This window comes from Mycobacterium sp. TKK-01-0059 (genome assembly GCF_000709305.1).
GTDB lineage: Bacteria > Actinomycetota > Actinomycetes > Mycobacteriales > Mycobacteriaceae > Mycobacterium > Mycobacterium intracellulare.
This window is the reverse complement of sequence record NZ_KL446995.1, coordinates 581732-638396: the sequence shown is the minus strand read 5'-3', so window position 1 is coordinate 638396 and position 56665 is coordinate 581732. Positions and strand designations below refer to the sequence as shown.

The following is a 56665-nucleotide window of genomic DNA, read 5'->3' as shown; positions in this document are numbered from 1 at the left end:
CTCGTTGTCCTGGCATCAGATCTCCTGTCGCGCAGCGCCTTGCGGTGAGGCCAGGGCCAACTCGTGGTACCCATGGCGCACCGGGGGCGGGGTGTCGATGAGCCTACCGTCGGCCTTCACCGTTCTTAGGCCTCGAACCCAATTTTTACAAGACATGTTGTGTAAACTGTAGCCCATGACTTACGCGATCGGGAAGCCATGCGTCGATGTGATGGATCGCGCCTGCGTCGACGAGTGTCCCGTGGATTGCATTTACGAGGGCGGCCGCGCGCTCTACATTCATCCAGACGAGTGTGTCGACTGCGGCGCGTGCGAGCCGGTTTGTCCGGTGGAGGCGATTTACTACGAAGATGACCTGCCCGAGGATCTCCAGCCGCACCTGGCCGACAATGCAGCATTCTTCGCCGAGACGCTGCCGGGCCGCGACGAACCCCTGGGGTCCCCGGGCGGGGCGGCCAAGGTCGGCCCGCTCGGCGTCGACACACCGCTGGTGGCGGGTCAGCCCAGTGCCGCCCATTCGGACGGGGCTTGAAGGACGAGCAGCGTGAGGGACCCGGTGAAGACCCAGAGAACCCAGAAGACGCAGAAAGCCCAGAAGGCCCGGCAGTTGGAGAAACTCCCGGAGGTTCAGGGTTCGGTCGCGGGCGAATCGGCCGGTCGGCGCCGCGCGGTGATGCGGTTGCTGCGGGCTTCCCCGGAACCGATGAGCATCGCCGGGATCGCCGACGAGCTGGGCGTCCACCCCAACACCGTCCGCTTCCACCTCGACAGCCTGGTCACCGACGGGCAGGTGGAACACGTCGAGCTGGACCGCAAAGGCCCGGGCCGCCCACCGCTGATGTTCCGGGCGGTCCGGCAGATGGATCGCGGCGGGACGCGGCATTACCGGCTGCTCGCCGAGATCTTGACCATGGCCTTCGCCACCGAGCGCGACCCGGGGCCCAAGGCGCTGGCCGCGGGACGGGCGTGGGGGCGGAAGGTGGACGCCGAGCTGCATCCGCGGCCCGACGCCCCCGCCAACGCCGAGGAGGTCATCGCCCGTTTGATCGAGGTGCTCGACGAACTCGGCTTCGCGCCCGAGCGCCGGGTGGTCGACGGGGAGCAACAAGTCGGACTGCGGCACTGCCCATTCCTGGAGCTGGCCGAAAACCGGTCGAGCGTCGTGTGTCCGGTGCACCTCGGCCTCATGCAGGGAGCGGTGGAAACCTGGGGCGCACCGGTCTCGGTGGACCGGCTCGACTCGTTCGTGGAGCCGGACCTGTGTCTGGCTCACCTGACGCTGCAGGGGGCGGCCAAATGACGACCGGAACCGCGATCGCCGTCGCGCTCACCTTCGTCTGGCTCGGCATGGTGCTGGCCATCTCGTTTTTGGAAGCCCCGCTGAAGTTCCGGGCGCCCAACGTGACGTTGCAGATCGGGCTCGGCATCGGCCGGCTGGTCTTCCGCGCCCTCAACACCGTCGAGGTGGCCTTCGCGCTCGTCATCGGGGCGATCGTGATCGCGGGCCCCACCCCGGCGGGCGTCATCGCGGCGGTCGGCGTCGCCGTCGCCGCGTTGGCCGTGCAGCTGGTCGCCGTGCGGCCCGCGCTGACCCGCCGTACCGACCGGGTGCTGTCCGGATCGGACGGGCCGCGCTCCCGGGCCCACTACGGCTACGTCGCCCTCGAGGCGGTCAAGGTGGCCGGCCTGATCGCGGCGGGGATACTCCTACTGAGCGGTTAACTGCCCACCCTCAAGGCCGTCGGTGAAAGGCCTTGCAACTACGAAGGACTCACAATGGATTCCGTTTCGTTGACCGACCTCGCGTCCGAAAAGCTCGCCGAGGCCAAACAGTCCCACAGCGGACGGGCCGCGCACACGATCCACGGCGGACACAGCCACGAGCTTCGGCAGACCGTGCTGGCCCTGCTGGCCGACCACGACCTCTCCGAACACGACAGCCCCGGCGAGGCCACCCTGCAGGTGCTGCGCGGCCGCGTGCGCCTGACCACCGGCGGCGACGCCTGGGAGGGTAAGGCCGGCGAATACCTTGCGATCCCGCCCGAACGCCATGCCCTGCACGCGATCGAGGATTCGGTGGTCCTGCTGACCGTGCTGAAGACCATCCCCTCGGCGCACTAGCCGCCGATGCTCTCGACGCCCTGGGCAACGAGTTTCGGTCTGCGGGCGCCCATCGTCAACGCTCCGATGGGCGGGGTCGCCGGCGGCCGCCTGGCCGCCGCGGTCACGGCGGCCGGTGGTCTGGGCATGGTCGGCATGGGCAGCGTCGCGACCCGGGAGCTGCTGGCCGAGCAGCTGCGGGGCGTCGACGGCCAGTTCGGCATCGGCCTGGTCGATTGGGTGATGCGCAACGAGGCCGGGCTGCTCGAGGATGCGCTGGCCGCACGGCCCGCCCTGTTGTCGGTCAGCTTCGGAACCGACTGGTCCTGGGTCGCCAAGGCGCATGACGCCGGAATCCCCACCGTCACACAGGTTTACGACAGCGACGGGGCGCGCAGGGCCGTCGACGCCGGCGTCGACATCCTGGTCGCCCGCGGGTCGGAGGGCGGCGGGCACGGCGAGGTCAAGCTGGGGCTGCTGCCGCTGCTGGACGCCGTCCTGGACGCGGTCACGGTGCCGGTGCTGGCCGCGGGCGGTGTCGCCTCGGCGCGCAGCCTGGCCGCCGTGCTGGCCGCCGGCGCCAGCGGCGCGTGGGTGGGGACCCGCCTGTCGGCCTGTCCGGAGGCGCTGACCGGCGACGCCGGCCGCCGGGCCCTGGTGGCCGCCACCGAAACCGACACCGCGGTCACCCGGGTCTTCGACGTCGCCAAGGGGCTGCCCTGGCCGGCGCGATTCCCGTCGCGGGTGCTGGCCAACGAGTTCGTCGAGCACTGGACCGGTCACGAAGAGGCGCTGGACCCGGCCGCCTGCGAGGAGCTGGCCACAGCGATCGCCGCCGGGGACTGCCGGATCGCGCCCGTCGACGCCGGTCAGGGCGTCGGGATGATCCGCGACGACGCGTCGGTGCGCGAGGTCATCGACGAGATGTGCACGGGCGCGGCACGGTTGCTGTCCGGCTGGGGGACATCAGAGCGGGCATAGGGCTCGCTCGCGGCCTACGCGCGGCCGGGCGCCAGCACGACGCAGCACCGGTCGGGCCCCGGGCAGAGCCGGGCGTTCGGGCCGTGTGGCGCCAGCGCATCGGCCACGCCGCTGATCAGCGCGTGGTTCATGGTGCAGGCCAGCTCCGTCTGCTCCTGCGCCAGGGCGTGGAACGGGCAGTTGGCGAGCTCGACCTCGCCGTCGCCGTAGCGGGGCTCGTAGCCGTGCCGGCTCAGCAGCTCCACCGCGCGCCGAAGCGCGCCCGCGGCGTCGGCGGGCGCTCGCGCGCCGGCCCGCGCCCCGATGGCGCGACCGTAGTCGTGGGCCACCCGGTTCAGGACGCTGGTGACCGGTTCGCCGGTGCCCGCCGACCGGGCGATCGCCGTAGCCATCAAGCGGCCCGCCAGCTCGTACTCCCGCTGCGGAAGGCTGACCGCGATGTCGCGGCCCGCCCGGCGATACAGCTTGGCGGTACGCCCGGCGCCGGGGCCCGAGCGCCCGGTCACGCGCGCGAAACCGGTTTCCAGCAGGCCCTCGGCGGTGAGCCGGTCCAGGTGGAACTTGGCCTGGTGGTGGGGGATCCCGACGGCGTCGGCCGCCTGGTCGCGGGTCACGGGCGCGGGCTGGTCGCACACGAACTGATACAGGCGGTGGCGCACCGGATCGGCGAGCGCCCCGATGCCGGCGGCGTCGCGCTGCAGGTGCTTCCGGTCGTCCATTCCCGCGCCATTTCTAACAGACAAAATGCTTGACGCTACAGTCTACACGTTCTACCGTTCGATTTATTATCCGTTAGAAATGGAGGCACCCGATGAGCACCAATCAAGTCAGCGCGACGCCCACCCTCGCCGAGCAGCTACGGGACCCGGCCTATTCGGCCTACCTCGCGCTTCGCACCGTGTTCACGATCGCGCCGATCGTGTTCGGGTTGGACAAGTTCTTCAACCTGCTGACCCACCCGCATCACTGGAGCATGTATCTGGCCGGCTGGATCGACGACCTGGTACCCGGAACGGCCGATCAGTGCATGTATCTCGTCGGGATCATCGAGATCGTGGCCGGGGTGGTGGTGGCGGTGGCCCCACGGCTGGGCGCCTGGGTCGTCGCGGCCTGGCTCGCCGGGATCATCATCGACCTGGTCACCGGGCCCGGGTTCTACGACGTCGCGCTGCGCGACTTCGGGTTGTTCGTGGGCGCCATCGCGCTGGCCCGGCTGGCGCAGGGCGTGCACAGCGGCAGCATCGCGGCCCGGTAGCCGCGGGTCAGACGGCCCTCAGGTAGCGCTTGGCGATGAGCCGCTGCGCTACCCGCACCACCGGGCCGCCGGCCTTGCTCCACCAGGTCGCCGGACGGGAGAACGCCGACACCTCCGCGTGGACCGCGGAGGTGATCGGGTCGTAGCGCACCACGAAACGCTCCTCGCCGGATTCCGGGTGGCCCGGCAGGGTGCCGTAGCCGAAGCCGCGAATGTCGGGTTCGTCGACGACGTACACGACGCGGCAGGGCGCCGGCAGAAAACCCATCCGCACCACCACCACCGCGTCGACGACGGCGATCTCCGAGCTGGCCTGCACGCGCAGCCCCGAGCCGCGCTGCATGCCCCAGCGCAACACGGCGTCGGCGGCCTGCTCGAAACGCTGCCGGCCCGTGCCGATTTGGCGCTCGGCGTGTTGATGGTCGTATCCCGCGGGCAGGTCACCGGCGGCCGTCGCACCCACTTCCCGATAGGTCAGCGGAAGTTCCTCGAGCGCTCGTAGGTCCACGCGTTCAGCTTGCCACGCCACGATGCGCGGCGGTGTTTTGCGAGTACGGTCTGAAGATGTGACCGCACAAAACTCGAAAACCGTTGCCGGGGCGTCGGGAACGTTCACCCTCGGTGGAGATCTGACCATCAACCGACTCGGCTTCGGGGCGATGCGCCTGACCGCGAAGGGCGTGTGGGGCCCACCCGACGACCGCGACGAATGCGTCCGGGTGCTGCGGCGCGCCGTCGAGCTCGGGGTGAACTTCATCGACACCGCCGACTCCTACGGCCCGTACTTCTCCGAGGAGATCATCCACGAGGCGCTGCATCCCTACGACGGCCTGGTGATCGCGACCAAGGCGGGGCTGCTGCGCACCGGCCCGGACATCTGGATCCCGTTGGGCAACCCCAGTTATCTGCGCCAGGAATGCGAGCTGAGCCTGCGCCGGCTGGGCGTGGACACCATCGACCTGTTCCAGCTGCACCGCATCGACAAGAACTTCCCGCTCGAGGACCAGGTCGGCGAGCTGCTGACCCTGAAGAACGAGGGCAAGATCCGCCACATCGGCCTGTCCGAGATCAACGTCGACCAGCTCGGCGCGGCGCAAAAGATCACCGAGATCGTGTCGGTGCAGAACATGTACAACCTGTCGGCCCGTGACGCCGAGCCGCTGCTGGACGCGGTGACCGAACAGGGCATCGGTTTCATCCCCTGGTTCCCGCTGGCCGCCGGACCGCTGGCCGCCCCCGACGGGCCGCTGCAGCGCATCGCCGCCGAGCACGACGCGACGCCGTCACAGCTGGCGCTGGCGTGGTTGCTGAAGCGGTCACCGGTGATGCTGCCGATTCCGGGGACGTCGAAGGTGGCGCACCTGGAGGAGAACGTCGCCGCGGCCGAGATCACGCTGTCGGAGGACGAGTTCGAGACCCTGTCGGCCGCCGGGGCCCAGCAGACCGGGTAGCCACCACGCGAATGCGCGCGCCCGTCGGGCAATACGGTGTGGTGGTGGCCGAACATCAGCGACACCCCGGCGGGGGATTCAACCCGCCCGAACCCACCACCAAGGGCGGGCCCGACTACGGCAGGTTCATCGACGCCGTGCGTGCGTTGCAGGATCACGCGCGCGCCGCCGACGCCCCCGACGAGGTGATCACCGAGGCGGCCGACCTGCTGGAGAAGGTGTCGGCGTTGCTGGCGCCGTACGACGCCGACGAGTGGGCCTCCCCGTCGGGCCGCCGGATGGACCTGCCGATGCGCGGCAACATCCTGACCATCCCGATGGCGGCCCGCAAAGGCACAGACGGCCGCGTCCATGGCGAGGCCCGCTTCGCCCGGTTCCACCTCGGGCGCAACGGCGCCGTGCACGGCGGGTCGCTGGGGATGCTCTTCGACACCGTGCTGGGTCTGACGGCGGTGCTGCTCACCGGCAGCCGCCGCCAGCGCACCGCCTACCTCAAGATCGACTACCGCAACATCGTCCCGATCGACAAGGAACTGCAGTTCGACGCCGGCGTCGACCGGGTGGACGGGCGCAAGATCTTCGTCTCGGGCCGGTTGACCGACGGCGAGCGCCTGCTCACCGAGGCCGACGCGCTGTTCGTGCGGCTCAAATCCGGCCAGCCCTGAGAGTCGTTCGCCCGCAAGGGGTTTCATGAAGCGTCGCCGCAACAGGGAGGGCCGAAACGATGAACAGTGGCTCGGCGGTGCTCGCCGGTCTGGATGACGTCCGCGGCTGGCAGGAGGACCTGTATCGCGACCTGCACCGGCATCCGGAACTGTCGCACCGAGAACACCAGACCGCGGCGGCCGCCGCGCAACGGCTGCGCGAGTTCGGCTACGACGTCCACGAGGGCGTCGGCGGCACCGGCGTCGTCGGGATCCTGCGCAACGGCGACGGTCCCGCCGTGCTGCTGCGCGCCGACATGGACGCGCTGCCGGTGGCCGAAGACACCGGGCTCCCGTACGCCAGCGCCGTGACCGGCGCCGACGCGGCCGGCCACGAACGGCCGGTGATGCACGCCTGCGGGCACGACGTCCATGTGACCTGTCTGCTCGGCGCGGCCGCGCTGCTCGCCGGCGCGCGAGCGCAGTGGCGCGGCACCGTGGTCGCGCTGTTCCAGCCCGCCGAGGAGGTCGGCGACGGCGCGCGGCGCATGGTCGACGACGGGCTGGCGACGTTGGTCGGACGCATTGACGTCGCCCTGGCCCAGCACGTCCTGCCGATCCCGGCGGGCCAGGTGGCGACGCGGTCCGGGCCGGTCCTGACGACCGCCGACAGCATGCGGATCACCGTCTACGGGCGCGGGGGACACGGCTCGATGCCGCAATCGTCCGTCGACCCCGTCGTGCTGGCCGCCATGATCGTGATCCGGTTGCAGACCGTTGTTTCGCGCGAGATCGCACCCGCCGAGGCCGCGGTGTTGACGATCGGCAGGATCGAGGCCGGCACCAAGAGCAATGTGATCGGCGACCGCGCCGTGCTGGAACTGAACCTGCGCACCTACAACGAACCGACCCGCGCCAGAATGCTCGCTGCGATCCGGCGCATCGTCACCGCCGAGTGCCAGGCGTCCGGATCCCCGAAGGAGCCCGAATTCGAACTGGTGGACCATTTTCCGGCCACCGACAACGATCCCACGGTCACCGCGCGGGTGCGTGCCGCGTTCGACGATTTCTTCGGCGACCGGGCCTGCGAGCTCGCGCCGCAGACCGCGAGCGAGGACTTCAGCGACATTCCCCGCGCGCTCGACGCCCCCTACAGCTATTGGGGCATCGGCGGAATCGACCCCGACGCCTATCGCGACGCCGACTCGGCGGGCCGCGTCGCCGAGGACATACCCGTCAACCATTCCCCGCGGTTCGCCCCCGTCATCCAGCCCACGCTCGACACCGGCACCCAGGCGTTGACGGTCGCGGCGCTGGCCTGGCTGGGGCGATCCTAGGCCGCACCAAACAGGTTGAAAATCAAGTTCTTTGGGTGCGCCGGCGCGCTCGGCGCGTGCGCATCGGCAGCGTGCTCTCTTCGTGGTCGAGTTCGCGTTCAATCGCGCGCAGGCTCTGGTCGGGCAGCATGCCCGCGTCCCGCCAGCGCACCAGCTCGTCGCGCTGGGCGTCGATGGCGATGCGGCGGATGGCGACCGCGGCCTCATAGCGGGGAGCGGCGGGCGCCTCGGCGGCGTCCGACAACAGGTCGAGCCGGTGCTGATACCGCTCGAGCCGTGCCGACAACTGTTGGCGCACACCGTCGATCACCCGAGGGTCCACGTCCACGTCGTCCTGTTGGTCCAGCGAGTCGAGCCTGTCCAGCGCGGCCTGCACGGCGGCGGCGCGAGCCCGGTTGCGCAGCCGCAGTTCGTCGGTGGCATCCGCGCGCAGACCCAGCGCCCGCACCAGCGGGCCGAACGTGATGCCCTGTCCGATCAGCGTCACCAGCACGACGACCAGGGTGCAGAACAGCAGCAGGTCGCGGTCGGGAAACGGCGCGCGGCTGTCGGTCACGAACGGCACCGCGAAAATCGCCGCGAGGCTGACCACCCCGCGGGTGCCGGCCCAGCTCAGCACCAAGACTTCACGGCCGCTGAGGCGCTCGGAGGTGCGGTTGGGCCGGCGCCCGGTGTCGGGGTCGCCGCGTCCGCCGGGTTCGTCGGCATCGTTAGCGTCGTCGGCGTCGGCGGAACCCGAGACGTTGCCGAGCCGGGTGCGCAGCGGCCGGGGAAGCGACTGGGTGAGCAGCAACCACAGCGGCCGCACCACGAGAACCACGGCGACGGTGACGGAGACCGCCACGACGATCGTCGACAGGTCGTAGCCGCCCAAGTCGTCGAGGATGGCCGGCAGCTGATGGCCGATCAGCAAGAACACCAGGCCCTCGAGCAGGAAGTTGACCAGCCGCCAGACGGCCCGCGTCTGCAATCGGCTCGCCCCCGACTCGAGCCGGGGCGAGTCGTGGCCGACGATCAACCCGCACACCACGACCGCCAGGACACCGGAGGCGGACAGCTCCTCGGCCACCAGATAGGTCACGAACGGGGTGGCGAGCGAGATCGCGTTGGCCGTCAGCACGTCGTGTCTCCACCGGCGCAGCAGCCGCCGGAAGTACGCGAACACCATTCCCACCGCCAGGCCGCCCAGCGCCGCCAGCGCGAACTCGCGGATCGCCGACGGCACCGAGAACGCGGCGCCGCGCGCCACCGTGACGGCCACCGACAGCGTGGTCAGGGCGGTCGCGTCGTTGAGCAGCCCCTCGCCCTCGATCAGGGTGACGATGTTGAGCGGGAGGCCTTCCTTGCGGGCCACGGCCAGCGCGGCCACCGGGTCGGTCGGCGCGACCGCGGCGCCCAGCACCATGCCCACCGCGAGCGTCGCACCGCTGACGAGCAGCCCGAACGCGATGCCGACCGACGCCGCGGTCAACAGGACGAGGACCACCGAGAGGCTGATGACCGTGCGTAGATTGCGGCGGATGCCGACCAGCGACGACTCCAGCGCCGCGTTGAAGAGCAGCGGCGGCAGGATGCAGGTCATCACGACGTCGGGCTCGAGGCTGATGTTCGGCCCCGGCACCAGCGCATAGCCGATGCCGACGAGAACCAGCAGCGGTGCGCTCGGCAGCCCGGTGCGCTCGCTGATCCAGTTGACCAGCACGATGACCGCGACGGCGCCGAGCAGCAGCGTCAAACCCGTCTGCGCCCCCATCGGGTCCATCTTGCCGGACTTGTGGGCGGCCGCTCGACGGCCCTGCTCGGCGCCGAACCGCCCCGATAGCATGGTCGTCGACCCATCGAGCCTTGGAGACCGCCACAATGACCGTCCCCGCACACGCCGCGTCGGGAGCCGACGGCGGCGACCCGCAAGCCCCGATCCGGGTGCCTGCCGGGACCACCGCGGCCGCCGCGGTGCGGGATGCGGGGCTGCCGGGCCGCGGGGCGCCCGACGCCGTCGTGGTGGTGCGCGACGCGGAGGGGAAGCTGCGCGACCTCAGCTGGGCGCCCACCGCCGACGCCGAGGTGATCCCCGTGGCGGCCAACACCGACGACGGCCGCAGCGTGATCCGGCACTCGGCCGCGCACGTGTTGGCCCAGGCCGTCCAGGAGCTGTTCCCGCAAGCCAAGCTGGGCATCGGCCCGCCGATCGCCGATGGTTTCTACTACGACTTCGACGTACCGGAGCCGTTCACGCCCGAGGATCTGGCGGCGCTGGAAAAGCGGATGCGCCAGATCGTCAAAGAGGGCCAGCTGTTCGAGCGCCGGGTCTACGAGTCCAAGGACCAGGCGCGCGCCGAGCTGGCGGCCGAGCCCTACAAGATCGAACTCGTCGACGACAAGTCCGGTGATCCTTCGGTGATGGAGGTCGGGGGCGACGAGCTCACGGCCTATGACAATCTCAATCCCCGTACGCGCGAACGGGTTTGGGGCGACCTGTGCCGGGGACCGCACATCCCGACCACCAGGCACATCCCCGCGTTCAAGCTGACCCGCAGCTCGGCCGCCTACTGGCGCGGCGACCAGAACAACGCCAGCCTGCAACGGATCTACGGCACGGCCTGGGAGTCGCAGGAAGCCCTGGAGCGCCACCTGACGCTGATCGAGGAGGCCCAGCGCCGCGATCACCGCAAGCTGGGCACCGAGCTCGACCTGTTCAGCTTTCCCGACGAAATCGGTTCCGGCTTGGCCGTTTTCCATCCCAAGGGCGGCATCGTGCGCCGGGAGCTGGAGGAGTACTCGCGGCGCAAGCACATCGCTGCCGGCTACGAGTTCGTCAACACCCCGCACATCACCAAGGCGGACCTGTTCCACACGTCTGGCCACCTGGACTGGTACGCCGAGGGCATGTACCCGCCGATGCATCTCGATGCCGAATACGACGACGACGGGACCGTGCGCAAGCCGGGGCAGGACTATTACCTCAAGCCGATGAACTGCCCGATGCACACGCTGATCTTCCGGTCGCGCGGGCGCTCGTATCGCGAACTTCCGTTGCGGCTTTTCGAATTCGGCACCGTTTACCGCTACGAGAAGTCCGGCGTGGTGCATGGGTTGACCCGGGCGCGCGGTTTCACCATGGACGACGCGCACATCTTCTGCGCCCGCGAGCAGCTGCACGCCGAGCTGGCGTCGCTGCTGCGGTTCATCCTCGAGCTGCTGGGCGACTACGGGCTGGAGGACTTTTATCTGGAGCTGTCCACCAAGGACCCGGAGAAGTTCGTGGGCTCCGATGCCATGTGGGAGGAATCCACCAAAGCCCTGGCCGATGTGGCCGCCGAATCCGGCCTGCAGCTGGTGCCGGATCCGGGCGGCGCGGCGTTCTACGGACCGAAGATCTCCGTGCAGGCCCGCGACGCCCTGGGGCGCAGTTGGCAGATGTCGACCATCCAGGTGGACTTCAACTTCCCGGAGCGGTTCGAGCTCGAATACACCGCCGCCGACGGGAGCCGGCAGCGGCCGGTGATGATCCACCGCGCGCTGTTCGGGTCCATCGAGCGGTTCTTCGGCATCCTCACCGAGCACTACGCCGGCGCCTTCCCGGCGTGGCTGGCGCCGGTGCAGGTGGTCGGCATCCCGGTGGCCGACGACCACGTCGATTATCTGAACGACGTTGCGGCGCAACTGCGTTCGCATGGGGTGCGGGTCGACGTCGACGCCAGCGACGACCGGATGGCCAAGAAGATCGTCAACCACACCAACCAGCGGGTGCCGTTCATGTTGCTCGCCGGCGACCGTGACGTTGCGGCGGGCGCGGTCAGTTTCCGCTTCGGTGACCGCACCCAGATCAACGGCGTGCCCCGCGACGGCGCCGTCGACGCCATCGTGCAGTGGATCGCCGATCGCGAGAATGCCGCTCCCACCGCCGAACTCGTGAAGGTGGCGGCCGGTGAGTGAGCGCGAACGCGCCGAGCCGCGCACCGACGACACCATCCTCGACCGGGGCGTCGGCGAGGAAGATCATCTGCAGCGGTTGTGGACGCCGTACCGGATGACCTACCTGGCCGAGGCGCCGATGAAGCGCGACAACGGCAAAACCGAGCAGCCGTTTACCGACATCCCGCAGCTGACCGACGAAGACGGCCTGGTGGTCGCGCGCGGTGAACTCGTCTACGCCGTGCTCAACCTCTACCCGTACAACCCGGGGCACCTGATGGTGGTGCCCTACCGGCGCGTCTCGGAGCTGGAGGACCTCACCGATCCGGAGAGCGCGGAGCTGATGTCCTTCATCCAGAAGGCGATTCGCGTCATCAAGAACGTGTCGCGCCCGCACGGTTTCAACGTCGGCCTCAACCTGGGGACCTCGGCCGGCGGGTCGCTGGCCGAGCACCTGCACGTGCACGTCGTCCCGCGCTGGGGCGGCGACGCCAACTTCATCACCATCATCGGCGGGTCGAAGGTGATCCCGCAGTTGCTGCGCGAAACCCGCCAGTTGCTGGCGACGGAGTGGACGAAGCAGCGATGAGCGCAACGCGATCATGAGTAAGGTGCCGTTCCTGTCCCGGGCGGCGTTCGCGCGGCTGACCACTCCGACCGCGAAAGCGTGCCTGCGGTTGGGTTTGACTCCCGACGTCGTCACGATCCTGGGCACCGTCGTGGCCGTGGCGGGGGCGCTGATCTTCTTCCCGATGGGCAAGCTGTTCATCGGCACGCTGGTGGTCTGGTTCTTCGTCCTCTTCGACATGCTCGACGGGGCGATGGCGCGGGAACAAGGCGGCGGCACCCGGTTCGGCGCGGTGCTGGACGCCACCTGTGATCGCGTCAGCGACGGTGCGGTGTTCTGCGGGTTGCTGTGGTGGATCGCCTTCGGCCTGCACGACAAGCCGCTGGCGGCGGCCACCTTGATCTGCCTGGTCACCTCGCAGGTGATCTCCTACATCAAGGCCCGGGCCGAGGCGAGCGGTCTGCGCGGCGATGGCGGCATCATCGAGCGGCCCGAGCGGCTGATCATCGTGCTGGTCGGCGCCGGCGTCTCGGACTTTCCGTTCGTCGCGTGGCCGCCCGCGTTGCCGGTGGCGATGTGGCTGTTGGCGGCCGCCAGCGTGGTGACCTGCGCGCAGCGGTTGCATACGGTGCGCACCTCGCCGGGCGCGACCGACCGCGGATCGGTCGGGCCGTGATTCCCACCCCGCCCGGCATGAGCGCGCTCACGGCACCGAGCCGCCTGGCGAGCCGCGTCGCCGGCCGGTTGAGTGGCATCGGGGCCGACTGGGCGTACGCGTCCGGCTGGTTGGCCGTGCGAGCGATGCCGGAGTTCGCCGCGCGCAACGCATTTGGCGCCGCGGCGCGCTACGCGGCCCGCGGTGGCGGCCCAGACCAATTGCGCAAGAACCTCGCCCGCGTTCTGCGCGTGCCGCCCTCGGACGTTCCGGACGAATTGATGCGAGCCTCACTGGCGTCCTACGCCCGCTACTGGCGCGAGGCCTTCCGCCTGCCGAGCATGGACCTGTCCGCGCTCGGTCGCGAACTGCAGAACTCGGCGATCGGGGACGACAATCTGATCGCGGCGCTGGACCAGGGCCGCGGAGCGGTGTGCGCGTTGCCGCACAGTGGCAACTGGGACATCGCCGGGGTGTGGCTGGCCCAATCGCACGGCACCTTCACCACCGTCGCCGAGCGCCTCAAACCCGAGTCGCTGTACCGGCGGTTCATCGCCTACCGCGAACGCCTCGGCTTCGAGGTGCTGCCGCTGTCCGGCGGCGAGCGGCCACCGTTCGACGTGTTGTGCGACCGGCTGCGGGATAACCGGGTGGTGTGCCTGATGGCCGACCGCGACCTGACCCGCACCGGCGTGCAGGTCGACTTCTTCGGCGAGCCCACCCGGATGCCGGCCGGGCCGGCCAAACTCGCGATCGCGACCGGCGCGGCGCTGCTGCCCGTGCACGTCTACTTCGAAGGCGACGGCTGGCGCTTCGACATCGCGCCGCCCCTGGATTGCACCAGCGGCGACGTCGGCGCGATCACCCAGCTGCTGGCCGATCACTTCGAGAAGAACATCGCCGCCCACCCCGAGGATTGGCACATGCTGCAGCCGCAATGGCTGGCCGACCTCCCGGACGCCAAGCAGGCCCGGCTAAGGGACACCTGATGCGCATCGGGATGATCTGTCCCTACTCGTTCGACGTTCCGGGCGGGGTGCAGTCGCACGTCCTGCAGCTGGCCGAGGTGATGCGGGTCCGCGGGCACGACGTCAGCGTGCTCGCACCGGCCTCGCCGCACGCCGTGCTGCCCGACTACGTCGTCTCGGCCGGCAAGGCCGTCCCGATTCCCTACAACGGGTCGGTGGCCCGGCTGCGGTTCGGCCCGGCCACCCACCGCAAGGTGAAAAAGTGGCTCGCCGAAGGCGATTTCGACGTGTTGCACCTGCACGAGCCCAACGCGCCGAGCCTGTCCATGCTGGCGCTCAACATCGCCGAGGGCCCGATCGTGGCGACGTTTCACACGTCGACCACCAAATCGCTGACGCTGACGGTCTTTCAGGGCATCCTGCGCCCGATGCACGAGAAGATCGTCGGCCGGATCGCGGTGTCCGACCTGGCGCGGCGCTGGCAGATGGAGGCGCTGGGCACCGACGCGGTCGAGATCCCCAACGGCGTCGACGTCGGCTCGTTCGCCACCGCGCCGTTGCTGGACGGTTACCCGCGGCCCGGCAAGACGGTGCTGTTCCTCGGGCGCTACGACGAGCCGCGCAAGGGCGTGGGGGTGTTGCTCGACGCGCTGCCGCGGCTGGTCGAGCGGTTCGCCGACGTGCAGCTGCTCATCGTCGGCCGCGGTGACGAAGACGAATTGCGCGCGCAGGCAGGCGAATTCGTGAACAACATTCGCTTCCTCGGCCAGGTCGACGATCCCGGGAAGGCGTCGGCCATGCGCAGCGCCGACGTCTACTGCGCACCCAACCTCGGCGGGGAAAGCTTCGGCATCGTCTTGGTCGAGGCCATGGCGGCCGGGACCCCGGTGGTGGCCAGCGACCTCGACGCCTTCCGGCGCGTGCTGGCCGGCGGGGACGTGGGCCGCCTGGTACCCGTCGGCGACGGCGCCGCGCTCGCCGATGCGCTGATCGAGGTGCTGGAGGATGATGGGCTGGCCGAACGCTATGTGGCGGCCGGTTCGGCCGCCGTCCAGCGCTACGACTGGTCGGTGGTGGCCAGCCAGATCCTGCGGGTGTACGAGACGGTCGCCGCGTCGGGCGCCAAGGTTGAGGTGGCCAGTTGATGACCGGGTTGATCGTCGCCGTCGCGGTGTTGGTCACGGTGCTGGCCGTCTTCGGCGCCTGGGCGTACCGGACGGCCAATCGGCTGGACCGGCTGCACGTCCGCTACGACCTGTCGTGGCAGGCGCTCGACGGCGCGCTGGCGCGCCGCGCGGTGGTGGCGCGCGCCGTGGCCATCGACGCCTACGGCGGCGCGTCCGAGGGCCGGCGGCTGGCGGCGCTGGCCGACGCCGCCGAGGGCGCGCCCCGGCCCGCGCGGGAGACGTGCGAAAACGAGCTGTCGGCCGCGCTGGCCGCCGTCGACCCGGCGTCCCTGCCGGCCGGGCTGATCGCCGAGCTGGCCGACGCCGAGGCCCGGGTGCTGCTGGCCCGCCGCTTCCACAACGACGCGGTGCGCGACACGCTGGCGCTGGCCGAGCGGCCCCTGGTGCGGCTGTTCCACCTGGGCGGGACCGCCGGGCTGCCCAGCTATTTCGAGATCGTCGAGCGGCCGCACGCGTTGGCCCACGGCGATCACGGCGTGCTCAACCACCGCACCTCGGCCCGCGTCGTGCTGCTCGACGAGAGCGGGGCGGTGCTGCTGCTGCGCGGGTCGGATCCGGCGCTGGGCGAGCCCGCCCCGAAGTGGTGGTTCACCGTGGGCGGCGAAGTGCAGCAGGGGGAGCGGCTGGCCGAGGCGGCCGCGCGAGAGCTCGCCGAGGAAACCGGCCTGCGGGTCGCGCCGGCCGACATGGTCGGGCCCGTGTGGCGGCGCGACCAGGTCTTCGAGTTCAACGGCTCGCTGATCGACAGCGAGGAGTTCTACTTCGTCTACCGCACCCGCCGGTTCGAGCCGTCGCGCACGGGCCGCACCGAACTGGAACGCAGCTACATCCACGGCCACCGCTGGTGTGACGCTGCCGACATCGCCCAGCTCGTCGCCGCGGGGGAGACGGTGTACCCCATGCAACTATCCGGACTGCTCACCGACGCGGCCGCGCTCGCCGGCGGCCGCGCCCCCGGCCCGCTGCTGTCGATCCGCTGACTCCGTGGAGTCAACGCGGGCCAAAGCGCCTCATTAGACTGGGTCGACAACGGTTGAAGGAGATCAAGCAGTGACTAGCGCCCACCCACCGGACGGCAACGGGCGAACCGGAACCGCACGCGTCAAGCGCGGCATGGCCGAGATGCTCAAGGGCGGCGTCATCATGGACGTCGTCACCCCCGAGCAGGCCAAGATCGCCGAGGGCGCCGGCGCCGTCGCCGTGATGGCGCTGGAGCGGGTGCCCGCCGACATCCGCGCCCAGGGCGGGGTGTCGCGGATGAGCGACCCGGACATGATCGAGGGCATCATCTCGGCGGTGACCATCCCGGTGATGGCCAAGGCGCGCATCGGGCACTTCGTCGAGGCGCAGATCCTGCAGAGTCTCGGCGTGGATTACGTCGACGAGTCCGAGGTGCTCACCCCCGCCGACTACACCCACCACATCGACAAGTGGAAGTTCACCGTGCCGTTCGTGTGCGGCGCCACCAACCTCGGCGAGGCTTTGCGACGCATCAACGAGGGTGCCGCCATGATCCGCTCCAAGGGCGAAGCAGGCACCGGGGACGTCTCCAACGCGACCACGCACATGCGGACGATCGGCGGCGAGATCCGCCGCCTGACGTCGCTGTCCGAGGACGAACTGTACGTCGCCGCAAAGGAATTGCAGGCGCCCTACGAACTCGTCGTCGAGGTGGCCCGGGCGGGCAAGCTGCCGGTCACCATGTTCACCGCCGGCGGCATCGCCACCCCCGCCGACGCGGCGATGATGATGCAGCTCGGCGCCGAGGGCGTCTTCGTGGGCTCGGGCATCTTCAAGTCCGGCGACCCCGCCCAGCGCGCGGCGGCCATCGTCAAGGCCACCACGTTCTACGACGATCCCGACGTGCTGGCCAAGGTCTCGCGTGGGCTGGGGGAGGCGATGGTCGGCATCAACGTCGAGCAGATCGCGCAGCCCCACCGGCTGGCCGAACGCGGCTGGTAAAAGTAGTCCGTGGCGATCGAAGAGATCCTTGATCTCGAGCAGCTCGAGGTCAACATCTACCGGGGCAGCATCTTCAGCCCGGAATCGGGATTCCTGCAGCGCACGTTCGGCGGACATGTGGCCGGGCAGTCGCTGGTGTCGGCGGTGCGCACCGTCGACCCGCGCTACCAGGTCCACTCGCTGCACGGCTACTTCCTGCGGCCCGGGGACGCCAAGGAGCGCACGGTGTTCATCGTGGAGCGCACCCGCGACGGCGGCTCGTTCGCGACCCGGCGCGTCAACGCCATTCAGCACGGCGAGATCATCTTCAGCATGGGCGCGTCCTTCCAGACCGACCAGGAAGGCATCCACCACCAGGACCCCATGCCGCAAGCGCCGCCGCCAGACGGCCTGCCGGGGCTGGACTCGGTCAAGGTGTTCGACGACGCCGGGTTCAAGCAGTTCGCGGAGTGGGACGTGTGCATCGTGCCGCGCGAGCGCCTGCAGCTCACGCCGGGCAAGGCCGCCCAGCAGCAGGTCTGGTTCCGCCACCGAGACCCGCTGCCCGACGACCCGGTGCTGCACATCTGCGCGCTGGCCTACATGAGCGACCTGACGCTGCTGGGCTCGGCGCAGGTCACCCACCTCGACGTGCGCGAGCACCTGCAGGTGGCGTCGCTGGACCACGCGATGTGGTTCATGCGGGCGTTCCGGGCCGACGAGTGGCTGCTGTATGACCAGTCCTCCCCGTCGGCCAACGGCGGCCGCGCGCTGTGCCAGGGCAAGATCTTCACCCAATCCGGCGAGATGGTCGCGGCGGTCATGCAGGAGGGGCTGACCCGCTTCAAGCGTGGATATCACCAGTGAGCGTCCCCCGGATCGGGGTCCTCGCGCTGCAGGGCGATACCCGCGAGCACCTGGCGGCCCTGCGCGAAGCCGGGGCCGAGTCGATGCCCGTGCGCCGGCGCGGTGAGCTGGAGGCGGTCGACGGGCTGGTCATCCCCGGTGGGGAATCGACGACCATGAGCCACCTGCTGGGAGACCTCGGCCTGCTGGAGCCGTTGCGCGGGCTGCTGGCCGACGGGCTGCCCGCCTACGGCGCGTGCGCCGGGATGATCCTGCTGGCCAGCGAGATCCTCGACGCCGGAGCGGGCGGGAGGGAGGCGCTGCCCCTGCGCGCGATCGATATGACCGTGCGGCGCAACGCCTTTGGACGACAGGTCGACTCGTTCGAAGGGGACATCGACTTCGCGGGCCTCGACGACCCGGTGCGGGCGGTGTTCATCCGCGCGCCGTGGGTCGAGCGCGTCGGTGACGGCGTGGAGGTGCTGGCCAGCGCCGCCGGTCACGTCGTCGCGGTGCGCCAGGGCCGCAAGCTGGCGACGGCGTTTCACCCCGAGGTGACCGGCGACCGGCGCATCCACCACATGTTCGTCGACATGGTGACCGGCTGACGGTCGAGGCCGGCAGGGCGTTCGGTGTGCAGTCCGGGTTTTCAGTGTGCGTCCAGGCGGCGCTCCCCGGGCGGGTCGCCGCCGCCAGCGCACACTCAACGCCGTCACCGCACAGCCAAAGCCCTCAGCGCACACTCTCGCCGGAAGTCGGGACTGCGGGCACCCTGCGACCGGAGTGAAGCGCCCGGTAGTCGGCCGCAGACGTCCACGTAGACTCGACTGGCGAACTTTCCAGACATAGAAGAGGTAAGAGACACCGATGAGCGGCCATTCCAAGTGGGCCACCACCAAGCACCAAAAGGCCGTCAAAGACGCGCGCCGCGGCAAGGAATTCGCCCGGCTGATCAAGAACATCGAGGTCGCCGCCCGCACCGGCGGCGGTGACCCCGCCGGCAACCCGACGCTGTATGACGCCATCCAGAAGGCGAAGAAGACCTCGGTGCCCAACGACAACATCGAGCGGGCCCGCAAGCGCGGCGCGGGCGAGGAAGCCGGTGGCGCCGACTACCAGACGATCATGTACGAGGGCTACGGGCCCAACGGCGTCGCCGTCCTGATCGAATGCCTGACCGACAACCGCAACCGGGCGGCGGGCGAGGTCCGGGTGGCCGTCACCCGCAACGGCGGCAACATGGCCGACCCCGGGTCGGTGTCCTACCTGTTCACCCGCAAGGGCGTCGTCACGCTGGAGAAGAACGGCCTGACCGAGGACGACGTGCTGACGGCGGTGCTCGACGCCGGCGCCGAGGACGTCAACGACCTCGGCGAAAGCTTCGAGATCATCTCCGAGCCGACCGACCTGGTCGCGGTGCGCACCGCGCTGCAGGACGCCGGCATCGACTACGAGTCCGCCGAGGCGAGCTTCCAGCCGTCGGTCAGCGTGCCGGTCGACGTCGAGGGCGCGCGCAAGGTGTTCAAGCTGGTCGACGCGCTGGAGGACAGCGACGACGTGCAGAACGTGTGGACCAACGTGGACCTGTCCGACGAGGTGCTCGCCGCCCTCGACCAGGAGTAATTCGCCTCCTTCGCCTCGCCGAGCGTGCACTCAGGGCGAGATTTCGGCCCGGCCGATTTTTCGCCCTCACTGCACGCTCGGCGCTAGGGATTACGCAGGGGATCTAGTCGTACCCGTGCCGCATGTCCTCGACGATGCGCGGGTTGTCCAGGGTCGACGGCTCCACGGGCCGCGGCGCGACGTCGCCGGAGAACACGCACGCGGCCTGAAGCACCTGCTGGTTGAGGAAACGCAGCGGGGGAGCGTCGGGCGGCACCGTCGGCGTGGGCGCGGTATCGGCGCGCTGCGCCAGGGCGAATCCCCAATCGCCGAACGTCGGCACGTGCACGTGATACGGCGTGACCGCGTAGCCCGCCGCCCGGATCGTCGACACCGTGCGCCAGTAGGCCGTCGGCGTGGAAAAGGGGCTGCCCGCCTGCACCGCCATCAGCCCGCCGGGCGCCAGCGCCCGCGCGGCCAGCGCATAGAACTCGGCCGAATACAGCCGGCCCAGCACGGGTGTGTCGGGATCGGGAAGGTCGACGATGATCGCATCGAACCGGTCGACGTCGGGTCCGCGCAACCAGTTCATCGCGTCCTGCGTCACCACCGCCACCCGCGGGTTGTCCAACGAACCGTCGTTGGCGCCACGCAGCGTGGTGCGCGCGATGTCGATCACCGCGGGGTCGAGCTCGACCTGCACGATCTTGGAAACGCCTGGCTGGCGCAGCAACTCGCGAGCCACCAGGCCGTCGCCCCCGCCGAGCACCAGCACCGAACGCGCGCCTTTCCCGACGGCCGGGTACACCAGGCTTTCGGTGTAGCGGTATTCGTCCCGGGTGGAGAATTGCAGCCCGCCGTCGAGGTACAGGCGGGTGTCGTTGCCGCGCCGGGTCACCACGATCTCCTGGTAGGGCGTGTGCCGGTAGGCGACGATCGGATCGGCGTAAAGCCGTTGCCGGCTTGTGGTTTCGACGTCGGCCGAACGCAGCAGCAGGGTGGCGAGCAGCCCCAGCGCGGCGGCCAGCGCGCACAGCGCCAGCAGCAGCTGGCGCGTCGAAACCACGTGGCGCAGCAGGAAAAGCGCGACGACGGCCGCCGCCGCCAGGTTGATCATGCCGGTGGCCGCCGCGCCGCGGATCATCCCCAGCTGTGGCAGCAGCAGGAACGGCCAGACCAGCCCGCCCAGCAGCGCGCCGAGGTAGTCGGCGGCGTTGAGGTTGGCGAGGGTGCGTCCGGCGTCGGCGGCGCCCGTCACCCGCCCGCTCTGCAGCAGCGTCATCAACAGCGGCACCTCGGCACCGACCAGGCCGCCGATCAGGGCCGTGCTCACGGCCAGCACCCACGTCGACCCGACGGAGCCGTCCAGGAACGCGAACACCATGTACAGCGCCGCCGCGGACAGCCCGCCGATGACGCCGAGGGCCGCCTCCACGGCGATGAAGGTGATCGCCGCGTGCGCCAGCAGGGGCTTGACCAGTAGGGCGCCCACGCCCAGCGCGGCGATGTAGCCCGCGACGATCAGCGAGGTGGCGACGATGCCGCCGCCGTCGAGGCTGGCCGACAGCGTCAGCAGCGCGAGTTCGTAGATGATGCCGCAGGCCGCGCACGCCGCCACGGCGGCCAACAGCAGCGCCCGCCACCGCCCCGATACCGGCGACGGCATGGCCACGTCGACGGAGCTCATGACACCGCCGCGGCGGTCACCCCTCCCACGGCGAGCAGTATCAGCGCCACCGCGAACGAGCCGGGATGCAGCACCTGCTCGTCGATGTGCTCGTGGAAACTCCCCGGGATCAGCAGATGCATTGTCAGCAGCGCTATCCCGAGCAGGATCACCCCCATCAACCCGTACACCGCCACGCCGAGGAGCCCCTGGCCCAGCTGGCTGTAGCTGTTGGCGATCGCGGTGATGATGACGACGGTCAGCGCGATGTACATCGCGCCCGCGACGATCACGGCGTTGGGGCGGCGGTCGATGAACACCAGGTGGCGCAGCTTTCCCGGGGTCAGCACGTCGACCACGTAGAACCCGACGAGCAGGACGGCCATGCCGACGACGAAGTACAGGATCGTCGCGACCGCGCCCTTCAGGACGGGATTGAGGTCGACGGTTCCGATCTCGACGGCGAGGTACATGGTTGTCTCCTTTGCGCTGGTGCCATCACTTGGTTCCGCCCGGGCCGCCGGGGCTGCCTCCGGAACCGCCCGACGGGGAGCCGGGGGTGAATCCGGGACCGAGGAAGATGAACGCGCCGTGGCTGTAGCCGGCGCTCAGCGACTCGACGCGGATGCTGCACGGGTAGGTCCCGTCGGGGCCGACGATCACGATGTTGTTGGCGTAACGCAGGTATTCGGTGTTGCCGTTGTCGGCGCGCGCCTCGGGGTGCGCGTACGCGGCGAGCGTGTCGGCCGCCTGCCGTGGCGACCCGCTGCACTGGTAGCGCCTGCCGTTCACGTCGTGGGCGTACTCGTGATAGTGGCCCGCCACGTACGACGCGATGTTCTTCTGCAGCAGGATGATTCCGGTGACCAGGCACACCAGGGCGCCGGCCGCCAGCAGGCCGGAGATCACGAACAGGCGGGTCCGGCTCACGGTTGCCACCGGCTCGCCGTGTGAACCACGGTCCCGCCGGAGCCGGCGGGACGCCCCGGGTACAGATGCCATGTCCGCCAACGCCATCCGGCGCCGTCGGGCTCGGCGGCCAGCACGGTCAGCGCGGCGTCGTCGCCCGGGAACGTGCCGCCGAGCCACCCCTCCTGGCGGGCGCAGCGGCCGCGCAGGTCGTGGGCGAGGCGGCGGAAGTCCGCCTCGTCGCGGACGCCGGTGCGCGATTGCAGGCGGTAGCCGGGCGCGTCGGTGCGCTCGGGCAGGTCGGCCCCGAGATTGCGTGCCGTGCAAGAGATTTCCTCGGAGAACCGGCCCGCGGCGTGCTCGACCGCGACGACGTGCGACGCGCCGAGCACCCCGAGCAGCAGCGCCCCGGCGCCGCAGGGATGGTCCAGGCGGCAGGTGGCCAGCGGCGCGGGGACCGGCGCGTTGAGCGCGAGTCCCAGCCGCTGCCCGGACACGTCCGCCGGGGTTACGGCGAGCTGATGAAGGGGCACCGGCCTGACCTCGCGCGCGCTAGGCGGGGCTGGGCGGGGGCGCCGCGTACACGGTGAGTTCGCCGGGCGACACGGCCTTGCCCGTCGACACCTCCCAGGGCATGTCCGGGGCCCAGCGCTCGAAGGAGAGCAGGACCGTCTCGTCCTCGTTGGTGCAGTCGACGAATTCCATCTCGCCGCCGGCCGGCAGCCCGGTGGTGCCTTCGGTCGTGTACGAGGCGCGGCCGCGTTCGGTCTCGTGAAACATCGCGCCGTCGACGACGTACGGGTCGCCGGGCCGCAGCGGGACGTCCTTGCGGGTGATCCACATCGCCAGTTCCAGCCGTCCGTCGTCCTCCTCGACGCTGAACCAGATCGGCTGGTCGCCGCCCTCGAGCAGGTGTTCCCACCAGACGAACGGTCCCTCGCGGAAGGTGACCGACCCGCGCACGATGTAGTCGGTGCCGCCGTAGCTGACGATGGCGCCGGGGCCCAGTTGGCGCGGCCCGAACTGCGGCATCGCGTCCGACGCGAGCGGGTCCGGCCGCCCGGCGCGCTCGTCCGGCCGCTTGGGGCGGCGCAAAGCGATGACGAGCACCACGATGGACGCGATGAACAGCACGATGGCGAGCACGACCAGCAGAGATCCCACGCGCACCCTCCGTTGCCACGATGCTTGAGCGAACGTGGGCTAAAGCTAACAGCTTTTTCGCGGCACCGGCGCGGTAACCTCGCGGCCCGGGAATCGGCCCAGAATCGGTGGCGCCGCCGCGTGTCGCAGCCGCGTGCGTCGGTGCCGGCCGCTAGGGTATCGAACAGCTGTTCTACTAGGTGGGAGCGGGTAATGCGGGTGATGGGCGTCGACCCCGGCCTGACCCGGTGCGGGCTGTCGGTCGTCGAGAGCGGGCGCGGGCGCACCGTGGTCGCGCTCGACGTCGACGTGGTGCGCACGCCGTCGGACGCGCCGCTCGCCGAGCGGCTGCTGACGATCAGTGACACCGTCGAGCATTGGCTGGCCACGCATGAGCCCGACGTCGTGGCCGTCGAGCGGGTCTTCTCCCAGCTGAACGTGTCGACGGTGATGGGCACCGCCCAGGCCGGTGGGGTGGTCGCGCTGGCGGCGGCCAGGCGCGGCATCGACGTGCACTTCCACACCCCCAGCGAGGTCAAGGCCGCGGTCACCGGCAACGGCGCGGCCGACAAGGCCCAGGTCACCGCGATGGTCACCAGAATCCTTGCGCTGCAGGCCAAACCGACGCCGGCGGACGCCGCCGACGCCCTCGCGCTGGCGATCTGCCACTGCTGGCGGGCGCCGATGATCGCCCGGATGGCCGCCGCCGAGGCGCTGGCCGCCGAGCAGCGGCAGAAATACAAGGCCAAGCTCAAGGCCGCCCGATGATCGCCGCGGTGCGCGGCGAGGTGCTCGAGGTGGCGCTCGACCATGCGGTGATCGAGGCCGCCGGCGTCGGCTACCGGGTGAACGCGACGCCGTCGACGCTGTCCACGCTGCGCACCGGGACCGAGGCGCGGCTGATCACCGCGATGATCGTCCGCGAGGATTCGATGACGCTGTACGGCTTCACCGACACCGACACCCGCGACCTGTTTTTGACCCTGCTGTCGGTGTCGGGGGTCGGGCCCCGGCTGGCGATGGCGACCCTGGCCGTGCACGACGCCGGCGCGCTGCGCCAGGCGCTGCACGACGGCGACGTCGCCGCGCTGACCCGGGTGCCCGGGATCGGCAAACGCAGCGCCGAACGGATGGTCCTGGAGCTGCGGGACAAGGTGGGCGCCGCCGGCGCGGGCACGGCCCCCGCGGGCGCCGCGCTCAACGGCCACGCGGTCCGCGGGCCGGTGGTGGAGGCCCTGGTGGGCCTCGGGTTCGCCGTCAAGCAGGCCGAGGAAGCCACCGACAAGGTGCTGGCCGCCGAGCAGGACGCGACCACCTCCGGTGCGCTGCGCGCCGCCCTGTCGCTGCTGGGTAAGTCCCGATGACCCCGGACGACCTAGGCGACGACTGGTCGGACCGCGACGTCTCCGGCGCGCTGGCGCCCGGCGAGGGCGACATCGACGTCAGCCTGCGGCCGCGCTCGCTGCGGGAGTTCATCGGCCAGCCGCGGGTGCGCGAACAGCTGCAGCTCGTCATCGAGGGGGCCAAAAACCGCGGTGGCACACCGGATCACATCCTGCTGTCCGGGCCGCCGGGGCTGGGCAAGACGTCGCTGGCCATGATCATCGCGGCCGAGCTCGGCTCCTCGCTGCGGCTGACGTCCGGCCCCGCGCTGGAGCGCGCCGGCGACCTGGCGGCCATGCTGTCCAATCTGGTCGAGCACGACGTGTTGTTCATCGACGAGATCCACCGCATCGCGCGGCCCGCCGAGGAAATGCTCTACCTGGCCATGGAGGACTTCCGGGTCGACGTGGTCGTCGGCAAGGGCCCGGGCGCGACGTCGATCCCGCTGGAGGTGGCGCCGTTCACCCTGGTCGGCGCCACCACCCGGTCCGGCGCGCTGACCGGCCCGCTGCGCGATCGCTTCGGCTTCACCGCCCACATGGACTTCTACGAGCCCGCCGAGCTGGAGCGGGTGCTGGCCCGCTCCGCCGGGATCCTGGGCATCGAACTCGGCGGCGACGCGGCCGAGGAGATTGCCCGCCGCTCGCGGGGCACGCCGCGGATCGCCAACCGGCTGTTGCGCCGGGTGCGGGACTTCGCCGAGGTGCGCGCCGACGGCGTGATCACCCGCGACATCGCCAAGTCCGCGCTGGCGGTCTACGACGTCGACGAACTGGGACTGGACCGGCTGGACCGGGCCGTGCTCTCGGCGCTGACCCGCAGCTTCGGCGGCGGCCCGGTCGGGGTGTCGACGCTGGCGGTGGCGGTCGGCGAGGAGGCGACCACCGTCGAGGAGGTGTGCGAGCCGTTCCTGGTCCGCGCCGGCATGGTCGCCCGGACCCCACGCGGCCGGGTGGCCACCGCCCAGGCGTGGACGCACCTGGGGATGGCGCCGCCGGCCGGGGCGGCCGGTCTCGGGCAGCCCGGCCTGTTCGAGTAGCCAGCAAACGATCGCGCGGGCCCCATCCGGTTACTTCGCGGCGCCGTGGGTAACCAACCTCACAACAATCACGCCTCGTGAAGGAGATTGAAGATGAGGAACAGGCGCCACGACTACGAACGCCCTCGCGCGCTGTACATGCCGCGTACCCGCGGCGCGCTGACCGGGCTACTCCTGATTCTGTTGGGAGCTTGGGGTGCGCTGGTTCCGTTCTTCGGGCCCAACATCGACTGGGCCTACGCCACCGACCCGGCCTGGACCTGGACCGCGGCCAAAGGCTGGCTCGAGGTGCTTCCCGGGGTCGCCGCGGCGGTGGGCGGCCTGCTGGTGCTGCTCTCCGGCAACCGCGCGAACGCCGTGTTCGGCGGCTGGCTGGCGGTGCTGGGCGGTGCCTGGTTCGTCGTCGGCCGCGCGTTCGCCCCGACGCTGGGCATCGGGGACGTCGGCCAACCGGCGGCCGCGGCGGACCTCAAGCGCGCCCTGCTCGAGGTCACCTACTTCACCGGTCTCGGCGCCCTGATCGTGTTCCTGGGTGGGGCGGCCGTGGCGCGTTTGGCCGTTCGGCACGCGCGCGACGTCGTGGTGACCCAACCGGCGCCCGCGGCGGGCGATGCCGCCGTGCCGGCGGCCCAACCGGCCATGTACGACGAGACGGGCGGCATGGCGCCCGCACGGACGGACGCGGTGCCGGCCGACGCGGCGCCCGGCGAGCGCGGCGGGCATGGCCTGTTCCACCGCCGCCCCGGCGGCCTGTTCCACCGCCACCACGCCGGCGTCTAGGACAGTAGCCGGCAACACGAACGGCACCGGCAGCCCTTGGCTGCCGGTGCCGCTTTGCGCGAAGGTAGTGCGAGCGACCGCGAGACGAGGAGGACGCGATGATCACGACCGCGCTGCTGTTCGCCGCGCTGGCGGCGTTACTGCACGTCTACATCTTCGTGATGGAATCGTTGACCTGGACCTCGCCGCGCACCCGCGCCACCTTCGGCACCACCCCCGCGGAAGCCGAAACCACGAAGCTGCTCGCCTTCAACCAAGGCTTCTACAACTTGTTCCTCGCGATCGTCACCGGCATCGGCATCGCCGTAATTGCGTTGGGGCACACCACCGTTGGCGCGGCGCTCGTGTTCGCCGGCATCGGATCGATGGCCGCGGCCGCGGTGGTGCTGCTGGTGTCCGCGCCCGACAAGGCCCGCGCCGCGCTCGCCCAGGGCACCTTTCCGGCGATGGCGATCGTGCTGCTGTTGCTCGGCCTTCAGCAGTAACACCAGTCTCACCAGCCTCAACAACCACGGCGGTCGGTTGGCTTTCGTTTGCCGCGTGGGTTACTAGTGGAAGTCGCCGGGTACCCATCTCGAGCCGGAAACAGGCCCGGTATTCAACGAGGGGATGTCATGAAATACGCAGAAGACGGCCGAACCAGCGCGCTGAGCATGCCGCGCTCGCGAGGCGCGGTCAGCGGATTGCTCCTGGTCATTCTGGGAGCCTGGGGGGCGTTAATACCGTTTGTCGGTCCACACTTCAACTTCGCCTACACGCCGGACCGAAACTGGGCGTGGAGCACGGCCCGGGGCTGGCTGGAAGTCGCGCCGGGCGCGGCCACCGCACTGGGCGGCCTGCTGCTGATCGTTGCCGGCAACCGCGTCGCCGCGATGTTGGGCGGCTGGCTGGCCGTGCTGGCCGGCGCCTGGTTTGTGGTGGGCGGCGACGTCGCCCCGCTGCTGGGCATCGGCTCCGCCGGTGACCCGATCGCCGCGACCGACCGCAAGCGCGCGGTGCTCGAGGTCACCTACTTCTCGGGCCTGGGCGCGCTGATCATCTTCATCGGAGGTGTCGTGTTGGCGCGCACCGCCGTGCGCCTGGCGCGCGACGTGCAGCCGCTGGCGCCGGCCACCACGGGCACACCGGCCGTTGAGCCGTATCGGGACTCGGTTTACGAGCAGCCGGCCGAGGTCTCCTCGGGTGCGCTGACCAAGCCGCGCGCGTCGTCTGACCCCGAACCAAAGCGGGGATGGCGCCGCCACCGCGCGGGCGCGGGATCAGGGGGCAACGCCGCATATCTGCGTTGGCCGCACCCGCAACAGTAGTCGGCACACCAAAACAGGTCGCCCAGCCCCAAAAGGGCTGGGCGACTTGCTGTTTGGCTCACCTCAGAGGAGTCCGAGCAACTCCAGGTCGGTGATGTACTTGACGATCACCGGCGCCGACACATGCGGGATGTCTTTGTCGGGGCCGATTTTCGCTTCCTGCACCGCCGCGCGGAACACGTCGGTGGGCGCCATCGAGCCGTTGATCGGCTTTTCCGGCTTCTGGTAGTTGTGCAGCAGCGGCAGCAGCGAGTACTGACGCTGCCGATCGGGCAGGGCCCGCAGCGAGGTCTCGAACCGCCGCAGCCACTCGGAGTAATCGGCGATCCGCTCGATCGAATACCCGGCCTCGATCAGCCAATCGATGTACTCGTCCAGCCCGATGCCGTCGTCGTAGGGGTTCATCACGTGGTAGGTCTGGAAGCCGGTGTCGCTGTCGGTGATTTGGGTCCCCAGCGTCGAGATCGCCGCGGCGATGAACTCGACCGGCAAACCGTCGTAGTGTGCCCGCTGGCGGTTGCCGTCGGCGTCCAGTTCGTAGAACGACCCGGGCGCGATACCGGTGGCGACCAGGCTCAGCATCAGCCGGGTGAACATGTCGGGCAGGTTGAGCTGCCCGGCATAGGTGGTGTCGGCCAGGATCATGTCGCAGCGGAACACCGTGACGGGCAGGCCGCACAGGTCGTGGGCCTCGCGCAGCAGCACCTCGCCGGCCCACTTGCTGTTGCCGTAGCCGTTGGCGTAGCCGTCGTTGATCTCGCGGGTGGCGCTGATCTGGCGGATGTCGGCGTTCTCGACGAACTCGCCCGGCTTGATCTGATCGCCCACGCCGATCGTCGACACGTAGGTGTACGGCTTTTGCCTGGACGTCAGCGCGATCCGGATCAGCTCCGCGGTGCCCAGGGCGTTGGGGCCGAACAGCTCGCTGTAGGGCAGCACGTGGTTGACCAGCGCGGCAGGGTCGACGATGACGTCGACCTCCTCGGCCAGTCGCTGCCAGGCCTGGGGGTCCAGGCCGAGGTTGGCCTCACCCTTGTCGCCCGCGATGACCTCCAGGTGATCGGCGGCCAGCCGCTGGTAGTGGGCCAACAACTTTGGGTCGCCGCTGTCGAAGGTCTTGTCCAGCCGGGCGCGCGCCTCCTCGTCGGACTTCGCCCGCACCAGGGCGATGACCTTGCCGTCGACCATGTCCATCCGCTCGAGCCAGTCCAGCGCCAGGTAGCGGCCCAGAAAGCCGGTCGCGCCGGTCAACAGCACGGTGCGGACCTCGGTGGCCGGCTTGGGCAGGCTGGGCGCGGCGGCCAGGGTCGCCTCGTCGAGGAACTTGTCCAGCGTGAGGTCACTGGCGTGCACCGTCGTGGCGCCGCGTCCGTGCACGGCGGCGAACGTCGGGCGCTTGGAGCCCTGGCGCTCGGCCTCGATGTAGGCGGCGATGGCCGCCAGGTCGTTGGCCGGGCTGACGATCACGCCCACCGGCACGTCGACGTCGAAGATCTCGCGCAGCAGGTTGCCGAACGTCAACGCGGACAACGAGTCTCCACCCAGATCGGTGAAGTGGGCATCCCCGGACAGATCGCCGGTCGAGGCACCCAGCAGGGCGGCCGCGGCCCGGCTCACGGTCTGCAGCACCGGCCCCTGTGCGCCGCTGCGGCGCAGTTCGGCCAACTCGTTGGCCTGTCCCGCGGCCAGCTCGGCATACATCTGCTCGAGCCGATCCCCGTAGTGTGCCTTGAGCTTCGGCCACGCCAGCTTGCGGATCCCGGTCAGCAGACCGTTTTCCAGGGTGAACGGCGTGGTCTCGATGATGAAGTCGCGCGGCACCTCGTAGGACTGCAGGCCGGTCTCCTTGGCGACCTTCTGCAGCGAGTCGGCGATCTTCGGCTTGAGCGACTCAAGATCGTTGTCCGCCAAGGCCTCCTCGGTCGGCACCACCACGGCCAGCAGGTAGGGCTGGGAGCTGTTGCCGTAGACGTAGATCTGGCGGATCAGCGGGCTGTTGCCGAACGCCGCCTCCAGCTTGGCCAGGGTGACGAACTCGCCCTGGGCAAGCTTGAGCACGTTGTTGCGGCGGTCGACGTACACCAGCCGGTCCGGAGCGATCTCGGCGAACACGTCACCGGTGCGGTAGTAGCCGTCCTCGTCGAACACGTTCGCGGTGGTCTCGGCCCGCTTGTAGTAGCCGGGGAACATGTTCTCGGTCCGCAGCAACAGCTCGCCGCGCGGATGCGGGCGGTCGGTGCTGAAGTAGCCCAGGTCCGGAACGTCGACCAGCTTGTAGTCGATGACCGGCGGACGCTGAATCTCCCCGTCGAACAACACCATTCCGGCCTCGGTGGAGCCGTAGCCGTCCATCAGGTGCATCTGCAGCAGCGACTCGGCCCACGCCTTGAGCTCCGGCGAGGTGGGTGCCGAGCCCGTCATCGCGAAGATGAACCGCCCGCCCAGCAGGTACTGGCGCTGCTCGGCCAGCACCTCGGCCGCCACAGTCTCGCGGGCCTCTGGGCCCGCATCGCCGTCGGCCAGCCGCCGCTCGACCTGGCGCTGGAATTCGCCGTACAGCGTCTCCCAGATGCGGGGGACGAAGTTCATCTCGGTGGGCCGCACCAACTCGAGGTCCTCGAGCAGGGTGGACAGGTCGCTGCGGGCGGCGAAGTACGCGGTGCCGCCGTTGCCCAACGTGCCGTAGAGGATTCCGCGCCCCATGACGTGGCTCATCGGCATGAAGTTGAGGGTGATCGACGCGGCGCTTCCCCCGAACCAGTTCTTGCTGCCGCGCCGCCACATCTTGCCGACGTTGCTCTGCGGGTACATCGCGCCCTTGGGCGCGCCGGTGCTGCCGGAGGTGTAGATCAGCAGGGCCAGCGAGTCCTCGTCGCTCGCCGGCAGCTCGGGGGCCGGCAGGTCCTTGCCGCGCCGCAGCACGTCGGCGAGCGCCTCGACCGCGACGCCGGAGTCGGCCAACCGCGCGGCGGCGGCCTCCACGGCCTCGCGCTGGTCGTCGACCTGGGGCTGGTAGTCGAACACGACGAGCTTGCCGGGCACGTGGTCGCCGGCCAGGATCAGCTCCACCGCGTCGGGCAGCTGGTTGACGCTCGAGGCGATCAGGCTGGGCTCGGTCTCGGCGACGATCGGCTGCAGCGACGAGATCGCCGCGCTGGTCTGCAGCGGCACCGACACGGCCCCGATGGTGCCCAGCGCGATGTCGATGGTGGCGTAGTCAACGCTGTTGAAGCCGAGCACGCAGACGCGGTCGCCGGGGCGCACCGCGTCGCCGGCCCAGGCACGGCCGAGGGCCGAAACCCGTTCGCCGAGTTCGCCATACGTGATGGTCTCGAAACGGGGGAGCAGCTCGGCCGTCGTCCGCCCGGTCTTGGCGTCGGTGACGAACTCCACGACGCGCTGCGCCAGGGCAGGCCGGTCGGCGTAGCCGTCGAGCACGGTCCGGATGATCTGCGGCAGCCGCAGCCCGGGCGCTTCGGTGGCGGCGGTGATCGCCGGGTCCGGTCGGGCGGCGGCGAACTGGGGGTCGTTGGCGATGAGTTCCTCGATGCGACGGTCGAGGTTTCCGTCATGAATGGCAGTCGACATAAACAGATCCCTTGCGAATGAAAAATAGCGAGTCAATAAGCGCGTCGGCGCTGACACATAGAACGTTAGCTAAAGTAACGGTATTCCACCATGATACGGCCTATGGCGTGGTTGTGAGATTGCCCACGGGGGCGGGGCCTTACAGGTCGCGCAACAACCCGCTCAAGATGTCGATTCCCTCGGCCAGCAGCTCGTCGCCGATGGTCAGCGGCGGCAGCAGCCGGATGATGTTGCCGAACATGCCGCAGGTCAGGACGATGACGCCGGCCGCCTGGGCGGCGACGGTCAGCTTCTGGGTCAGCTCCTTGTCGGGCTCGGCGGTCCCCGACTTCACCAACTCGATCGCGATCATCGCGCCGCGGCCGCGGACGTCGCCGATCCGGTCGTCGCCGGCCTGCAGCCGCAGCAGCGGTTCGGTGATCAGCCGCTCCAGCTGCTGGGCCCGCTCGACCAGCCCGTCGCTCTCGATCGTCTCGATCGTGGCCAAGGCCGCCGCGCAGGCCAGGGGGTTGCCTCCGAAGGTGCCCCCGAGGCCGCCGACGTGCGGCGCGTCCATGATGTTGGCCCGGCCGGTGACCGCCGACAGGGGAAGCCCGTCGGCGATCGCCTTGGCGGTGCAGATCAGGTCGGGCTCGATGCCCTCGTGTTCGCAGGCGAACATGGCGCCCGAGCGCGCGAAACCGGTCTGCACCTCGTCGGCGATGAACACCACGTCGTTCCTGCGGCACCACTCCAGCAGGGTGGGCAGGAATCCCTCGGCCGGCACGATGAACCCGCCTTCGCCCTGGATCGGCTCGATCAGGAGGGCGGCCAGGTTGTCGGCGCCGATCTGGCTGTCGATGACCCGGATGGCCCGCGCGGCGGCCTTCTCCCCGTCGGTGGCCAGCTCCTTGTCGATCAGGCCGTCCCGATAGGGGTAGGACAGCGGCGCCCGGTAGACCTCCGGCGCGAACGGGCCGAAGCCGGCCTTGTAGGGCATGGACTTCGCGGTCAGCGCCATCGTCAGGTTGGTCCGGCCGTGGTAGGCGTGGTTGAACGCCACCACCGCGGACTTGCGCGTGTAGGCGCGCGCGACCTTGACGGCGTTCTCGACGGCCTCGGCGCCGGAATTGAACAGCACCGAGCGCTTCTCGCCGGAGCCCGGGGTGATCCGGTTGAGCGTCTCGGCGACAGCGACGTACGACTCGTACGGCGTCACCATGAAGCAGGTGTGGGTGAACTCGGCGACCTGCGCGCGCACGGCGTCGACCACCCGGGGCGCCGAGTTGCCGATGGTCGTCACCGCGATGCCGGAGCCGAGGTCGATGAGCCTGTTGCCGTCGACGTCCTCGATGATGCCGCCGCCGGCGCGCGCCACGAAGACCGGGACGGAGACGTTGACCGCGTGCGACACCGCCGCCGCCCGGCGCTTGCTCAGTTCCAGCGAGAGCGGGCCGGGGATCTCGGTGACCAGTTGGCGAGTCTGCTCGAGGCCGGCCACCACGTACTCCCTCCCGCGGCGCGCGTGTCACGCCACGTTGAAAGCCTATCGAGCTTGCCTCCGGCGGGCATCGGTCGCACCGCGGCGGCCGGTGACGGGCCGCGGCCTGCCAGACTGAACGGGCACACTGGACCGTGATGAGGTGCGCGGCGTCCGCGTCGCACCGGCACCCACCCCCGAAATCCGAAGACAGAAAGACACAGGCGCGCCCATGGAGAGTTTGATCCTGTTCCTGCCGTTCCTGCTCATCATGGGCGGGTTCATGTATTTCGCGTCGCGGCGCCAGAAGCGCGCGATGCAGGCCACCATCGACCTGCACGAGTCGTTGAGCCCGGGCGACCGGGTGCACACCACGTCGGGCCTGCAGGCCACCGTCGTCGCGATCACCGATGACACCGTCGACCTCGAGATCTCCCCCGGCGTGGTGACCACCTGGATGAAGCTGGCGATCCGCGACCGCATCCTGCCCGACGACGACGAGGATCTGGTCGACGGGGACGAGCCCGCCGACGAGGGCTCGGTCGCCAAGGATTCCTGACGCCTAATACTTCGGGGGAGGGCGGCTTGCGCAACGGGCTCCTCGGGGCCACGTAGGCTTTTCTAGGCTCTGTCCGGGGTAAGTAACCGATTCTCGAGGAGATAGAAGGAACGTGGCATCGTCTTCGGCGCCGGTGCACCCTGCCCGCTACCTGTCGGTCTTCTTGGTGTTGCTCATCGGCGTCTACCTGCTGGTGTTCCTCACCGGCGACAAGCGCGCTGCCCCCAAACTCGGGATTGACCTGCAGGGCGGCACCCGCGTCACGCTGACCGCGCGCACCCCGGACGGCTCGCGCCCCAGCCGCGAGGCGCTGGCGCAGGCGCAGCAGATCATCGGCGCCCGCGTCAACGGGCTCGGCGTGTCCGGCTCGGAGGTCGTCGTCGACGGCGACAACCTGATCATCACGGTCCCCGGCAACGACGGCAACGAGGCCCGCAACCTGGGCCAGACGGCCCGGCTGTACATCCGTCCGGTGCTCAACTCGATGCCCGCCCAAAGCGCCGAGCCCAAGCCCCCGGCGCACCAGCCCGCGCCTGGCCAGCCCGCCCCGGGGCAGCCCGCGCCCGCAGAACCCGCGCCCGGCGGCCAACCCGCACCGGGCCAACCGGCCCCGCCCCCGGCCGGACAGCCCGCGCCGGGAGCCAAGCCGGGCGCCCAGCCCCGCCCCTACCCGCAGGACCCGCCGCCGGCGCCCACCCCCGCGCCTCCCGCTCCCGGGGCCCCGGCGCCCGGGCCCGCCCCGGCTGCCCCGGCCCCCGGGGCGCCGCCGGCCGAGCAACCCGCGCCGCCGGATCCACGCAAGGACCTCGCCGAGCGCATCGCCGATGAGAAGAAGTGGCGGCAGAGCACCCGGCAGGGCATCCAGTTCCTGGCCCTGCAGTTCCAGGCGACGCGCTGCGACAAAGAAGACATCCTGGCCGGCAACGACGACCCCACCCAGCCGCTGATCACCTGCTCGACCGACCACAAGGTCGCCTATCTGCTGGGACCGTCGATCATCAGCGGTGACCAGATCCAGGACGCCACCTCCAGCCAGAACCAGCGCGGCATCGGCTACGTCGTCGACCTTCAGTTCAAGTCCGCGGCGGCCAACACCTGGGCGGACTTCACCGCCGCCCACATCGGCACCCAGACCGCGTTCACGCTGGACTCGCAGGTCGTCAGCGCCCCGATGATCCAAGAAGCCATCCCCGGCGGCCGCACCCAGATCAGCGGCGGCGACCCGCCGTTCACCGCGGCGACCGCCAAGCAGCTGGCCAACGTCCTGAAATACGGTTCGCTGCCGCTGTCGTTCGAATCTTCGGAGGCCCAAACCGTCTCGGCGACACTGGGTTTGACGTCGCTGCGCGCGGGGCTGATCGCCGGCGCGATCGGCTTGGTCCTGGTGCTGCTGTATTCGCTGCTCTACTACCGGGTGCTGGGACTGCTCACGGCGCTGTCGCTGGCCGCTTCCGGCGCAATGGTTTTCGCGATCCTGGTGATCCTGGGCCGTCAGATCAACTACACCCTCGACCTGGCGGGCATCGCCGGTCTGATCATCGGTATCGGCACCACGGCCGACTCGTTCGTCGTCTTCTTCGAACGCATCAAAGACGAGATCCGCGAAGGGCGTTCGTTCCGGTCGGCGGTCCCGCGAGGGTGGACGCGGGCGCGCAAGACGATCGTGTCGGGCAACGCGGTCACCTTCCTGGCCGCCGCGGTGCTCTACGCGCTGGCGATCGGCCAGGTGAAGGGCTTCGCATTCACGTTGGGCCTCACCACGATCCTGGACCTGGTGGTGGTGTTCCTGGTGACGTGGCCGCTGGTCTACCTGGCCTCCAAGTCACCGACGTTGGCGAAGCCCGCATACAACGGCCTGGGCGCAATCCAGCAGGTCGCCCGCGAACGCCGGGGTTCGTCGCAGGTCACGACGGGACGGGGATGACGTGATGGCCTCCAATGACGCGACCGAGATCACCGAAACCTCGGCAGGCACAACGGAATTGACCGCCAGCGCCGCCGGCACCGCCGGGGCGCCGCACCACAGCTTCCTCTCGCGCCTCTACACCGGCACCGGCGCGTTCGAGGTGGTCGGGCGGCGGCGGCTGTGGTTCGGCATCAGCGGCGCGATCGTCGCGGTCGCGCTCTTGAGCATCGTGTTGCGGGGCTTCAGCTTCGGCATCGACTTCAACGGCGGTACCACGGTGTCGATGCCCGCCAACGGGACGCACGGCACGGTGCGCACCTCCCAGGTCCAGGACGTGTTCCGCAAGACCCTCGGCAACGATGCGGAATCGGTGGTCGTCGTCGGCAACGGCGCGGCGGCGACCGTGCAGATTCGCTCCGAGACGCTGTCCAATGACCAGACGACCAAGCTGCGCAACGCCTTGTTCGACGCGTTCGGGCCCAAGGGACCCGACGGCAAGCCGAGCAAGCAGGCCATCAGCGACTCGGCGGTCTCCGAGACCTGGGGCGACCAGATCACCATGAAGGCGCTGTTCGCGTTGGTGGTGTTCCTGGCGCTGGTCGGCGTTTACATCACGGTCCGCTACGAGCGGTACATGACGCTGGCCGCGATCGCGGCGATGTTCTTCGACCTGGCCGTGACGGCCGGCGTGTACTCGCTGGTGGGCTTCGAGGTCACCCCGGCCACCGTCATCGGCCTGCTGACGATCCTCGGTTTCTCCCTCTACGACACCGTCATCGTGTTCGACAAGGTCGAGGAGAACACCCACGGCTTCCAGCACAAACCCAAGCGCACGTTCGCCGAAGAGGCCAACCTGGCGATCAACCAGACGTTCATGCGGTCCATCAACACCAGCCTGATCGGCGTGCTGCCGGTGCTGGCGCTGATGGTGGTGGCGGTGTGGCTGCTGGGTGTCGGCACCCTGAAGGACCTGGCGCTGGTGCAGCTGATCGGCATCATCGTCGGCACCTACTCCTCGATCTTCTTCGCCACGCCGCTGCTGGTCAGCATGCGCGAACGCACCGAGTTGGTGCGCACCCACACCCGCCGCGTCCTGCGGCGGCGCGCCGGCGGTGCGCGCGCGGGTGCCGAGAACGCGCCGGACGCCGACGACGAGGCCGCCGGGGACACCAAAGCGGACGCCGGCGAATCGGCGTCGACGGCGTCGGAGCCGTCCAAGCCCGCGCCGAGCAAGCCTGCGCCGGGGGCCCGTCCCGTGCGGCCGACCGGGACCCGTCGTCCCACCGGCAAGCGGAACGTCGGCCGGCGGTAGACGCGATGGCCACCAGGTACCGGGGAACTGGGGCCGATGGCGCGCTAACCGGCCGGCACAACATCGCGCTGTGGATCAGCGCCGGGCTGGCGGTGGCGCTGGTCGCGGGTTTCGTGGTGACCGCGTGCGCCGGTAGCGCCGCCTCCGAGGTGGACTACGTGGTCGACGGCCCGCTGAGCACCTACAACACCAACACCGTCGCCGGCGCCGCCTCGGCCGGCGCGCAGGCCTTCGCCCGCACGCTCACCGGGTTCAGCTACCACGGGCCGGGCGGGCAGATCGTCGCCGACCGCGACTTCGGCACCGTTTCGGTGGTCGGCGGCACGCCGCTGGTGCTGGACTACCAGATCGCCGACAACGCCGTCTACTCCGACGGCAAGCCGTTGACCTGCGACGATATCGTGCTCGCGTGGGCGGCCCAGTCCGGCCGCTTCCCGGAATTCGATGCGGCCACTCAGGGCGGCTATATCGACATCGCCAACGTCGAGTGCATCCCCGGGCAGAAGAAGGCGCGGGTGTCGTTCGTCCCGGACCGCGGCGTCGTCGACTACAACCAGCTGTTCACCGCGACCTCGCTGATGCCGTCGCACGTCATCGCCGACCAGCTCAACGTCGACGTGACCGCCGCGCTGCTCAGCCACAACGCGCCACTGGTGCAGCAGATCGCGAAGCTGTGGAACACCATCTGGGAGCTCAAACCCGGTCTGCAAAAAGACGTGCTCGAAAAGCGTTTCCCGTCGTCGGGGCCCTACAAGATCGGGTCCGTCCTGGAGGGCGGGGCGGTGGTGCTCGTCGCCAACGACCGGTGGTGGGGGCCGCGGGCCATCACCAAGCGCATCACGGTGTGGCCGCAGGGGCCCGACATCCAGGACCGGGTCAACAACCGCACCGTCGACGTGGTCGACGTCGCCGCGGGCTCGTCGGGAACGCTGGCCACGCCCGACAACTACGAGCGCTCGGATGCCCCGTCCGACGGCATCGAGCAGCTGTTCTTCGCCCCGCAGGGGCCGCTTGCGGCACCCAAGGCGCGCCGGGCCGTCGCGCTGTGCACGCCGCGCGACGCGCTGGCCCACGATGCGGGGACGCCGATCGCCAATTCACGCCTCAGCCCGGCCGGCGACGACGCCGTCACCGCGGCCGACGGGGCCGCCGAGGCCGGCCCGTTCGGCAAGGCGGATCCGGTCGCCGCGCGCAACGCGCTCGGCGGTGCGCCGCTGGCGGTGCGGATCGGCTACCAGGGGCCCAACGCGCGGCTCGCGGTCAACGTGGGCGTCATCACCAAATCGTGCGCCGCGGCCGGGATCACGGTCACCGGCGTCACGCTGGACAGCTCGGGGCCGCGGGCGCTGCGGGACGGGAAGATCGACGCGTTGCTGGCCAGCACCGGCGGCGCGACCGGCAGCGGTTCGACGGGGTCCTCGGCGCTGGATGCGTACGCCCTGCACACCGGCAACGGCAACAACCTGTCCGGATACAGCAATCCCCAGGTCGACAGCGCGATCGGGGCGCTGGCGGTGTCCGCCGATGCCGCCGAGCGCGTCAGGCTGCTGGCCGAAACCGCGCCGATACTGTGGGGCGACATGCCCACCCTGCCGCTGTACCGGCAGCAGCGCACGTTGCTGATGTCCAAGAAGATGTACGCGGTGAGCAACAACCCGACCCGGTGGGGCGTGGGCTGGAACATGGACCGATGGGCCCTGGTGCAGTGAGGTTGCCGTGACGAACGTCGGCGGGCGGACGCCCGTGGCGGAGCTCATCGCGTCGCTGACGCGCAAGGTGGCCGACTTCCCCAAGCCCGGGATCCAGTTCAAGGACCTCACCCCGGTGTTCGCCGACGCGACGGCGATGACGGCGATCACCGGAGCGGTCGCCGAGCTCGCGTCCGGCGCCGATCTGGTGGCCGGCATCGAGGCCCGGGGGTTCTTGGTGGCCGCGGCCGTCGCCGACCGGCTGGGCACGGGCGTGTTGGCCATCCGCAAGGCCGGGAAATTGCCGCCGCCGGTGCACGCCGAGCGGTACGACCTGGAATACGGCACCGCCACGCTGGAGATCCCCGGCGAGGGCATCGACCTGCGCGGACGCAACGTCGTGATCGTCGACGACGTGCTGGCCACCGGCGGCACCCTGGCCGCGTCGGCCCGGCTGCTCGAGCGCGCCGGGGCGAACGTGACCGCGGCGGCGGTGCTGTTCGAACTCGGTGGGTTGGGCGGCCGGGACGCGGTCGCGCCGTTGCCGGTGCACAGCCTGATGTGCGAGTAGCCCCCTCACATCGGAGATATCCTCGAATTCGGAGGTGACCACACGTGGCGGATGACAACAGCGCGTCCCAGGCGCTCGACGCGCCCACCAAAGTCACGGAGCCGCCGGCCATCACGCAGCCCATGGAGGCGCCGGAGCCGCCGACCGAGTCCCTGAAGACGTCCAGCAGCGCGTCGCGGCGGGTCCGGGCGCGGCTGGCCCGGCGGATGACCGCGCAGCGCAGCACGCTCAACCCGGTGCTCGAACCGCTGGTGGCGGTGCACCGGGAGATCTACCCGAAGGCGAACGTGTCGATGCTGCAGCGCGCCTTCGAGGTCGCCGACCAGCGCCACGCCACCCAGTTGCGCCACTCGGGCGACCCGTACATCACCCACCCGCTGGCCGTCGCCACCATCCTGGCCGAATTGGGCATGGACACCACGACTTTGGTGGCCGCGCTGCTGCACGACACCGTCGAAGACACCGGCTACACCCTGGACGCCTTGAGCGAAGAATTCGGCGAAGAGGTCGGCCATCTCGTCGACGGTGTGACCAAGCTGGATCGGGTGGTGCTGGGCAGCGCCGCCGAGGGCGAGACGATCCGCAAGATGATCACCGCGATGGCGCGCGATCCCCGCGTGCTGGTGATCAAGGTGGCCGACCGGCTGCACAACATGCGCACCATGCGGTTCCTGCCGCCGGAGAAGCAGGCCCGCAAGGCCCGCGAGACGCTGGAAGTCATTGCGCCCCTTGCGCATCGGCTGGGTATGGCCAGCGTCAAGTGGGAGTTGGAAGACCTGTCGTTCGCGATCCTGCATCCCAAGAAGTACGAGGAGATCGTCCGGCTGGTCGCCGGGCGCGCGCCGTCGCGCGACACCTACCTGGCCAAGGTCCGCGCCGAGATCGTCAGCACGCTGGGCGCCTCGAAGATCAAGGCGACGGTGGAGGGCCGGCCCAAGCACTACTGGTCGATCTACCAGAAGATGATCGTCAAGGGCCGCGACTTCGACGACATCCACGACCTGGTCGGCATCCGCATCCTGTGCGACGAGATCCGGGACTGCTATGCCGCTGTGGGCGTGGTGCATTCGCTGTGGCAGCCGATGGCCGGCCGGTTCAAGGACTACATCGCCCAGCCCCGCTACGGCGTGTACCAGTCACTGCACACCACGGTCGTCGGCCCCGAGGGCAAGCCGCTGGAGGTGCAGATACGGACCCGCGACATGCACCGCACCGCCGAATACGGCATCGCCGCGCACTGGCGCTACAAGGAGGCCAAGGGGCGCAACGGCGTTCCGCATCCGCACGCCGCCGCCGAGATCGACGACATGGCGTGGATGCGCCAGCTGCTCGACTGGCAACGGGAGGCCGCCGACCCCGGCGAATTCCTCGAATCGTTGCGGTATGACCTTGCGGTACAAGAGATCTTCGTCTTCACCCCCAAGGGCGACGTCATCACCCTGCCGACCGGCTCCACGCCGGTGGACTTCGCCTACGCCGTGCACACCGAGGTCGGCCACCGCTGCATCGGCGCCCGGGTCAACGGACGGCTGGTGGCGCTGGAACGCAAGCTGGAAAACGGGGAAGTCGTCGAGGTTTTCACCTCGAAGGCGGCCAACGCCGGGCCGTCGCGGGACTGGCAGCAGTTCGTGGTGTCACCGCGCGCCAAGGCCAAGATCCGGCAGTGGTTCGCCAAGGAGCGCCGCGAGGAGGCACTGGAGGCCGGTAAGGACGCGATGGCACGCGAGGTGCGTCGCGGGGGACTTCCGTTGCAGCGCTTGGTCAATGGCGAGACCCTGTCGGCGGTGGCCCGCGAGCTGCACTACCTCGACGTGTCCGCCCTCTACACGGCGATCGGTGAGGGGCACGTGTCGGCCCGGCACGTCGTGCAGCGGCTGCTGGCCGAACTCGGCGGCATCGACCAGGCCGAAGAAGACCTCGCCGAACGGTCCACCCCGACGACCATGCTGCGGCGCCCGCGCAGCAGCGACGACGTCGGGGTCTCGGTCCCGGGTGCCCCGGGCGTGCTGACCAAGCTGGCGAAGTGCTGCACGCCGGTGCCCGGCGACCAGATCATGGGGTTCGTCACCCGCGGCGGCGGGGTCAGCGTGCACCGCACCGACTGCACCAACGCCGCCTCGCTGCAGCAGCAGTCCGAGCGCATCATCGAGGTGCACTGGGCGCCGTCGCCGTCGTCGGTGTTCCTGGTGGCCATTCAGGTCGAGGCGCTCGACCGGCACCGGCTGCTGTCGGACGTCACGCGCGTGCTGGCCGATGAGAAGGTCAACATCCTGTCCGCGTCTGTGACCACGTCCGGTGATCGAGTTGCCATCAGCCGGTTCACCTTTGAGATGGGTGACCCCAAGCACCTCGGCCACCTGCTGAACGTGGTGCGCAACGTCGAGGGCGTGTACGACGTCTACCGGGTGACGTCGGCGGCCTGAGCCCCGCTCGGACTCAGTCGAGCAGCACCGAGGTGATGGTGACCTCGGTCGCGGGTGCCCCGTCCTCGCCGCCGCCGGCGACGCCGGCCTTGGCGATCTTGTCCAGGGTGGCGAGCCCGTCGGGCTGGATGGTGCCGAACACGGTGTATTGCGGCGGCAGCTGGGAGTCCTTGTAGACCATGAAGAATTGGCTGCCGTTGGTGCCGGGCCCGGCGTTGGCCATGGCCAGGGTGCCGCGCGGGTAGAGGACGGGCTCCTGCGCCTTGGGGTCGTTCGGCGGGTACTGGTCGGTGGGGTATTCGTTGGCGAATTGGTAGCCCGGGCCGCCCGTGCCTTCGCCCTTGGGGTCGCCGCACTGCAAGACGCCCAGCCCCGGTGAGGTGGTCAGCCGGTGGCATTTGGTGTTGTCGAAGTATTTCTGCCCGACCAGGCTCGCGAAACTGTTGACGGTGCAAGGCGATTCGTTGTTGGCCAGCATCAGGCCGATGTGGCCCTGGTTGGTCACCATGCTGACGCTCACCTGCGCCGGATCGGTCGGCACCTTGCCGGTGCGCGGCGGCTTGACCTGCTTGGCCGCGGGCTCCGGCGTTGCCGGGTATTGACAATTGGCGCCGACCTCGGCCGACGGCTTGAACGCCGGCAACGGCGGGGCGGACGGCGCGGGCCCGGCGGGCGTCGTGCTCTCCGGCGAGCTGCTGCTGGTCGTCGTCGCCGCGGTGTTGCTCTTGTGTTCGTGCTTGGTGTTGACGATCGTCAGGACCACCGCCACGACCACGGCCACGGCCACGATCGAGCCGGCCGCGATCAACACGATCCGGCGCGTCTTGGCTTGCTTCGCGCGCCGCTCCAGCTGGCGTTCGAGCTTGCGCTTGGCGTTGGCACGTCGTTGTTCGTTGGTCGGCACGGCCGCTATGCCTCCATGATTGGATCGGAGCCCCATAAACCCGTGAGGTGGCCAGCTCAGGCTAATGTGGGCGCCGCGACTCGTGTCAAGTGGGCCCCATGGGAAAATGGGATCCGTGTTGATCACCGGATTTCCCGCCGGCATGTTGCAGTGCAACTGCTACGTGCTGGCTGAGCGGCCGGGAACGGACGCCGTCATCGTGGATCCGGGTCAGCGGGCGATGGCCCCGCTGCGGCGCATCCTGGACGAGAACCGGCTGACGCCGGCGGCGGTGCTGCTGACCCATGGGCACATCGACCACATGTGGTCGGCGCAGAAGGTTTCCGACACCTACGGGTGCCCGACCTACATCCATCCCGAGGACAGGTTCATGCTCAAAGACCCGATCTACGGCCTGGGCCCACGGCTGGCGCAGCTGGTGGCGGGCGCCTTCTGGCGGGAGCCCAAGCAGGTCGTCGAGCTCGACCGCGACGGCGACAAGCTCGACCTGGGCAGCGTGACGGTCAACGTCGACCACACCCCCGGGCACACGCGCGGATCGGTGGTGTTCCGGGTGACCGGGGACAAGGACTTGGTGTTCACCGGCGACACGCTGTTCGAGCGGTCGGTCGGGCGCACCGATCTGTTCGGCGGCAGCGGGCGCGACCTGCTGACCTCGATCGTCGACAAACTCCTGGTGCTCGACGACGCGACGGTGGTGCTGCCGGGGCACGGCAACGCCACCACCATCGGCGCCGAGCGGCGCCTCAACCCCTTCCTCGAAGGCCTGTAACCGGTGGCGGAATTTTCTGCGCCCAAGGGCGTGCCCGACTACGTCCCGCCGGACTCGGCCCAGTTCGTCGCGGTGCGCGACGGACTGCTCGGGGCCGCCCGCCGCGCCGGTTACGGCGATATCGAGCTGCCCATCTTCGAGGACACCGCGCTGTTCGCGCGCGGCGTGGGCGAGTCCACCGACGTGGTGTCCAAGGAGATGTACACGTTCGCCGACCGCGGCGATCGTTCGGTGACGCTGCGGCCCGAGGGGACCGCCGGCGTGGTCCGCGCCGTCATCGAACACGGATTGGACCGCGGCGCGTTGCCCGTCAAACTTTGTTACGCGGGACCGTTTTTCCGCTACGAACGCCCGCAGGCCGGCCGCTATCGCCAGCTGCAACAGGTCGGCGTGGAGGCGATCGGCGTCGACGACCCGGCCCTGGACGCCGAGGTCATCGCCGTGGCCGACGCGGGTTTTCGCTCCCTGGGGCTCGACGGCTTCCGGCTGGAGATCACCTCGCTCGGCGACGACAGCTGCCGACCGGCGTATCGAGAACTGTTGCAGGAGTTCCTGTTTGGGCTCTCGCTTGACGACGAGACGCGCCGGCGCGCCGAGATCAACCCGCTGCGCGTCCTCGACGACAAGCGACCCGAGGTGCGGGCCATGACGGCCGATGCGCCGGTGCTGCTCGACCACCTGTCCGATGCGGCCAAGCAGCACTTCGACACCGTCCTGGCGCATCTGGACGCGCTCGGGGTGCCCTACGTCATCAACCCGCGCATGGTGCGCGGGCTGGACTACTACACCAAGACCACGTTCGAGTTCGTGCACGACGGGCTGGGCGCGCAGTCGGGCATCGGCGGCGGGGGCCGCTACGACGGCCTGATGCGCGAGCTCGGCGGACAAGACCTGTCCGGCATCGGATTTGGGCTCGGCGTGGACCGCACGCTGCTGGCGCTGCGGGCCGAGGGCAAGAGCGTGGGGACGGCGGCGCGCTGCGAGGTCTTCGGGGTGCCGTTGAGCGAGCAGGCCAAGCTGCGGCTGGCGGTGCTGGCCGGTCAACTGCGGTCCGCCGGGGTGCGCGTCGACCTGGCCTACGGCGACCGCGGGCTCAAGGGCGCGATGCGCGCGGCCGACCGGTCGGGCGCCCGGGTCGCCCTGGTGCTGGGCGACCGCGATATCGAGGCCGGCACGGTCGGGGTGAAGGACCTCGGGACGGGGGAGCAGTCGGCCGTCGCTTCGGAGACCGTTGTCGCCGACGTGCTTGCGCGGCTCGATCGCTAGCCCTCATCGGCCCTGGTAGACGGCTTGTCGGTTGCCTGTGGCATAGTCGAATGTATGTTCGATGAGGTGCGGCGGCGTGCGGTGATCGCGGAGCTTGATGAGCTCGTTGAGCGGTGTCATCCGTCGTCGACGCCGGAGTCGGCGGCCCTGTTGGAACAGATCGGGGTTGTGGCGCGGGTGGAGAATCGGGCGGCGGCGGCGCAGTTGGTGGCGGTCGGGGAGTTGTTTGCCTATCGGCTCTCGCGCTGTGCGGAGAGCGAGGAGTGGGCGGTGGACACCGAGGCGGCGGTGGCCGCGGAGGTGGGCGCGCAGTTGCGGATCGGCCAGGGCCTGGCCGCGAGCCGGGTGCGTTATGCCCGCGCGATGCGCGAACGCCTGCCGAAAGTGGGGGCGGTGTTTGCCGCCGGGGATATCGATTACCGGATGTTTCAGACCATTGTGTTCCGCACGGATCTGATTACCGACCTCGATGTGTTGCGTTCGGTGGACGCGGTGTTGGCGGCCACGGTGGGCCGCTGGCCGTCGTTGAGTCAGGGCCGGTTGGCCGCCCAGGTCGACAAGATCGTGGCCAAGGCGGATGTGGATGCGGTGCGCCGGCGCCAGGAGCGCGTGGCCGGCCGGCAGGTGTGGATGGCCGACATGGGCGATGGGCTGGCGCATCTGGAGGGCACCCTGTACGCCCCGGATGCGCACGCGTTGGATCGGCGCCTGGATGCGTTGGCGGCCACGGTGTGTGCGCATGACCCACGGACTCGGGAGCAGCGCCGCGCTGATGCGTTGGGGGCGTTGGCCGCCGACGCCGACTGGTTGGGGTGTCGTTGCGGCCGCTCGGATTGTGCGGCCGGGGGCCGGGCCGCGGGCCCGGTGGTGATTCATGTGATCGCCCCGCAGACCAGCGCGGGGTGGGCGCCGGGCGTGCAGATCGGTGCCGAGGGATTGATCCCGCCGGAGGTGCTGGCCGAGTTGGCGGCCTCGGCGCGGCTGGTGCCGTTGGCCCATCCCGCCGATGCGCCGCCGGAGGCGGGGTATGTGCCCTCGCGGGCGTTGGCCGATTTCGTGCGGTGTCGGGATCTGACCTGTCGCTGGCCCGGCTGTGATCGCCCGGCCACCGCCTGCGATGTGGACCACACCATCCCGTACGCCGCCGGTGGGCCCACGCATGCCTCGAACCTCAAGGCGCTGTGTCGTACGCATCATTTGGTGAAAACGTTTTGGGGCTGGCGTGACCAACAGCTGCCCGATGGCACGCTGATCTTCACCTCCCCGGCGGGTCAGACTTATGTGACCACCCCGGGTAGTGCGCTGTTGTTTCCCAGCTTGTGCGCGCCCACCGGCGACCTCCCCGCGCCCGCTGCGCCGCGGCCCGAACCCTGCGGCGAGCGCACCGCGATGATGCCCAAACGCCGCCGCACCCGCACCCAAGACCGCGCCGCCCGCATCGCAGGAGAACGCAAACACAACCGAACGGCTCGCCTTGCCGAAAAGCCTTCGTACGCTTGGTATTCCGAATCGACCCACGCCGTGGGGGATGGGGAGCCGCCGCCCTTCTAGCGCGCCGGCGCGGGCCGGCGCGGCCCGGTCATTTCTTGCTGGGAATGACGATCACCACGATCAGGGTGAGGATGGAGAAAAACAGCCCAAGGATTCCCCATCCCAGTGGATTGCGGCCCTTCATCATGGCGATGACGCCGCAGACTATTGCGGCGATGATGCTGCCGATCGCGACGAAAATCCCTTTGATGCCACGCAGAATGAAGCCGGCGGCGACGGGGTCCGAACTCGCCAGAACCATCGAATGCAACATGTCGGTCCCTCCTGCCGCCGGGCTTACAGCACGATTCCCCGCGGATAACCGCGGCGGACGGTGCGGTCGAGAATTCCCAGGGTCGCCCGCAGCGCGCCCTCTGACAGGATCGGGAAAATCCCGGCCTCCCGCCACTTGGGGTCGATGTCCGACCAGTCGTAGAACGAGGTGACCACGGTGGCCGAGGCGTCTTCGGCCGGCGCGAGCGCATAGCCGTACACATGGCCGATCGGTGGCTGGATCTTTCCGAGCACCGTCCACGCGATCAGGCGGTCCTGCTCGAACTGCTTGATCTCGACGGTGACGTCGTACTTGCCCAGTTGGGGAAAGTCGTTCAACGACTCGCGATCCATGTGCACGACGAAGCGGTCACCGACGCCGCGCACCGGATCGCCGTCGGCATCCTGGAGCATCCCGGACGAATCGATCGCCACGTGGCCCTGCGGGTCGCACAGCACGGCGAAGATGTCCGACGCCGGCGCGGCGATGGTGCGGGAAGTCTCGATGCGTTCGGTCATAACTCCTCGCGGCTGACGTGCAGGGCGACGATCCGCAGCTTAGCCCCGCGCGGTAGGCGGTAGAAGCGGGCTAATGCGGTGAGTTGACCAGATAACACTGCACGCGACGAACGGCGTCGTCCCGGTTGACTCCCATATTCACCAGCCTCTCAACCACTTCGGCGGCCGGCACGCCCGAAATGATGTCGTGGTCGATCACATGGACGCTGGGGAACCACACGTCTGCACTCACGCCCGGCGGCGGCGGCTTCGTGTCGCCTCCGACGCATTGGGCATAACCGACGGCGCCGGTTTCCGCGCTGGCCGGCGACGCCCCCATCAGCACAACGACGGGAATGCCAACCGCCGCCGCGACATGGATCAAGCGCATGCGTGCAACACCCCGCCTTCGGTTCGGTCACCCGAAAATAATCTGGTTTGCTACCGCGCACAAGGCCGGGCTTTCGGCGGCGCAGCGGGTCGGATGGGCCACGGCACTTGACTCTATCTCGAACTGATGTTCGAATAGCGGGATGCGGTGGGCAAGCCAGGCCGTCGCGGTCAACGGGAAACCGGTGGAGGACGGGGCGCTGCCGGGGCTGCAACGCATCGGCTTCGTCCGCAGCGTGCGCTCGCCGCAGTTCGAGGGGATCACGTTTCACGAGGTGCTGTGCAAGTCCGCGCTGAACAAGGTGCCCAACGCGTCGGCCCTGCCGTTTCGCTACACGGTCAACGGCTACCGCGGCTGCTCGCACGCCTGCCGGTACTGCTTCGCCCGGCCCACCCACGAATACCTGGAGTTGGACTGCGGCAACGACTTTGACACCCAGGTCGTCGTCAAGACCAACGTGGCCGAGGTGCTGCGTCGCGAGCTGCGCAGGCCGTCGTGGCGGCGCGAGACCGTCGCCCTGGGCACCAACACCGATCCCTACCAGCGGGCCGAGGGGCGCTACGCGTTGATGCCGGGCATCATCGGCGCCCTGGCCGAATCGGGCACCCCGCTCTCGATCCTGACCAAGGGCACCCTGCTGCGCCGCGACCTGCCGCTGATCGCCGACGCCGCGGCGCAGGTCCCGGTGTCGGTCGCGGTGTCGCTGGCGGTCGGGGATGCCGAGCTGCACCGCGACGTCGAGCCCGGCACGCCCACGCCACAGGCGCGGCTCGGCCTGATCGGCGCGATCACCGCCGCCGGGCTGAACTGCCATGTGATGGTCGCGCCGGTACTGCCGTATCTCACCGATTCCGCCGAGCATCTCGACGCGCTGCTCGGCCAGATCGCGGCGGCCGGCGCCGGCAGCGTGACGGTTTTCGGCCTGCACCTGCGCAGCTCGACCCGCGGATGGTTCATGTCGTGGCTGGCGCGCTCGCATCCCGAACTGGTCGGCCGCTATCGCGAGCTGTACCGGCGGGGCGCCTACCTGCCGCAGGGTTATCGCGACATGCTCCGGGAGCGCGCCGCCCCGCTGATCGCCAAGTACCGGCTCGCCGGCGATCATCGCCCGTTCTCCCAAGCGGTTTCGGCCGAAACGCCGCAACCCGTTCAGGAGACGTTGTTTTGAGCTAGCTTTTGTCGCGGCGCGGCTTGGTCAGGGTGAATTCATCGATCACGACCATGTCGCCCAGCGGGCCCCGCAACGCGTAATGCGTCGCCTTGATCGAGGTATTGCCGCCGGGGCGGCCCGGGTCGACGTCGAAAGCCGCGAAGCCGTAAGGGTTGTCGCGGTCGCGGAACGCCGACCACGGCGCGTCCTCGAGGACGTAGATCGGCGCCTTGCGCCGTAGCCCGGGGTCGAACGCCCCCACGCCGGTGACCACCCGGCACCGGGGTTCGGGAAAGAACATTGCGTTGCTCGGCGCCGAGGTGCCGCCGCCGCCGATGACCAGGTGCACCGTGCCCCTGGTGGAGTCGATGAGATCGCTTCGGCTGTCGACGGGGATCGGCGTGCGGGTGTCGGTCCCCAGCGCGCCCCGCACGGGATGCGAGCGTTCGTAGTGGTGCTCGTGGCCGCACAACACCAGGTCCACCTGGTACTGGTCGAACAGCGGCAGCCATTCCTCCCGGATCCCCAGGTCGGCCCCGTTGGTCTTGTCGGCGGTGGAGATCGCCGTCTGGTGCATGCACACGACCACCCAGTCGATATTCGGATCGTTCCGCGACGCGGCGAGTTCGCTTGCCAGCCAGCGCCTTTGCTCTCCGCCGGAGTAGCCGTGCACGTAGGAGTTGCCACCGTCCTGGTAGGCCACGTCGTCGTTGGCCAGGCTGATCACCCGCACCGAACCGGCGGTGAATGAGTACCACAGGCCGCGGGTCTGGGGGCTGGACCCGGAATCGGGCACCGCGAAGTAGGTCTGATAAGCGCCGTAACCGATCGGCCCGTTGCCCAATTCGTTCTCATGGTTGCCGGCCGCCGGCATCCAGGGCCGGTGGCGGGCCGAGCGGGTGTTGTTGTCGAACCAGTTCGACCAGGTCCGGATCCGGTTCTGGGCCAGGTTGGCGTAGCACAGGTCGCCGTTGACCAGGTTGAACAGCGGGCCGAGGCGCTCGATGGCCATGGTGGTGTCGGCGGCCGCCGGCGAGCCGATGTTGTCGGTCGCATAGCGTCCGTCGGGCATCTTGGCCAGAGCCGGCGTGGACTGGTCGCCGAAGCTGGTGAAACGCAAGGGCTTTCGGCCCGATGGCGCCGTTCGTACGGTGCCCTGTTCCGGTTCGGCTCCGTCGTGCACCGCGGCGTACACGTAGTCGGTGTCCGGGGTCAGGTCGGTCAGCCGGGCGTGATTGACGCGAACTTCGGTGCCCGACTTGGCGTCCCGGTAGGTGCGGGTCTCGGCGGCCACGGTGCGGCCGAAGCCGGATGTCGGCGTACCGAGCAGGACACGCGGATTGCGGACGGCGTCGGTGGTGTGCCAGGACACCACCACCTCGGTGGCGGCGTCCCTGCCGAATTGCAGGTGCAGCCCGCCGATCGGTGGCGCGCCGTTGCGGTCGGGCTGCAGCCAGGCCGCGGGCCCGCGGGGGCCGGCGGGCTGCGACCACAGCAGCGCGGCGCCGCCCACCCCGACGCCGCCGAGAACCGCGGAGGCCGCACTCGATGTGAGTAACCGGCGGCGGCTGATGCCGGCATGTTCTGAATCGTCGCTCACTCCTGCTTCATACCGCAGCCGCGCGACCTGAAGGTGAACGCCCCGCGTGGTAGAGGCCGTTTCCCGGATGCGGCGGTAACGGATTCGGTAGCGTTTGAGATATGACGAACGTGCGAATAGCGACCACGAGGATCGCGGCGGCGACGTTTGCCGCGGCCGCTGCGATGATTGCGACGCCCGCCACCTCTCACGCGGATCCCGCCGGCCACCAGGTGACGTACACGATCACCGCCACCGGCAACCTGACCGGCAACGTCAGGTACATGAACAGCGATCCGCCCAGCCAGGCGGCCTTCAACTCGAACTCGTCGCAGTTCCTGAACACCGTGCAGACGGCGTTCACCGCCGGGCAGCCGCTCGTCTACAACGCCACCCTGGCCGACCCCAACCAGTGGGCGTTCGTCAACGCCAGCGGTGGATGCCACTGGCCGGACTGCGACTCGTCGAACACGCCGCAGATTCAGTGCCAGATCGCGGTGGACGGCCAGGTCGTGGTGACCCAGAGCGCCACCACCGGAGTCACCTGCTCGACGCGTCCCTGGTAGCCACGACGACGACCTCGGCGGGTTCGGCGCCGACGGCCCGGACCTGGTGGCCGATCGCGGCGTCGAAATAGGCGCTGTCGCCGGGCCCGAGGCTGAACGTCTGATCCCCGTAGTCGAGCTCGACGGTCCCGGCGTGCACGAACAGGAATTCCTGACCCGTGTGCTCGGGATGCGGGTCGTCGGCCGGCTGCTCGGTCGGGCGAACCACGAACGGCGACATCGACTTTCCCAGCAGCGACGAGGCCAGCACCCGGTAGCGCCCGCCCTGCGCATTGGCGGCCCGTTCGACGGTGATCTTCTCGTGGGCGGCCTCCTCGGAGAACAGCCGCCCGACGTCGACGTCCAGCGCCTTGGCGACCTTGAGGGCGACCGCGATCGACGGCGTGCTGCGCCGGCGCTCGATCTTGGACAGGTAGCTCTTGGTCAGCCCGGTCTGCTGGGCCAGGGCCTCGAGAGTCAGGCCGCGTTGCTTGCGGACCGCGCGCAACAGTGCCGTCACCGGCCGCCCCTCTCATGACACAAGGTTTCCTATAGTGATAATATCGTGTCATATCGCCGAGGGAGCCCGTTATGGCCAGCACGTTCACCGATTCGAAATCCGACTTGATGCGCCGGGCGGCCGAGCAGTTGACGGCCTTTCAATACAAGGACGCCGCCGATGCGCCGCTGACCACGCGCCAGAAGCTCGCCCTGACGTGCCGCGCCCTGTTCGACGCCGGGCACGATTCCGGGTTGGCCGGGCAGATCACCGCCCGCGCCGAGCGGGACGGCACCTACTACACCCAGCGGCTCGGTCTGGGCTTCGACGAGATCACCGACGCCAACCTGCTTTTGGTCGACGAGGACCTCAACGTCCTTGAGGGAGACGGAATCGCCAACCCCGCCAACCGCTTTCACAGCTGGATCTATCGCGCGCGCCCCGATGTGCAATGCATCGTGCACACGCACGCGTTCCACGTGGCGGCGCTGTCGATGCTGGAAGTTCCGCTGATCGTGTCCCACATGGACACCACGCCGCTCTACGGCGACTGCGCGTTCCTGGAGAAATGGCCGGGCGTGCCGGTCGGCAACGAGGAGGGGGAGATCATCTCCGCCGCGCTGGGGGACAAGAAGGCGGTCCTGCTGGCCCACCACGGCCACGTCATCGCCGGCGCCAGCGTCGAGGAGGCGTGCTCGTTGGGCATCCTCATCGAGCGCGCCGCGAAACTGCAGCTGGCCGCGATGGCCGCCGGCACCGTCAAAGAGCTACCCGAGGAGCTGGCCCGCGAGGCCCACGACTGGACGCTGTCGCCGCAGCGCAGCCGCGCCAACTTCGCCTACTACGCCCGCCGGGCCCTGGCCCGGCACCCGGACGCCCTGACCAGCTAAACCGTTATCCGCCAACCGAATCCGAGGAGCCCCCTGTGGCGCAGACGTCCGAGCCCAAGATCCACGGCATCATCGCCTACCCGGTAACGCCGTTCTCTGGGGACGGCATCGACACGAAACGCCTTGCGGCGCTGGTTGACCGGCTGGTGTCCGCCGGCGTTCATGCGATCGCACCGCTGGGCAGCACCGGCGAACTCGCCTATCTCGACGAACCCGAATTCGACACCGTGGTCGACACCACCATCGCCACCGTCGCGGGCCGGGTACCGGTGGTGGTCGGCGTGTCGGATGTGACCACCGCCAAGACCATTCGGCGCGCCACCTACGCGCAGCAGGCCGGGGCCGACGCCGTGATGATCTTGCCGGTGTCCTACTGGAAGCTGACCGAGCGGGAGATCTTCGCGCACTACCGCAGCATCAGCGATGCCATCTCGATCCCGATCATGGCCTACAACAACCCGGCCACCAGCGGCGTCGACATGCCGCCCGAGTTGCTGGTGCGCATGTTCGAATCCATCGACAACGTGACCATGGTCAAGGAGTCCACCGGCGACCTGACCCGCATGCAGCGCATCGCCGAACTGTCCGGCAATCGGCTGCCCTTCTACAACGGCAGCAACCCGCTGGTGCTCGACGCGCTGAAGGCCGGGGCGTCCGGATGGTGCACGGCCGCACCGTGTTTGCGGCCGCAGCCCTGCATCGACCTCTACGAGGCGGTGCGCGCGAACGACCTCGACACGGCGCAGAAGCTCTACGACGACCTCAAGCCGCTGCTCACCTTCATCGTCGCGGGCGGGCTGGCCACCACCGTCAAGGCCGGCCTGGAGCTGCTCGACTTCCCGGTCGGGGATCCGCGCGCGCCGCTGCTGCCGCTCGACGAGGCCGGCCGGGGCGAACTGCGCAAACTACTTGGCGTCTAACCCGATTGCCCTACTCCTCCTCACCCCGCTGCGCGGGCTGCATCGTCGTAGGGCTAACCCAAATCGGGTGCGGAGAAAGTGTCGCACTGCTTCGGGTCACCGGTCTGATAGCCGACGGTGAACCAATGCTGGCGCTGCTCGGCCGAGCCGTGGGTCCAGCTCTCGCGGTTGACCCGCCCGGTCGCCTGTTTCTGGATGCGGTCGTCGCCGACCGAGGCGGCGGCCGATAGCGCGTCGCGAATGTCCTCGTCGGTCAACGGATTCAGGAACGGCGTGCCGTCCTTCTGGTTGACCGTCGCGGCGTAGTGCGCCCAGATGCCGGCGTAGCAGTCGGCCTGCAGCTCGGTGCGCACGCCGTTGCCGCCGGCGCCCTTGGCTCCCTGCTGGGCGCGGCCCAGGTCGCCCTGCAGCTGTTGCACGTGATGACCGTATTCGTGGGCGACGACGTATTCCTGCGCGAAAGCCCCGTTGCTGGAATGCAGCTGCTTGACGAGCACATCCTGAAAGAAGCTGGTGTCGAAGTAGGCCGTCTGGTCGGCCGGGCAGTAGAACGGCCCGACGTCGGTAGTGGCCGGTCCGCAACCGGTGCTCACCTGGTCGCTGAACAGGCGCACATGGGGGCGGGTGTAACCCGGCATCAGCTGATGCCACACCGCGTCCACCGAATTGCCGGTGGCGACCACGCGGCATTGCACGTACTTGTTGGCGTCGGCGCCGGTCTTGCACTGGCTCAGGTCGAAACCGGGCGCGGAATAGCCGCCGGTGTTGGTCTGCGGCTGGTTCATCACGCGACCGGGGTCGACGCCCAAAAACAGCGCCCCGAGCAGAATGATCAGCCCGAGGCCGCCGCCCCCGACGGCCATCCCCATCCCGCCACCGCCGGACGACGATGCTGCGCTGGTGTCGATCTGCATGCCCTCGTTGAAGGTCATGACACGCTCCTAAGGTTTCCGGGTCGCAAGGGAGTCGGTGTAGCTACGCAGGTTGCGCAGGTATCGGCGCAGGGCCAGGTTCAGCAGCGGCCCGACCACGACCATCGCCAGCTTCGCCGGGCCGGCCGGCTTCTGGGCCATGGTCCACGTCAGCCGGCAGCCGCCCGGGATGACCTCGACCCGGTAGTCCTCGGCGAAGGCCGCCACGGACTTGGTCGAGCATTCATTGAAGCGAAAAGCCATGTGCGTGAAGGGTTCCCACGCGAGGAATTCCTCGTTGCCGACGATGCCGCCGCGCATCTCCACGACGCGGGTGGTGCCGACGCCGCGGGGCTCGGGGCTGGTCCAGGTCACCTTCGTGATCACCTTCGCCCAGCGCGGCCAGGATGCCGCGTCGGAGAGCACCTCGAACAGCTGCTCGGGGGTGATGGCCAGGTCGACGCTGTTGCGGAACGCAAATGGCGCCGATTCGATGAAGTTCACGTCGACGCGCTCGCAGGGGAACATGAAATTAATCTAACCGGGCCCGTCGCTCGCCGCGGCCAACAACGGCACCACGACGTCGCTGATCGGTGTGGCCAGGCCATGGGCCCGGGCCTTGCGGATGATCACGCCGTTGCGGACGTCCCATTCCATCGGCCGGTGATTTTCCGCGTCCGTCAGGATCGACGTGCCCATGTCCTCGGGGGCGTTGCGGAACAGGTCGGTCAGCTCGTCGGCGATGCCGTCGGGAAGCCGGGCGCCCTCGGCCCGCGCGACGGCCAGGCATTCGGCGAGGTAGCGGCGCGACAGCGCGGCCACGTCGTCGCGGCGAAACATCCCCGACCGCCGGCGCGACAGCGCCATGAACCCGGCCAGCGCGTTGGTGAGTAGCTTGCGCCAGCCCGCGGTGATGATGTCGGGGTCGCAGTCCACCCGGCAGCCGGCGCCGCGCAGCAGTTCGGCGACCGTCTCCGCCGAGGGCCCGCTGGGCAGCACCAGGGCCGCCTCGCCGCGCAGCCGCACCCAGCCGTCGGGCTGGGTCTCGGCCGAGTACCAGACGATGCCGGGGATGACGGGGGATCGCGGGCAGTGTGGCTGCACCTGCTCGACCTGCTCCACACCGTTTTGCAGCACGACGACGATGGTGTGGACGTCGCAGAGCCGGGCCAGCCAGGCGGCCGCCTGGTCGTTCTGGGTGGCCTTGACGGCAAGCAGCACCACGTCGACCGGGCCGGAAACCTCGCCGGGATCGGTGTTCACCGGGCCGGGGACGACGATCGGGTCGGCGCCGTCGGGCCGCAGTTCGATGCTCTCGCGCGGGGTGCGACCGCACACTACGACCGAATGTCCGGCCCGCGACAGCAGCGCGGCGACCGTCGTACCGACGGCGCCCGGACCGACGAGTGCGATGTTTGTGGCGATACGAGCGAAACTACACCGCCCCTTAGACTGATCTGTCGTCCAACGTAAAGGGGAGTGCTTTCGTGCTGCGCAGCCACGCCGCCGGGTCGCTGAGGAGTAGCGACGCCGGGCAGCAGGTGACGCTAGCGGGCTGGGTGGCCCGCCGCCGCGACCACGGCGGCGTCATCTTCATCGACCTGCGCGACGCGTCCGGGATCACCCAGGTGGTGTTCCGCGCCGAAGACGTGCTGGCCCAGGCGCACCGGCTGCGCGCCGAGTTCTGCGTCGCGGTCACCGGTGTCGTGGAGATCCGCCCGGAGGGCAACGCCAACCCCGAGATCGCGACCGGTGAGATCGAGGTCAACGCCACCGCGCTGACCGTGCTCGGGGAGAGCGCGCCGCTGCCCTTCCAGCTCGACGAGCCCGCCGGCGAGGAAACCCGGCTGAAGTACCGCTACCTCGACCTGCGCCGCGACGCCCCCGCCGCGGCAATTCGGTTGCGCTCCAAGGTGAATGCGGCCGCTCGCGGCGTGCTGGCCGAGCACGATTTCGTCGAGATCGAGACGCCGACGATGACACGGTCGACACCCGAAGGCGCCCGCGACTTCCTGGTGCCTGCCCGGCTGCAGCCCGGGTCGTTCTACGCCCTGCCGCAGAGCCCGCAGCTGTTCAAGCAGCTGCTGATGGTGGCGGGAATGGAGCGCTACTACCAGATCGCCCGCTGCTACCGCGACGAGGACTTCCGCGCCGACCGCCAGCCCGAGTTCACCCAGCTCGACATGGAGATGAGCTTCGTGGACGCCGAGGACATCCTCGCCATCTCCGAGGAGATCCTCTCGGCGCTGTGGGCGCTGATCGGGTACCAGATCCCGACGCCCATCCCGCGGATCAGCTACGCCGAGGCGATGCGCCGGTTCGGCTCCGACAAGCCCGACATGCGATTCGCCCTTGAGCTCGTCGACTGCACAGAGTTCTTCAAAGACACCACATTTCGCGTCTTCCAGGCACCCTACGTCGGTGCGGTGGTGATGCCGGGCGGCGCCTCGCAGCCGCGGCGGACGCTGGACGGCTGGCAGGAGTGGGCCAAGCAGCGCGGCCACCGCGGGCTGGCCTACGTGCTGATCGCCGACGACGGCACGCTGGGCGGTCCCGTCGCCAAGAACCTATCCGACGCCGAGCGCGACGGGCTGGCCGCGCACGTCGGGGCCGAGCCGGGGGACTGCGTCTTCTTCTCGGCGGGCCCGCCGAAGCCGTCGCGGGCCCTGCTGGGGGCGGCGCGCGGTGAGATCGCGCACCGGCTGGGCATGATCGATCCGGACGCCTGGGCGTTCGTCTGGGTGGTCGACCCGCCGCTGTTCGAACCCGCCGACGACGCGACCGCGGCCGGCGACGTGGCCGTCGGCTCCGGGGCGTGGACCGCCGTGCATCACGCGTTCACCTCGCCCAAGCCCGGGCATGAGGACGCGATCGACACCGATCCGGGCAACGTGCTCGCCGACGCCTACGACATCGTCTGCAACGGCAACGAGATCGGCGGCGGCTCGATCCGTATCCACCGCCGCGACATCCAGGAGCGGGTGTTCGCGGTGATGGGACTCGACCACGCCGAGGCCGAGGAGAAGTTCGGATTCCTGTTGGAGGCGTTCACCTTTGGGGCGCCCCCGCACGGCGGGATCGCGTTCGGCTGGGACCGGATCAACGCCCTGCTGTCGGGGGTCGACTCCATCCGCGAGGTGATCGCGTTCCCGAAGACCGGCGGCGGCGTCGACCCGCTCACCGATGCGCCGGCGCCGATCACCGCCCAGCAGCGCAAGGAGTCCGGAATAGACGCCAAGCCCGAAAAGGTTGACCGGGCATGACTCGAGCGCCGGCGACGATGCAGCGCGAAGCAATGAGGAGGAGCGGCGCCAATGACTCGAGCGCCGGCGACGATGCAGCGCGAAGCAATGA

At 69.6% G+C, this 56665-nt stretch carries 59 protein-coding genes (1 of these 59 only partly in view); 39 read left to right on the top strand and 20 right to left on the bottom strand.

The genetic code is table 11. The features are described from left to right. A protein-coding gene (locus K883_RS24830; protein WP_020823035.1) for a class I SAM-dependent methyltransferase crosses the window boundary here: on the bottom strand, window positions 1–16 show its 5' portion. It extends 824 nt beyond the left edge of the window; the window shows 16 of its 840 coding nt (coding positions 1–16); the start codon lies at window positions 14–16; its stop codon lies off the left edge, out of view. Window positions 17–175: 159 nt separating this feature from the next. Here K883_RS24830 and fdxA point away from each other — a divergent pair, with 159 nt between their 5' ends. Genes fdxA through K883_RS24805 form a run of 5 tightly spaced genes read left to right on the top strand, consistent with a single transcriptional unit; the run spans window position 176 to window position 3081 of the window. Continuing rightward, complete coding sequence (gene fdxA, locus K883_RS24825) at window positions 176–532, top strand: ferredoxin (RefSeq protein ID WP_008258347.1); 357 nt, start codon at window positions 176–178, stop codon at window positions 530–532. 24 nt (window positions 533–556) lie between these two features. Beyond that, entirely contained in the window at window positions 557–1300 is a 744-nt protein-coding gene (locus K883_RS24820; protein ID WP_014385321.1) for a helix-turn-helix transcriptional regulator, read from the top strand. Continuing rightward, a complete protein-coding gene (locus tag K883_RS24815) occupies window positions 1297–1722 on the top strand; it encodes a hypothetical protein (protein WP_014382866.1) in 426 nt (141 codons plus the stop codon). Before K883_RS24820 ends, K883_RS24815 begins: the two co-directional genes overlap by 4 nt. A gap of 54 nt (window positions 1723–1776) precedes the next feature. Next, entirely contained in the window at window positions 1777–2121 is a 345-nt protein-coding gene (locus tag K883_RS24810) for a cupin domain-containing protein (protein WP_009952612.1), read from the top strand. A 6-nt stretch (window positions 2122–2127) separates the two neighbouring features. Next, window positions 2128–3081, top strand: coding sequence for an NAD(P)H-dependent flavin oxidoreductase (locus K883_RS24805; protein WP_014382865.1), 954 nt, complete (start codon window positions 2128–2130; stop codon window positions 3079–3081). A 14-nt stretch (window positions 3082–3095) separates the two neighbouring features. Here the strand turns inward: K883_RS24805 and K883_RS24800 are convergent, their stop codons facing one another. Then, on the bottom strand, window positions 3096–3800 hold the full coding sequence (locus K883_RS24800) for a helix-turn-helix transcriptional regulator (RefSeq protein WP_014385320.1): 705 nt from the start codon (window positions 3798–3800) through the stop codon (window positions 3096–3098). Window positions 3801–3892: 92 nt separating this feature from the next. Between K883_RS24800 and K883_RS24795 the strand changes: the two genes are divergently transcribed. Then, window positions 3893–4336 carry an Rv2617c family stress response/phage resistance protein gene (locus K883_RS24795; RefSeq protein WP_014712027.1) on the top strand — a complete coding sequence of 148 codons (444 nt, stop codon included), beginning with the start codon at window positions 3893–3895 and terminating at the stop codon, window positions 4334–4336. Window positions 4337–4343: 7 nt separating this feature from the next. Here the strand turns inward: K883_RS24795 and K883_RS24790 are convergent, their stop codons facing one another. Further along, window positions 4344–4844: a DUF1990 family protein gene (locus K883_RS24790; protein WP_009953636.1), complete on the bottom strand. Its 501-nt coding sequence runs from the start codon at window positions 4842–4844 to the stop codon at window positions 4344–4346. A gap of 22 nt (window positions 4845–4866) precedes the next feature. Between K883_RS24790 and K883_RS24785 the strand changes: the two genes are divergently transcribed. Genes K883_RS24785 through K883_RS24775 form a run of 3 tightly spaced genes read left to right on the top strand, consistent with a single transcriptional unit; the run spans window position 4867 to window position 7768 of the window. Further along, window positions 4867–5787 carry an aldo/keto reductase gene (locus tag K883_RS24785; RefSeq protein ID WP_051197748.1) on the top strand — a complete coding sequence of 307 codons (921 nt, stop codon included), beginning with the start codon at window positions 4867–4869 and terminating at the stop codon, window positions 5785–5787. Between the two features lie 11 nt (window positions 5788–5798). Further along, complete coding sequence (locus K883_RS24780; RefSeq protein WP_020823033.1) at window positions 5799–6452, top strand: PaaI family thioesterase; 654 nt, start codon at window positions 5799–5801, stop codon at window positions 6450–6452. 59 nt (window positions 6453–6511) lie between these two features. After that, window positions 6512–7768, top strand: a complete 1257-nt coding sequence (locus K883_RS24775; RefSeq protein WP_020823032.1) for an amidohydrolase — start codon at window positions 6512–6514, stop codon at window positions 7766–7768. A gap of 22 nt (window positions 7769–7790) precedes the next feature. Here K883_RS24775 and K883_RS24770 read toward each other — a convergent pair whose 3' ends face one another. Further along, window positions 7791–9530: a cation:proton antiporter gene (locus K883_RS24770; RefSeq protein WP_020823031.1), complete on the bottom strand. Its 1740-nt coding sequence runs from the start codon at window positions 9528–9530 to the stop codon at window positions 7791–7793. A gap of 98 nt (window positions 9531–9628) precedes the next feature. Between K883_RS24770 and thrS the strand changes: the two genes are divergently transcribed. The 10 genes from thrS to K883_RS24720 all read left to right on the top strand — a co-directional run bounded on the left by thrS (window position 9629) and on the right by K883_RS24720 (window position 19471). After that, on the top strand, window positions 9629–11704 hold the full coding sequence (thrS, locus tag K883_RS24765) for a threonine--tRNA ligase (protein ID WP_020823029.1): 2076 nt from the start codon (window positions 9629–9631) through the stop codon (window positions 11702–11704). Next, window positions 11697–12272, top strand: a complete 576-nt coding sequence (locus K883_RS24760) for an ATP adenylyltransferase (protein ID WP_008258334.1) — start codon at window positions 11697–11699, stop codon at window positions 12270–12272. The genes thrS and K883_RS24760 overlap by 8 nt, the downstream gene beginning before the upstream one ends. Before the next feature lie 13 nt (window positions 12273–12285). Beyond that, complete coding sequence (gene pgsA, locus K883_RS24755; protein ID WP_036456115.1) at window positions 12286–12927, top strand: phosphatidylinositol phosphate synthase; 642 nt, start codon at window positions 12286–12288, stop codon at window positions 12925–12927. A gap of 17 nt (window positions 12928–12944) precedes the next feature. Further along, complete coding sequence (locus tag K883_RS24750; protein WP_036456114.1) at window positions 12945–13895, top strand: phosphatidylinositol mannoside acyltransferase; 951 nt, start codon at window positions 12945–12947, stop codon at window positions 13893–13895. Next, a complete protein-coding gene (locus tag K883_RS24745; RefSeq protein WP_020823026.1) occupies window positions 13895–15019 on the top strand; it encodes a glycosyltransferase family 4 protein in 1125 nt (374 codons plus the stop codon). The genes K883_RS24750 and K883_RS24745 overlap by 1 nt, the downstream gene beginning before the upstream one ends. Further along, window positions 15019–16041, top strand: coding sequence for an NUDIX hydrolase (locus tag K883_RS24740; RefSeq protein ID WP_036456113.1), 1023 nt, complete (start codon window positions 15019–15021; stop codon window positions 16039–16041). Before K883_RS24745 ends, K883_RS24740 begins: the two co-directional genes overlap by 1 nt. Window positions 16042–16111: 70 nt before the next feature. Continuing rightward, entirely contained in the window at window positions 16112–17023 is a 912-nt protein-coding gene (gene pdxS, locus K883_RS24735; protein WP_008258329.1) for a pyridoxal 5'-phosphate synthase lyase subunit PdxS, read from the top strand. A 9-nt stretch (window positions 17024–17032) separates the two neighbouring features. Beyond that, window positions 17033–17869: an acyl-CoA thioesterase II gene (gene tesB, locus K883_RS24730; protein ID WP_008258328.1), complete on the top strand. Its 837-nt coding sequence runs from the start codon at window positions 17033–17035 to the stop codon at window positions 17867–17869. Then, complete coding sequence (pdxT, locus tag K883_RS24725; protein WP_008258327.1) at window positions 17866–18456, top strand: pyridoxal 5'-phosphate synthase glutaminase subunit PdxT; 591 nt, start codon at window positions 17866–17868, stop codon at window positions 18454–18456. The genes tesB and pdxT overlap by 4 nt, the downstream gene beginning before the upstream one ends. A 259-nt stretch (window positions 18457–18715) precedes the next feature. Beyond that, window positions 18716–19471: a YebC/PmpR family DNA-binding transcriptional regulator gene (locus K883_RS24720; RefSeq protein ID WP_008258326.1), complete on the top strand. Its 756-nt coding sequence runs from the start codon at window positions 18716–18718 to the stop codon at window positions 19469–19471. Between the two features lie 103 nt (window positions 19472–19574). Here the strand turns inward: K883_RS24720 and K883_RS24715 are convergent, their stop codons facing one another. From K883_RS24715 to K883_RS24695, 5 genes are read right to left on the bottom strand one after another with little or no spacing between them, the layout of a single operon-like run. After that, window positions 19575–21137: a polyamine aminopropyltransferase gene (locus tag K883_RS24715; RefSeq protein ID WP_008258325.1), complete on the bottom strand. Its 1563-nt coding sequence runs from the start codon at window positions 21135–21137 to the stop codon at window positions 19575–19577. Further along, entirely contained in the window at window positions 21134–21589 is a 456-nt protein-coding gene (locus tag K883_RS24710) for a DUF350 domain-containing protein (RefSeq protein ID WP_008258324.1), read from the bottom strand. The genes K883_RS24715 and K883_RS24710 overlap by 4 nt, the downstream gene beginning before the upstream one ends. Window positions 21590–21614: 25 nt before the next feature. Further along, the gene (locus K883_RS24705; RefSeq protein WP_008258323.1) at window positions 21615–22046 is read right to left on the bottom strand and encodes a DUF4247 domain-containing protein; all 432 of its coding nucleotides are present in this window, start codon (window positions 22044–22046) and stop codon (window positions 21615–21617) included. Continuing rightward, window positions 22043–22558 (bottom strand): DUF2617 family protein, encoded by a 516-nt coding sequence (locus K883_RS24700; RefSeq protein ID WP_008258322.1) that lies wholly within the window; start codon window positions 22556–22558, stop codon window positions 22043–22045. Before K883_RS24700 ends, K883_RS24705 begins: the two co-directional genes overlap by 4 nt. Window positions 22559–22577: 19 nt before the next feature. Beyond that, on the bottom strand, window positions 22578–23189 hold the full coding sequence (locus tag K883_RS24695) for a DUF4178 domain-containing protein (protein ID WP_008258321.1): 612 nt from the start codon (window positions 23187–23189) through the stop codon (window positions 22578–22580). Window positions 23190–23381: 192 nt separating this feature from the next. Here K883_RS24695 and ruvC point away from each other — a divergent pair, with 192 nt between their 5' ends. From ruvC to K883_RS24665, 6 genes are all read left to right on the top strand, one after another. Continuing rightward, window positions 23382–23936 (top strand): crossover junction endodeoxyribonuclease RuvC, encoded by a 555-nt coding sequence (gene ruvC / locus K883_RS24690; protein ID WP_008258320.1) that lies wholly within the window; start codon window positions 23382–23384, stop codon window positions 23934–23936. Next, window positions 23933–24532 carry a Holliday junction branch migration protein RuvA gene (ruvA, locus tag K883_RS24685; RefSeq protein WP_008258319.1) on the top strand — a complete coding sequence of 200 codons (600 nt, stop codon included), beginning with the start codon at window positions 23933–23935 and terminating at the stop codon, window positions 24530–24532. Before ruvC ends, ruvA begins: the two co-directional genes overlap by 4 nt. Continuing rightward, window positions 24529–25590, top strand: a complete 1062-nt coding sequence (gene ruvB, locus K883_RS24680) for a Holliday junction branch migration DNA helicase RuvB (RefSeq protein WP_008258318.1) — start codon at window positions 24529–24531, stop codon at window positions 25588–25590. The genes ruvA and ruvB overlap by 4 nt, the downstream gene beginning before the upstream one ends. A 93-nt stretch (window positions 25591–25683) precedes the next feature. Beyond that, window positions 25684–26370 (top strand): hypothetical protein, encoded by a 687-nt coding sequence (locus tag K883_RS24675; RefSeq protein ID WP_008258317.1) that lies wholly within the window; start codon window positions 25684–25686, stop codon window positions 26368–26370. A gap of 98 nt (window positions 26371–26468) precedes the next feature. Continuing rightward, window positions 26469–26855, top strand: a complete 387-nt coding sequence (locus K883_RS24670; protein WP_008258316.1) for a DUF1304 domain-containing protein — start codon at window positions 26469–26471, stop codon at window positions 26853–26855. A 129-nt stretch (window positions 26856–26984) separates the two neighbouring features. Continuing rightward, entirely contained in the window at window positions 26985–27677 is a 693-nt protein-coding gene (locus tag K883_RS24665) for a hypothetical protein (protein WP_008258315.1), read from the top strand. 63 nt (window positions 27678–27740) lie between these two features. Here K883_RS24665 and car read toward each other — a convergent pair whose 3' ends face one another. Continuing rightward, window positions 27741–31265, bottom strand: coding sequence for a carboxylic acid reductase (gene car / locus K883_RS24660; RefSeq protein ID WP_020823021.1), 3525 nt, complete (start codon window positions 31263–31265; stop codon window positions 27741–27743). Window positions 31266–31404: 139 nt separating this feature from the next. Beyond that, complete coding sequence (gene gabT, locus K883_RS24655; protein WP_009953660.1) at window positions 31405–32745, bottom strand: 4-aminobutyrate--2-oxoglutarate transaminase; 1341 nt, start codon at window positions 32743–32745, stop codon at window positions 31405–31407. Window positions 32746–32956: 211 nt separating this feature from the next. Here gabT and yajC point away from each other — a divergent pair, with 211 nt between their 5' ends. From yajC to K883_RS24625, 6 genes are all read left to right on the top strand, one after another. Continuing rightward, on the top strand, window positions 32957–33283 hold the full coding sequence (gene yajC / locus K883_RS24650; protein WP_008258310.1) for a preprotein translocase subunit YajC: 327 nt from the start codon (window positions 32957–32959) through the stop codon (window positions 33281–33283). A 112-nt stretch (window positions 33284–33395) separates the two neighbouring features. After that, complete coding sequence (gene secD, locus K883_RS24645; RefSeq protein ID WP_020823020.1) at window positions 33396–35207, top strand: protein translocase subunit SecD; 1812 nt, start codon at window positions 33396–33398, stop codon at window positions 35205–35207. 4 nt (window positions 35208–35211) lie between these two features. After that, entirely contained in the window at window positions 35212–36501 is a 1290-nt protein-coding gene (gene secF / locus K883_RS24640) for a protein translocase subunit SecF (protein WP_036456203.1), read from the top strand. Between the two features lie 5 nt (window positions 36502–36506). Continuing rightward, a complete protein-coding gene (locus K883_RS24635) occupies window positions 36507–38210 on the top strand; it encodes an ABC transporter substrate-binding protein (RefSeq protein WP_014712013.1) in 1704 nt (567 codons plus the stop codon). A gap of 7 nt (window positions 38211–38217) precedes the next feature. Next, a complete protein-coding gene (locus K883_RS24630) occupies window positions 38218–38760 on the top strand; it encodes an adenine phosphoribosyltransferase (protein ID WP_008258305.1) in 543 nt (180 codons plus the stop codon). 110 nt (window positions 38761–38870) lie between these two features. Further along, window positions 38871–41183, top strand: coding sequence for a RelA/SpoT family protein (locus tag K883_RS24625; RefSeq protein WP_369751752.1), 2313 nt, complete (start codon window positions 38871–38873; stop codon window positions 41181–41183). 13 nt (window positions 41184–41196) lie between these two features. Here the strand turns inward: K883_RS24625 and K883_RS24620 are convergent, their stop codons facing one another. Further along, window positions 41197–42087 (bottom strand): peptidylprolyl isomerase, encoded by an 891-nt coding sequence (locus tag K883_RS24620; RefSeq protein ID WP_009954372.1) that lies wholly within the window; start codon window positions 42085–42087, stop codon window positions 41197–41199. A gap of 115 nt (window positions 42088–42202) precedes the next feature. Between K883_RS24620 and K883_RS24615 the strand changes: the two genes are divergently transcribed. Genes K883_RS24615 through K883_RS24605 form a run of 3 tightly spaced genes read left to right on the top strand, consistent with a single transcriptional unit; the run spans window position 42203 to window position 45676 of the window. Then, window positions 42203–42859 (top strand): MBL fold metallo-hydrolase, encoded by a 657-nt coding sequence (locus K883_RS24615; RefSeq protein ID WP_009954373.1) that lies wholly within the window; start codon window positions 42203–42205, stop codon window positions 42857–42859. A 3-nt stretch (window positions 42860–42862) separates the two neighbouring features. After that, entirely contained in the window at window positions 42863–44125 is a 1263-nt protein-coding gene (gene hisS, locus K883_RS24610) for a histidine--tRNA ligase (RefSeq protein WP_036456111.1), read from the top strand. Window positions 44126–44179: 54 nt separating this feature from the next. After that, the gene (locus K883_RS24605) at window positions 44180–45676 is read left to right on the top strand and encodes an HNH endonuclease signature motif containing protein (RefSeq protein ID WP_036456109.1); all 1497 of its coding nucleotides are present in this window, start codon (window positions 44180–44182) and stop codon (window positions 45674–45676) included. A gap of 28 nt (window positions 45677–45704) precedes the next feature. On the opposite strand, the gene K883_RS24600 is transcribed toward K883_RS24605, so the two are convergent. The 3 genes from K883_RS24600 to K883_RS24590 form a co-directional block, all read right to left on the bottom strand. Beyond that, the gene (locus tag K883_RS24600; RefSeq protein ID WP_008258295.1) at window positions 45705–45929 is read right to left on the bottom strand and encodes a hypothetical protein; all 225 of its coding nucleotides are present in this window, start codon (window positions 45927–45929) and stop codon (window positions 45705–45707) included. Between the two features lie 23 nt (window positions 45930–45952). Next, window positions 45953–46447 (bottom strand): SRPBCC family protein, encoded by a 495-nt coding sequence (locus tag K883_RS24595; RefSeq protein WP_020823007.1) that lies wholly within the window; start codon window positions 46445–46447, stop codon window positions 45953–45955. 70 nt (window positions 46448–46517) lie between these two features. Further along, window positions 46518–46817: a glycosyltransferase family protein gene (locus K883_RS24590; protein ID WP_020823006.1), complete on the bottom strand. Its 300-nt coding sequence runs from the start codon at window positions 46815–46817 to the stop codon at window positions 46518–46520. 142 nt (window positions 46818–46959) lie between these two features. Between K883_RS24590 and K883_RS24585 the strand changes: the two genes are divergently transcribed. Further along, window positions 46960–47985, top strand: a complete 1026-nt coding sequence (locus K883_RS24585) for an Rv2578c family radical SAM protein (RefSeq protein WP_020823005.1) — start codon at window positions 46960–46962, stop codon at window positions 47983–47985. A 1-nt stretch (window position 47986) separates the two neighbouring features. On the opposite strand, the gene K883_RS24580 is transcribed toward K883_RS24585, so the two are convergent. Next, on the bottom strand, window positions 47987–49585 hold the full coding sequence (locus K883_RS24580; RefSeq protein WP_179945131.1) for a purple acid phosphatase family protein: 1599 nt from the start codon (window positions 49583–49585) through the stop codon (window positions 47987–47989). Window positions 49586–49668: 83 nt separating this feature from the next. Between K883_RS24580 and K883_RS24575 the strand changes: the two genes are divergently transcribed. Next, window positions 49669–50112 (top strand): hypothetical protein, encoded by a 444-nt coding sequence (locus K883_RS24575; protein WP_036456107.1) that lies wholly within the window; start codon window positions 49669–49671, stop codon window positions 50110–50112. Here the strand turns inward: K883_RS24575 and K883_RS24570 are convergent. Continuing rightward, window positions 50087–50611, bottom strand: coding sequence for a helix-turn-helix domain-containing protein (locus K883_RS24570; protein WP_036456105.1), 525 nt, complete (start codon window positions 50609–50611; stop codon window positions 50087–50089). The genes K883_RS24575 and K883_RS24570 overlap by 26 nt on opposite strands. A 71-nt stretch (window positions 50612–50682) precedes the next feature. On the opposite strand from K883_RS24570, the gene K883_RS24565 reads away from it, so the two are divergent. Both K883_RS24565 and K883_RS24560 read left to right on the top strand, forming a co-directional pair. After that, entirely contained in the window at window positions 50683–51480 is a 798-nt protein-coding gene (locus K883_RS24565) for an aldolase (protein WP_020823001.1), read from the top strand. A gap of 35 nt (window positions 51481–51515) precedes the next feature. Continuing rightward, window positions 51516–52400 carry a dihydrodipicolinate synthase family protein gene (locus K883_RS24560; protein WP_020823000.1) on the top strand — a complete coding sequence of 295 codons (885 nt, stop codon included), beginning with the start codon at window positions 51516–51518 and terminating at the stop codon, window positions 52398–52400. Window positions 52401–52453: 53 nt separating this feature from the next. Here the strand turns inward: K883_RS24560 and K883_RS24555 are convergent, their stop codons facing one another. Genes K883_RS24555 through K883_RS24545 form a run of 3 tightly spaced genes read right to left on the bottom strand, consistent with a single transcriptional unit; the run spans window position 52454 to window position 54736 of the window. Next, entirely contained in the window at window positions 52454–53332 is an 879-nt protein-coding gene (locus K883_RS24555) for a KPN_02809 family neutral zinc metallopeptidase (protein WP_008258283.1), read from the bottom strand. Window positions 53333–53341: 9 nt separating this feature from the next. Next, a complete protein-coding gene (locus K883_RS24550; RefSeq protein WP_020822999.1) occupies window positions 53342–53839 on the bottom strand; it encodes an SRPBCC family protein in 498 nt (165 codons plus the stop codon). Between the two features lie 9 nt (window positions 53840–53848). Next, entirely contained in the window at window positions 53849–54736 is an 888-nt protein-coding gene (locus K883_RS24545; RefSeq protein ID WP_179945130.1) for an oxidoreductase, read from the bottom strand. Between the two features lie 62 nt (window positions 54737–54798). Between K883_RS24545 and aspS the strand changes: the two genes are divergently transcribed. After that, a complete protein-coding gene (gene aspS / locus K883_RS24540) occupies window positions 54799–56574 on the top strand; it encodes an aspartate--tRNA ligase (protein ID WP_020822997.1) in 1776 nt (591 codons plus the stop codon). The last annotated feature ends 91 nt before the right edge of the window (window positions 56575–56665 follow it).

Bases quoted from the DNA above. Each gene is read 5' to 3' on its own strand.
- K883_RS24720 (WP_008258326.1), top strand. From the start codon at position 18,716: ATGAGCGGCCATTCCAAGTGGGCCACCACCAAGCACCAAAAGGCCGTC.
- K883_RS24600 (WP_008258295.1), bottom strand. From the start codon at position 45,929: ATGTTGCATTCGATGGTTCTGGCGAGTTCGGACCCCGTCGCCGCCGGC.
- car (WP_020823021.1), bottom strand. From the start codon at position 31,265: ATGTCGACTGCCATTCATGACGGAAACCTCGACCGTCGCATCGAGGAA.
- K883_RS24575 (WP_036456107.1), top strand. From the start codon at position 49,669: ATGACGAACGTGCGAATAGCGACCACGAGGATCGCGGCGGCGACGTTT.
- ruvC (WP_008258320.1), top strand. From the start codon at position 23,382: ATGCGGGTGATGGGCGTCGACCCCGGCCTGACCCGGTGCGGGCTGTCG.
- K883_RS24800 (WP_014385320.1), bottom strand. From the start codon at position 3,800: ATGGACGACCGGAAGCACCTGCAGCGCGACGCCGCCGGCATCGGGGCG.
- thrS (WP_020823029.1), top strand. From the start codon at position 9,629: ATGACCGTCCCCGCACACGCCGCGTCGGGAGCCGACGGCGGCGACCCG.
- K883_RS24795 (WP_014712027.1), top strand. From the start codon at position 3,893: ATGAGCACCAATCAAGTCAGCGCGACGCCCACCCTCGCCGAGCAGCTA.
- K883_RS24565 (WP_020823001.1), top strand. From the start codon at position 50,683: ATGGCCAGCACGTTCACCGATTCGAAATCCGACTTGATGCGCCGGGCG.
- K883_RS24675 (WP_008258317.1), top strand. From the start codon at position 25,684: ATGAGGAACAGGCGCCACGACTACGAACGCCCTCGCGCGCTGTACATG.
- secF (WP_036456203.1), top strand. From the start codon at position 35,212: ATGGCCTCCAATGACGCGACCGAGATCACCGAAACCTCGGCAGGCACA.
- fdxA (WP_008258347.1), top strand. From the start codon at position 176: ATGACTTACGCGATCGGGAAGCCATGCGTCGATGTGATGGATCGCGCC.
- K883_RS24665 (WP_008258315.1), top strand. From the start codon at position 26,985: ATGAAATACGCAGAAGACGGCCGAACCAGCGCGCTGAGCATGCCGCGC.
- K883_RS24585 (WP_020823005.1), top strand. From the start codon at position 46,960: ATGCGGTGGGCAAGCCAGGCCGTCGCGGTCAACGGGAAACCGGTGGAG.
- K883_RS24715 (WP_008258325.1), bottom strand. From the start codon at position 21,137: ATGAGCTCCGTCGACGTGGCCATGCCGTCGCCGGTATCGGGGCGGTGG.
- K883_RS24710 (WP_008258324.1), bottom strand. From the start codon at position 21,589: ATGTACCTCGCCGTCGAGATCGGAACCGTCGACCTCAATCCCGTCCTG.
- K883_RS24770 (WP_020823031.1), bottom strand. From the start codon at position 9,530: ATGGACCCGATGGGGGCGCAGACGGGTTTGACGCTGCTGCTCGGCGCC.
- K883_RS24670 (WP_008258316.1), top strand. From the start codon at position 26,469: ATGATCACGACCGCGCTGCTGTTCGCCGCGCTGGCGGCGTTACTGCAC.
- K883_RS24590 (WP_020823006.1), bottom strand. From the start codon at position 46,817: ATGCGCTTGATCCATGTCGCGGCGGCGGTTGGCATTCCCGTCGTTGTG.
- K883_RS24740 (WP_036456113.1), top strand. From the start codon at position 15,019: ATGACCGGGTTGATCGTCGCCGTCGCGGTGTTGGTCACGGTGCTGGCC.
- ruvA (WP_008258319.1), top strand. From the start codon at position 23,933: ATGATCGCCGCGGTGCGCGGCGAGGTGCTCGAGGTGGCGCTCGACCAT.
- K883_RS24595 (WP_020823007.1), bottom strand. From the start codon at position 46,447: ATGACCGAACGCATCGAGACTTCCCGCACCATCGCCGCGCCGGCGTCG.
- K883_RS24785 (WP_051197748.1), top strand. From the start codon at position 4,867: ATGCGCGGCGGTGTTTTGCGAGTACGGTCTGAAGATGTGACCGCACAA.
- K883_RS24550 (WP_020822999.1), bottom strand. From the start codon at position 53,839: ATGTTCCCCTGCGAGCGCGTCGACGTGAACTTCATCGAATCGGCGCCA.
- yajC (WP_008258310.1), top strand. From the start codon at position 32,957: ATGGAGAGTTTGATCCTGTTCCTGCCGTTCCTGCTCATCATGGGCGGG.
- K883_RS24745 (WP_020823026.1), top strand. From the start codon at position 13,895: ATGCGCATCGGGATGATCTGTCCCTACTCGTTCGACGTTCCGGGCGGG.
- K883_RS24750 (WP_036456114.1), top strand. From the start codon at position 12,945: ATGAGCGCGCTCACGGCACCGAGCCGCCTGGCGAGCCGCGTCGCCGGC.
- K883_RS24815 (WP_014382866.1), top strand. From the start codon at position 1,297: ATGACGACCGGAACCGCGATCGCCGTCGCGCTCACCTTCGTCTGGCTC.
- K883_RS24775 (WP_020823032.1), top strand. From the start codon at position 6,512: ATGAACAGTGGCTCGGCGGTGCTCGCCGGTCTGGATGACGTCCGCGGC.
- K883_RS24780 (WP_020823033.1), top strand. From the start codon at position 5,799: ATGCGCGCGCCCGTCGGGCAATACGGTGTGGTGGTGGCCGAACATCAG.
- K883_RS24635 (WP_014712013.1), top strand. From the start codon at position 36,507: ATGGCCACCAGGTACCGGGGAACTGGGGCCGATGGCGCGCTAACCGGC.
- K883_RS24605 (WP_036456109.1), top strand. From the start codon at position 44,180: ATGTTCGATGAGGTGCGGCGGCGTGCGGTGATCGCGGAGCTTGATGAG.
- K883_RS24555 (WP_008258283.1), bottom strand. From the start codon at position 53,332: ATGACCTTCAACGAGGGCATGCAGATCGACACCAGCGCAGCATCGTCG.
- ruvB (WP_008258318.1), top strand. From the start codon at position 24,529: ATGACCCCGGACGACCTAGGCGACGACTGGTCGGACCGCGACGTCTCC.
- K883_RS24805 (WP_014382865.1), top strand. From the start codon at position 2,128: ATGCTCTCGACGCCCTGGGCAACGAGTTTCGGTCTGCGGGCGCCCATC.
- pgsA (WP_036456115.1), top strand. From the start codon at position 12,286: ATGAGTAAGGTGCCGTTCCTGTCCCGGGCGGCGTTCGCGCGGCTGACC.
- K883_RS24810 (WP_009952612.1), top strand. From the start codon at position 1,777: ATGGATTCCGTTTCGTTGACCGACCTCGCGTCCGAAAAGCTCGCCGAG.